Here is a 57671-nt window from a genome sequence, read left to right as displayed (position 1 = left end):
GCCGGCGGCGTGAAGTTCGGCATCATGCTGACTGAAATGCACGGCACACAGGAAGATACACAAGCAGCCATTAGCTGGTTGCAGGAACACCATGTAAAAGTAGAGGTACTGGGTTATGTCTGAGCCGATGATGTGGCTGCTGGTTCGCGGCGTATGGGAAACGCTGGCAATGACCTTTGTGTCCGGTTTTTTTGGCTTTGTGATTGGTCTGCCGGTCGGCGTGTTGCTGTACGTAACGCGTCCGGGGCAAATTATTGAGAACGCGAAGCTCTACCGTACGCTCTCTGCGCTGGTGAACATTTTCCGTTCCATCCCGTTCATCATCTTACTGGTGTGGATGATTCCGTTCACCCGCATGATCGTAGGCACCTCAATCGGACTGCAGGCAGCTATCGTTCCGCTGACCGTCGGTGCCGCGCCGTTTATCGCCCGTATGGTGGAAAACGCGCTGCTCGAAATCCCGACCGGGCTGATAGAAGCCTCTCGTGCGATGGGCGCCACGCCGCTGCAAATTGTACGTAAGGTATTACTGCCAGAAGCGCTGCCAGGACTGGTCAATGCGGCCACCATCACCCTTATCACGCTGGTTGGTTACTCCGCGATGGGCGGTGCCGTCGGTGCCGGTGGTCTTGGACAGATTGGCTATCAGTACGGCTATATTGGTTACAACGCTACCGTAATGAATACAGTACTGGTATTGCTCGTCGTTCTGGTTTATTTAATTCAGTTATCCGGCGATCGCATCGTCCGGGCTGTCACGCACAAATAACGTTGCACACAACACTAAAAACTCATTAAGAAAAGGAAATAAGCATGGCGTTCAAATTCAAAACCTTTGCGGCAGTTGGAGCCCTGATCGGTTCTCTGGCACTTGTGGGTTGCGGTCAGGATGAAAAAGATCCTAATCACATCAAAGTGGGCGTTATTGTTGGCGCAGAGCAGCAGGTTGCAGAAGTCGCGCAGAAAGTGGCAAAAGAAAAATACGGTCTGGACGTTGAGCTGGTCACGTTTAACGATTACGTTCTGCCTAACGAAGCGCTGAGCAAAGGCGATATCGATGCTAACGCCTTCCAGCACAAACCATACCTGGACCAGCAGATCAAAGATCGTGGTTACAAGCTGGTTGCTGTAGGCAATACTTTTGTTTACCCGATTGCGGGCTACTCCAAAAAAATCAAATCGCTGGATGAGCTGCAGGACGGTTCCCAGGTCGCGATTCCAAACGACCCGACTAACCTTGGCCGTTCCTTGCTGCTGCTGCAAAAAGTGGGCTTAATCAAACTGAAAGACGGTGTTGGCCTGCTGCCAACCGCGCTGGACGTGATTGAAAACCCGAAAAACCTGAAGCTGGTTGAACTGGAAGCACCGCAGCTGCCGCGTTCCCTGGACGATGCACAAATCGCACTGGCGGTCATCAACACCACCTACGCCAGCCAGATCGGCCTGACTCCGGCAAAAGACGGTATCTTTGTTGAAGATAAAGATTCCCCGTACGTAAACCTGATTGTAACTCGTGAAGACAATAAAGATGCTGAGAACGTGAAGAAATTCGTTGAAGCATACCAGTCTGACGAAGTGTACGAAGCAGCAAACAAAGTCTTCAACGGCGGTGCTGTTAAGGGCTGGTAATTTTAGGCTGTTTACAGAATCTGTAATATCATCAGGACGGGCGCTTGCCCGTCTTGTCATTTATGCAAGCACCTGATTCAATATCTGACGTTTAGATCATTCATTGAGGAAATATTATGCGTGCTTTACCGATCTGTTTAGTAGCACTCTTGCTGAGCGGCTGTTCTATGTTAAGCAGATCCCCTGTTGAACCCGTTCAAAGCACCGCAACCCCGCCGAAAGCGGAGCCGGAAAAACCGAAAGCACCGCGCGCTACGCCGGTAAGAATCATTACTAACGCTGAAGATTTAGTAGGCAAACCGTTCCGCGATCTTGGCGAAGTTAGCGGTGAATCCTGCCAGGCTTCAAACCAGGATTCCCCTCCGAGCATTCCAACCGCACGCAAACGCATGCAGATTAACGCATCAAAAATGAAAGCTAATGCGGTATTGCTGCACAGTTGCGAAGTGACCAGCGGAACGCCGGGTTGCTATCGTCAGGCGGTTTGCATCGGTTCTGCACTGAACATTTCGGCGAAATGAGCCATTTTCAGTTCGAGCAAATAGGCGTTATCCGCTCACCTTATAAAGAAAAGTTCGCCGTTCCACGCCAGCCCGGTCTGGTGAAAAGCGCCAGCGGTGAACTGCATTTGCTCGCACCTTATAACCAGGCCGATGCCGTTCGCGGCCTGGAAGCCTTCAGTCATTTGTGGGTGATTTTTGTTTTTCACCAGACAATGGAAGGTGGATGGCGTCCGACCGTGCGCCCTCCCCGCCTTGGCGGCAACGCCAGAATGGGTGTCTTTGCCACGCGTTCAACGTTTCGTCCTAACCCTGTTGGCATGTCGTTGGTTGAGCTACGGGGCATCCGCTGCCATAAAGAGCACGTGATCCTCGAACTCGGTGGGCTGGATCTTGTTGATGGCACGCCAGTCGTAGATATAAAACCGTATCTGCCGTTTGCCGAATCGTTACCCGATGCTCGCGCCAGCTATGCTCAGGATGCCCCCCAGGCCAGCGTAGACGTGACGTTCAGTGAAGATCTCGCGGAGCAGCTACCGAAGCTCGAACAACGTTACCCGCATCTTCGTCAGTTTATTGCCGAAGTGCTGGCGCAGGATCCGCGTCCTGCCTACCGTAAAAACGAGGAAGAAGGCAAAACCTACGCCGTCTGGCTGCTGGACTTTAACGTCCGCTGGCGCGTCACGCCGTCAGGATTTGAGGTCTTTGCTCTGGAAGCCCGCTAATTTGCGTCGCGTACTCTTTTGACATCCCTTTCTCGCTGGTAAACTAAACCACTTTTGTTTTGTGCCAGGCTCGTTTTGAGCCTGTTCGATCGTTCAACTGGAACCGTAACAACATGCGTACTAGCCAATATCTGCTCTCCACTCTGAAGGAGACACCTGCCGACGCCGAAGTCATCAGCCACCAGCTGATGCTGCGCGCCGGGATGATCCGCAAGCTGGCCTCCGGGTTATATACCTGGCTGCCGACCGGCGTGCGCGTCCTGAAAAAAGTCGAAAACATCGTGCGTGAAGAGATGAACAACGCCGGTGCGATCGAGGTGTTGATGCCGGTCGTTCAGCCTTCTGAACTGTGGGAAGAGAGCGGCCGTTGGGAACAATACGGCCCGGAACTGCTGCGTATTGCTGACCGTGGCGATCGTTCGTTCGTCCTCGGCCCAACGCATGAAGAAGTGATCACCGACCTGATCCGTAACGAGCTGAGCTCTTACAAACAGCTGCCGCTGAACTTCTATCAGATTCAGACCAAATTCCGTGACGAAGTCCGTCCGCGCTTCGGCGTGATGCGCTCCCGCGAATTCCTGATGAAAGATGCATACTCTTTCCACACCTCTCAGGAATCCCTGCAGGAAACCTACGACGCGATGTACGCTGCGTATAGCAAAATCTTCAGCCGTATGGGGCTGGATTTCCGTGCAGTACAAGCGGATACCGGTTCTATCGGCGGCAGCGCCTCTCACGAATTCCAGGTGCTGGCGCAGAGCGGCGAAGACGATGTGATCTTCTCCGACTCTTCCGACTATGCGGCGAACATCGAATTTGCCGAAGCCGTTGCGCCGAAGGAGCCGCGCGCGGCAGCAACCCAGGAAATGACGCTGGTAGATACGCCGAACGCTAAAACCATCGCCGAACTGGTTGAGCAGTTCAACCTGCCCATCGAAAAAACCGTGAAAACCCTGCTGGTGAAAGCCGTTGAAGGCAGCAGCTACCCGCTGGTCGCCCTGCTGGTTCGTGGCGATCACGAGCTGAACGAAGTCAAAGCGGAAAAACTGCCGCAGGTTGCCAGCCCGCTGACCTTTGCCACCGAAGAAGAAATTCGTGCGCTGGTAAAAGCAGGTCCTGGCTCGCTCGGTCCGGTGAATATGCCAATTCCGGTGGTTATCGACCGTACCGTTGCAGTAATGAGCGATTTCGCTGCCGGTGCCAACATCGACGGTAAACACTATTTCGGTATCAACTGGGATCGCGATGTGGCCACCCCGGAAGTTGCTGACATCCGTAACGTGGTCGCCGGCGACCCTAGCCCGGACGGCAAAGGTACGCTGATGATCAAACGCGGTATCGAAGTCGGCCACATCTTCCAGTTGGGTACCAAGTACTCTGAAGCAATGAAAGCCGCTGTTCAGGGCGAAGATGGCCGTAACCAGACGCTGACTATGGGCTGCTACGGTATCGGGGTCACTCGCGTAGTCGCTGCTGCTATTGAACAGAACTTTGACGATCGTGGCATCGTATGGCCAGATGCCATTGCCCCGTTCCAGGTCGCCATTCTGCCGATGAACATGCACAAGTCCTACCGTGTGCAGGAGCTGGCTGAAAAGCTGTACGCTGAGCTGCGCGCGCAGGGTATCGAAGTGCTGATGGACGATCGTAAAGAGCGTCCGGGCGTGATGTTTGCCGATATGGAACTGATCGGTATCCCACACACCATCGTGCTGGGCGACCGTAACCTCGACAACGACGATATCGAATACAAATACCGTCGTAACGGCGAGAAAGAGCTGATTAAAACCGGCGACATCGTCGACTTCCTGGTCAAAGCCATTAAAGGCTAATACCAACAAAAAGGCCCTGATTATCAGGGCCTTTTTTCTATCGATTAATTACACGCTTTACCAGGGATAAATTTCGCGTCTTTATCCGCCATCAACGTTTTCACTTTCTCACCCGTATCCGGGTTTGACTCCAGCGTGAAATGCGCCTCAAGCGTCAGCAGTACGGACTGTCCGTTTTCCGCACGAGCGGCTAAATAGTCGCGTTCAAGCTGAGCATTATTCGCCACCGGCATCCGTTTACCCGTTGCGCAGTCGGTAAAGATTGCCGCGTCAGCCATATAGAAATACATGCCTCGCATCGGCATTGGCGTCACCGGTAAGCTGGCGGAAACCGGCTGGAGCGTGTAGTTAAACTGTGACTCAATCGGGTTACCTTCACGATCGAGCATTTCCAGCGCCTCGCCTTTAGCCCGGTAGTACGATTTTTCACCTTTGCTGTCGGTCAGCACCAGTTTGTCGGCTGTACGCGCCCATGTGCCATAAGAGGCAAATGAAGACGGTTCATCCCGCACGCCCTGATAGCGTTCGTTCATCACCCATGTACCGTCTTTTTCCAGAAACAGAGAGGTTTCAATCCCTTCGCAGTCCGCGCAAGGTAAGATGCCACGCCAGCTTTGCTGCATCGGTTTTAATTCTGCCGCCCGCGTCGGCTGTAGTACTTCAACTTCAGTACGGTTATTACAGCCGATCAAGGAAAAAAGCGTGCATGCAGCGACCACGGACAATATTGCTGTTTTCACTATCAATTCCTTATTAATTTTTATTCCCGCTCGTCAGTCTTGCGTTCGACGAACTCTCCCGCGCAGTGCTTTCACTGTGGATTTTTGCGCCTTCGATGACAACCTGCGCTCTTTCGAGGCGCGCGTAGGGCGAGTTGCCTGTCGGCTTTTTTGCACCGCGGTTAATTCTTTTATCACCGCCACCAGTCGGGAGATTGCCGCTTCCCGATTGAGCTCCTGGCTACGGTATTCCTGCGCCTTAATGATAATAATGCCATCGCCGCTAATCAGATGATGGCTGGCGGCCAGCAGGCGTTCCTTGTAATACTCTGGCAGGCTCGAGGCCCGAATGTCAAAGCGCAAATGGATAGCCGTCGAGGTCTTGTTAACGTGCTGACCACCCGCGCCTTGTGCCCGAATCGCCGTGATTTCCAGCTCATTATCAGGGATAGAGACGTTTCGGGAGAGAACAATCATGAACGCGGCTGCCACGCGGTCAGATGAATTTCCAGATTGTTCTGAGAGTCGGACAGCCAAATAGCGCCGTCCTGAATAGTCGCCTGCAGCGCCATTGTACGACCAGCAAAATCACTCAGTTGCGCCAGCTGTTCATCATCCAGATACCACACGGTGAGATTTTTAAACTGCGCACATTTGTTCTGGTTTTGCTGCCACCAGATCTGAGCCGCACGGCTGTTGTAGGCAAACAGAGCAACCTCACCAGACTGGGTACAGGCTTTCTTGATACGGCGCTCATCCGGCAGACCCAGCTCAATCCAAAGATCGATGCCCAGATGGTCGTTACGCAGCCATGCTTCAGGCTCGTCTTCCGCGCTCAGGCCACGCGTGAACTGCAGCCGTTCATCGGCATATTTAATCCAGGCCAGCAGGCGCAGCATCATGCGCTCCTGGGTTTCAGAGGGGTGACGCGCCAGCGTCAAGGCCGCGTCAAGAAACTGGTTGCGGTCAAGATCCGCTACGTTGACGACGGCTTTATAAATTGTCGCTTTAAGCGCCATGGGAGAACTCCTTTCGAATCAGGCGCACATTGTAGCGAAAACTGCGGCAAAAGGCTGCTAACTGCTCATCTATCAAGGCGCTGATATTGCTTGAATGAGTATGGTATAGTCACCTTGCTAAACAGAGTTTATCTTCGTAGGCTTAGACTTGCATCCACGGTTAAGTCAGAGTGCTGACAGGAGGGCATGTGGAAAAATATTGTGAGTTAATACGCAAGCGGTACGCGGAAATCGCCAGCGGAGACTTAGGGTATATCCCGGATGCGCTGGGTTGCGTATTGAAGGTGCTTAATGAAGTGGCGGCAGACAGCGCCCTTCCAGAGTCGGTCAGGGAAAAAGCGGCCTATGCTGCCGCGAACTTACTGGTGAGCGATTATGTCAATGAATGAAACGTATCAACCCATCAATTGCGATGATTACGACAATCTTGAACTCGCCTGCCAGCACCATTTGTTACTGACGCTGGCGTTAAAAGATGGCGAAGTTTTGCAGGCGAAAGCGAACGACCTGGTTTCACGCAAAAACGTGGAGTATCTGGTCGCAGATGTCGCAGGTGAAACCCGGGAGCTTCGCCTCGACAAAATTGCCAGCTTCAGCCACCCGCAGATCGGTACCGTGGTGGTCAGCGAATCCTGATTATTTTGGTGCCGGATGACGGTGCAAAGCACCTTATCCGGCCTACTTTCCACGCCAAACCAGACTCACGCCTTCTTCATCTTCCGCCGCTCCCTCACGCGTCACGAAAACCCCCGCAGCCGCAATCAACGTTTCGCCGTAAAACAGCAGCGGTGTGGTATCTCGTCGCCAGGGCGGGATCCCCTGCTCCTGCCAGATTTTCTTTAATTTCCGCCCACCGTTACGCCCGACAATATGCAATAACCCTGGTGCTTTGAAACGAATGCTGACAGCTTCATCCGCTTGCGGCATGCGCAATTCACCCGCAGAGATTAACTGAACCGAACCCAATCCGGCAGGCAGCGCCAACGGTGTTTTCCACTCTAGCCATGGGATAACGGTTTCACTTTGCCCATCGACTAACTTCACCCACCACAGCTGTGACTGATAACGGCGGACCTCGTACTCCCCGAGGCGAAAACAGGGTGAGGCATCTTCCCGTGCCAGCGCCACTTCCTGCCAGATACGTTCCAGTCCATCACGAGAAGGCATCGGCGCATTTAACCCCGCCAGCCAGCGACGAAGCAGCGCGGCACGACGCACATCGCTCATCATCATTAACGGTGCCAGTAACAGTGTGCCGTGGGCTGTGATGCAATTGGCTAAATCGCTGGCCAGCAGTTCATCCAGTAAACTCTCCTGCTCAGCACACAGCGCGGCGCTGCGGGCTACGGCTTGCGCGAAGTGCGGCCAGCGCTGTTGCAGCAATGGGGTAACGCGCAATCTGAGGAAATTGCGATCGTAGGTATCATCCTGATTGCTTTCATCTTCAATCCAGCATAATTCATGCTGCCGCGCCCATGCTTCAAGCGCCTCTCGCGTTTGCGCCAGCAGCGGTCGAATCAGCTGGGTTCCGGCGAACGGTGAGTTTTCACCCATGCCGGAAAGTCCGGCAGGGCCGCTGCCGCGCTTAAGCGCCAGCAAAAAGGTTTCACACTGGTCATCGAGATGCTGGGCGGTCATCAGCACCTCGCCCGGTAGTAAGGTCTGCGCAAATGCCTGATAGCGCGCGCGTCGCGCCTGAGCTTCGATGCCCAGGCCATCGTCCTCAAGGTGTACCCGCTCAACCACTAGCGGCACCTGCCACTGCATACATACTGACTCACAGTGCTGCACCCAAATGTCTGCATGTGGGCTTAATCCGTGATGAATATGGATTGCGCGTAAAGCGACCTCAGGATGCTGCGCTCGCCACTGCACCAGCTGATGTAGGAGTACTGTTGAGTCCAGCCCGCCGCTAAAGGCGACCAAAATCGATTGAGAATTCAGCAGTGAAGTGTTCAGCGTGAGTGTCGTCATGATGGTTACTTACAATGGCATTGCCCGGCACGTTACCGGGCTAACGCCACAATGACAAGCCTTACATCTCGTACAGTTCGAGGGGCAATCCGTCCGGATCGTTGAAAAACGTAAAGCGTTTACCGGTAAATGGATCGATACGTATGGATTCACACTTCACGTGGTGTGCTTCCAGATGCGCGATCGACTTTTCCACATCCTCCACGCTGAACGCCAGATGACGCAAACCGCAGGCTTCCGGTCGGCTCGGACGGCAAGGTGGAAACGGGAAAGAAAAAAGCTCAATCACATACTGGCCGTTCAATGCCAGATCGCCTTTCCACGAGTCTCTCTCTTCCCGATAGGCTTCGCTCATCAGTGTAAAGCCAAGCACATCGCAGTAAAATGCCTTACTCGCCGCGTAGTCCGTCGCAATAATGGCAATATGGTGAACCTGTTTTAATCCCAGCATAGCGTCATCGCCTCTTTCATTTTTCTGTCAGCACGTTACTCGTATGTCTTAGGGTCAGGCAAGTCGTTATGCCATTTTTAAGACTCTCACGCGATACACGCCATCCTCGCCCAGCTTAGCGCCATGGATATCGGTTTCAAATCCCGGGTAGCGCTGCCCCACTGAACACAGCATCAGAAGAAAATCGAGGACAGCCCGGCTTTTGGCAGTGATCATTTCCCCGGGCATCAAGAGCGGCACGCCTGGAGGATAAGGCAGGATCATATTGGCGGACACGCGTCCTACCAGTTGATCAAGCGCCACGGTTTCCACCTCACCTATGATCTGCCTCTGCCAGGCCTGGTGCGGTGTCATTTTCATTTCCGGCAAGGTATCAAATGCCCGCAGCATCAGTCCGGAGAGATCGTGCTGGCGGATCAGCTTATGGATCCCCTGTGCCAGATCCTGAATACGCATATTGCGATAGAAATCGGGATCTTCAGCATACAGATCCGGCAGCATATTTTTCACGCGTAAATTCAGATCGTACGAGCGCTTAAATTCCGTCAGGCCACGTAGCAGCCCCATCGCCCGGGTCTTATCTATGCCAATACTGAACAGGAACAACAGGTTATACGGTCCCGTTTTTTCGACGACGACGCCGCGTTCATCAAGGAATTTCGCCACCAGCGCCGCGGGGATCCCCTCTTCGCTCATATTTCCCTGTTCATCCATTCCCGGCGTCAGAATCGTGACCTTCACCGGGTCGAGGAACATGTGGTCGGCATCAGCATCAACAAATCCGTGCCAGTCTTCACCTGGCGCTACCGGCCAACATTCTGCTTCATCGACCTTTTCCGGCTGCCAGATATCAAAGAACCAGCCATCCGACTCTTCGCGCAGACGCTGCACTTCTTTACGGAAATGCAGCGCCCGTTCCACCGAACGATTGATTAACCGCTTGCCGGAATTGCCACGCAGCATTGCCGCCGCCGTTTCTATCGACGCCACAATCGGATAGCTCGGAGACGTGGAGGTGTGCATCATAAAGGCTTCGTTGAACGTGTCTTCATCATAGTCACCCTTAATGTGGATCAGCGAAGCCTGTGACAACGCCGCCAGCATCTTGTGGGTGGACTGTGTTTCAAAAATCACCTTTCCCGGTACCCGTTCGCCGCTCATCCCGCTTTTCCCCTGATAGATCGGATGAAAATGGGTATATGGCACCCAGGCTGAATCAAAATGGATGGAGGGCACATCCAGGGTTTGCTTGATCCAGTTGGTGTTATAAAGCAGCCCGTCATAGGTGGAGTTGGTGATCACCGCGTGTACCGGCCATTGCGCCTGAGTCGTCTCTTCTACCTTACGTTCAATACTTGCATGGGTAAATTCCCGACGGGGTATACCGCCGAGGATCCCCAACGCGTTACGCGTAGGCTTCAACCAGATAGGCACCACATCGCTCATCATCAGCAAATGCGCTAGCGACTTATGGCAGTTGCGGTCAATCAGTAGCGTACTGCCTGCAGGCGCAGCATACATGCCGACAATTTTGTTCGACGTCGAGGTGCCGTTGGTCACCATATAGCTCTGTTCGGCACCAAAAGTACGCGCGATATACTCCTCCGCTTCGAGGTGCGGACCGGTATGATCAAGCAATGAACCCAGTTCGGTTACGGAAATGGACACGTCGGCTTTCAGCGTATTGCCGCCAAAGAAATCATAGAACAGGCAGCCGACCGGGCTTTTCTGGTACGCCGTCCCCGCCATGTGCCCGGGCGTACAGAAGGTATACTTTCCTTCCTTCACATAGGTAAACAGCGCCTTGGTGAACGGAGGCGTGATGTTATCGAGGTATTCGCTGGTGTACTGGCGAATGCGGGTGGCAATGTCTTCAGACTGACCCAGCGCATACTCAAAAAACCACAGCGCCATGCGCAGGTCGTGCGCACTGACATCCATCGTCGAATGGGTATTAATAAAGGCGTAGAGCGGGAGATACTCGTTGAGCTGGTTGATGTCACTGCACAGCTCCAGGCTATATTCATCCCAGTCAAAAATGACGCCGCAAATTCGCGGGTTGTGTTCGATAAACTTCAGCAGGTCAACGCTATTCTGCGGCCAGATAATCTGAAATCCCTGCTGTTGCAGCGCACGTTCAAGTTCCTTGATGGGCTCATCTTTATAAAAGACGCCATGCGGTCCCATGATGGCAATGATATTCATGCGTTCCTCCTGGAAAAACCTTAGTTAATCATAGCCTGGCCAAACCACAGGTAAAAAAAAGGGCCACAACGTTGTGGCCCTTTTCGGAATTAATGTAGTTTACGCGTAACCGTAGCTCATCAGACGCTGGTAACGACGGTTTTTCAGATCGTCTTTGCTTAACACGTCAAGATCGGCGAGATCGGCCAGCAGCTGTGCTTTCAGGGACGCAGCCATCACTTCCGGATTGCGGTGTGCGCCGCCTAACGGTTCCGGAATGATAGAGTCGATAAGCTTCAGCTCTTTCAGACGCGGGGCAACAATTCCCATCGCTTCTGCGGCCAGCGGTGCTTTGTCGGCGCTTTTCCACAGAATGGAAGCACAACCTTCCGGGGAGATAACGGAATAGGTGCTGTATTGCAGCATATTCACTTTATCGCCTACACCGATCGCCAGTGCGCCACCGGAACCACCTTCACCGATAACGGTGCAGATTACCGGTACGCTCAGACGCGACATTTCACGCAGGTTGCGTGCGATCGCTTCTGACTGACCACGCTCTTCCGCGCCCACGCCCGGGTAAGCCCCTGGGGTGTCGATGAAGGTAATGATCGGCATGTTGAAACGCTCGGCCATTTCCATCAGACGCAGCGCTTTGCGATAGCCTTCCGGCGCTGGCATGCCGAAATTACGGCGAATCTTTTCTTTGGTCTCACGGCCTTTCTGATGACCAATGATCATCACCGGACGGCCATCCAGACGCGCGATACCGCCGACAATAGCTTTATCATCCGCATAGGCACGATCGCCCGCCAGCTCATCAAATTCATCAAACGCCAGGCGGACATAATCCAGGGTGTACGGACGCTGTGGATGGCGCGCCAGTTGGGCTACCTGCCATGCGCCAAGATCGGCGAAGATTTTACGCGTCAGTTCTACGCTTTTTTCACGCAGGCGATGCACTTCTTCATCGATGTTAATATCCAGTTTCTCATCCTGACGGCTAACCGCAGTCAAAGAATCGATTTTTGCTTCCAGCTCTGCAATCGGCTGTTCAAAATCAAGGAAATTCAGACTCATAGTATTCCTGTATTAGTCAAACTCCAGTTCCACCTGCTCCGAACCAATAAGGCCACGGAGATCGTTTAGCAAACGATCGCTCGGAGAGACACGCCACGTCGCGCCAAAACGCAACCGCGCACGTGCATCCGCCCTCTGATAGTAGAGATGTACTGGAATTGTCCCCGAGCGGTGGGGTTCCAGAGACTGACGGAGTCGGTTTAAAAGCTGGTCATCAATTTGCCTGTCCGTCAGCGAGATAGCAAGCCCGCGAGCATATTTTTCCCGGGCTTCGTCAATATCCATGACTTCACGGGCCATCATTTTAAGCCCGCCGCTGAAGTCATCAAAGCTGACCTGTCCGCTGACGATAAGTATGCGGTCTTTTTCCAGCAATTGCTGGTATTTATCCAGAGCATCGGTAAACAACATAACTTCCAGACGTCCGGAACGGTCATCCAGTGTACAGATGCCGATACGATTGCCGCGCTTGGTGACCATTACCCGCGCAGCAATGACGAGCCCCGCAGCCGTGGTGACTTTACCACGTTCTGTCGGATGCATGTCTTTCAGCCTGTAGCCTCCGACATAGCGCTCAATTTCTTTTAAATACTGGTTGATGGGGTGTCCCGTCAGGTAAAGCCCCAACGTTTCACGCTCACCATCTAATACCACCTGCTCCGGCCACGGTTGGCAACTGGCATAGGATTGTTCAATTTGCTCCGGTTCTTCCGCCAGCACGCCAAACATATCGGCCTGACCGATGGCTTCGGCTTTTGCATGCTGATCGGCGGCTTTTAGCGCATCGTTGAGCGAATTCATCAACGCCGCGCGATGCGGGCCAAGGCGATCAAACGCCCCGGACATGATTAGCTTTTCCAGCACCCGGCGGTTAAGTTTTTTGATATCCGTGCGCGCACAGAGATCAAACAACTCACGGAAGTAACCGCCTTCGTTACGCGCCTCAATAATAGCTTCAATTGGTCCTTCACCCACGCCTTTTATCGCGCCGATGCCATAAACAATCTCGCCATCATCATTCACGTGAAAATGGTAAAGCCCGGAGTTGATATCCGGCGGCAGGATTTTGAGCCCCATACGCCAGCATTCATCTACCAGCCCGACCACTTTCTCAGTGTTATCCATATCGGCGGTCATTACCGCCGCCATAAACTCAGCAGGATAATGCGCCTTCAGCCACAGCGTCTGGTAAGAGACCAGCGCATAGGCTGCGGAGTGCGATTTGTTAAATCCGTAACCGGCGAATTTCTCCACCAGGTCAAAGATTTTCATCGCCAGTTCGCCGTCTACGCCGCGCTTTTTCGCCCCTTCTTCAAAGGTGCCGCGCTGCTTAGCCATCTCTTCCGGCTTTTTCTTACCCATCGCACGACGCAGCATATCCGCGCCGCCAAGGGTGTACCCGGACAACTCCTGGGCAATCTGCATAACCTGTTCCTGATACAGGATAATGCCGTAGGTCGGCTCCAGTACCGGTTTCAGACACTCATGCTGCCATTGTACGTCCGGGTAGGAAATCTCTTCGCGACCATGCTTACGGTCGATAAAGTTATCTACCATCCCCGACTGTAGCGGACCTGGGCGGAACAGAGCCACCAGTGCGATCATGTCTTCGAAGCAGTCAGGCTGCAGACGTTTGATCAGGTCTTTCATACCGCGGGATTCAAGCTGGAAGACCGCCGTGGTCTCCGAGCGTTGCAGCATATCGAAGCTTTTCTTGTCATCCAGCGGGATAGCCGCAATATCCAGCGGTGGCTCACCGTTCTTTTCACGGCGCGCGTTGATCATTTCCAGCGCCCAGTTGATGATGGTGAGCGTACGCAGGCCGAGGAAGTCGAACTTCACAAGACCGGCATATTCCACGTCGTTCTTATCAAACTGAGTAACCGGGTGCAGCCCCTGCTCATCGCAGTACAGAGGCGCAAAATCAGTAATTTTTGTCGGTGCGATAACCACACCACCGGCGTGCTTACCAGCGTTACGCGTGACGCCTTCCAGCTTACGCGCCATATCGATCAGCGCTTTAACCTCTTCATCTGCCTCATAGATTTCCGGCAGTTGGGGTTCGGCTTCAAAGGCTTTTGCCAGCGTCATGCCCGGGTCGGGCGGCACCAGTTTCGAAATACGGTCAACGAAACCGTACGGATGCCCCAGCACGCGGCCCACGTCGCGGATAACAGCTTTTGCAGCCATCGTACCAAAGGTAATAATCTGCGAAACCGCATCACGACCGTACATTTCCGCCACGTGCTCGATAACCTGGTCGCGTTTCTCCATACAGAAGTCAACGTCGAAGTCGGGCATTGAGACACGTTCCGGGTTAAGGAAACGTTCGAACAGCAGGTCAAACTCCAGCGGATCGAGATCGGTAATTTTCAGCGCATAGGCGACAAGTGAGCCAGCGCCGGAACCACGTCCCGGGCCTACCGGTACGCCGTTATCTTTCGACCACTGGATAAATTCCATAACGATCAGGAAGTAGCCTGGGAATCCCATCTGGTTGATAACTTTAAGTTCAACTTCCAGACGTTCATCGTAAGGCGGGCGCTTCTGCGCACGAACTTCAGGGTCAGGGAACAAAAATTCGAGACGTTCTTCCAGCCCTTCGCGTGATTTCGCCACGAGGAAATCCTCGGTGGTCATATCGCCGGTCGGGAACTGCGGCAGGAAGTATTCGCCCAGACGCACCGTCACGTTGCAGCGTTTGGCTATCTCGACGGTGTTTTGCAGTGCTTCCGGAATATCGGAGAACAGCTCGCACATCTCATCTTCGCTGCGCATGTACTGCTGCGGCGAATAGTTACGCGGGCGTTTCGGGTCATCAAGGGTGAACCCGTCGTGGATTGCTACGCGGATTTCATGCGCGTCGAAATCTCCGGTTTCCAGGAAGCGGACATCGTTAGTCGCCACCACCGGTAGACCACGCGTTTCGGCCAGTGCTACGGCTGCATGCAGATAATTTTCTTCATCTTGCCTGCCGGTGCGAATCAGTTCGAGGAAATAGCAATTGGGAAAATGTTCTTCGTAAAACGCCACGCACTCGTCAACCAGTGCGCTATTGCCGCGCAGCAGGCTGCGTCCGACATCGCCCATGCGACCGCCGGAGAGCAAAATCAAACCTTCTTTTAGCTCAACCAACCAGTCCCGGTCGATAACCGGTCCTTCTGCGCCATAGCCGCGCTGATAGGCTTTCGAAATCAACAACGTCAGGTTCTGATAGCCGGTATTATTTGCGGCCAGCACGGTGAGCTGCGTGAGTTCATCGCCCAACAGCTCACTGCGGACATGAAAATCTGCGCCAACTATCGGCTTAATACCCGCACCGTGACCCGCTCCGTAAAACTTCACCAGACCACACAGGTTGGTAAAATCGGTGATCGCCAGCGCAGGCATGCCTAACGCGGCCGCCTTTTTCACCAGCGGTCCGGTTTTCGCCAGCCCATCGATCATGGAGTAGTCGCTGTGCACCCGTAGGTGGACGAAACGTGGTTCAGACATCTTCAGATTCCTTCGACACAAGAATCAGGACGAGAGTCCCAGTGCGCGTTTGACGGGGCCAAAGCTGCGGCGATGGTGCTCAGTCGCACCATGCAGTGCCAATTTTTCCAGATGAAATGCGGTTGGATAGCCTTTGTGCTGTGCAAAACCATACTGTGGAAAAACCGTATCCAGCGCCGCCATTTCAGCGTCACGGGTCACTTTTGCCAGAATCGATGCGGCGCTAATCTCCGCCACGCGGCTATCACCTTTGACCACCGCCATCGACGGTACCGGTAATGCCGGGCAACGATTGCCGTCAATCAGCACGTATTCAGGCGCAATATGCAGACCCGCAACCGCACGCTGCATGGCAAGCATGGTGGCATGCAAAATGTTCAGCTCGTCGATTTCATGCGGTTCCGCCCGACCCAGGCTCCAGCTTAACGCTTTTTCTTTAATTTCATCAAACAGCGCCAGGCGACGTTTTTCTGACAGTTTTTTTGAGTCGTTAAGACCGATAATAGGGCGAGCCGGATCCAGAATGACGGCGGCAGTGACGACTGCGCCAACCAAAGGGCCGCGCCCGACTTCATCCACACCCGCCACTAAATGCGTATGCGGATACACAAATTCAATCATTGCGCTAACTCCAGGACCGCATCCGCTGCCTGCTCATCAGCATTGCAACGGATCTGCTGGTGCAGTTCACGGAATATGTCGTGCATCGCATGGCTGGTTTTACCATTCGCCAGCAACGGCAATAGCGCTTGCGACAGCGCCTGCGGTTCACACTCTTCCTGCAACAGCTCTTTAACCAGTTCTCTTCCCGCCAGCAGGTTAGGTAGCGAAACGTAATCAGTCTTCACCAGACGCTTCGCCAGCCAGAAGGTGAAGGGTTTCATACGGTAGCCAACCACCATAGGGCATTTTGCCAGCATACATTCCAGCGCGGCGGTACCTGAAGCCAGCAGTGCGGCATCGCTGGCCACCATTGCTTCACGTCCCATCCCATTGAGCAGATGTACAGAAAGCTCCGGTGCAACTTCAGCTTTGATTCGCTCAAACTGCTCGCGACGTTTGGCATTCACCAACGGCACCACCACTTCGAGATCCGGATAATGCTGGCGTAATAGCTGCGCCGTTTTCAGAAAATCGGCGCTGAGCATCTCCACTTCTGCACCACGGCTTCCTGGCAGTAGTGCCAGGCAGTGAGCGTCATGGGGAATGCCCAGAACATCACGCGCCGCATTTTTATCCGGGTCCAACGGCATGGCATCTGCCATGGTATGACCGATAAAGCGGCACGGGACGTTAAATTTGTCATAAAACGCTTTTTCGAAAGGCAGAAAGGCCAGCACCATGTTGGTGGATCTGCCTATTTTGAAAACGCGTTTCTGTCGCCACGCCCAGACGGACGGACTGACATAATGAATGGTTTTAATGCCCTGTTTTTTCAAGTTCCCTTCGAGGGTAATATTGAAATCAGGCGCATCAATGCCGACGAAAACATCCGGCTTTAAGTCGGTGAATCGGCGAGTGAGGTCGGCACGAATATGCAGTAAACGGCGCAGGCGTCCGAGCACTTCAACAATGCCCATGACCGCCAGCTCTTCCATTTCGTACCAGGCTTCACAGCCTTCGGCCTGCATCAGCGGACCCGCCACGCCAACAAAGCGCGCATTGGGAACGCGAGCCTTGAGTGCACGGATTAACCCTGCACCAAGAATATCGCCGGAGGTTTCTCCGGCGACGAGGGCAATCGTTAAAGGACGCTGTTCAGTCATTAACGAATCAGGCCACGCGTTGAGCGCTCAAAGAAGTCGCTGAAAGCCTGAACTTCGGGATACTGTTTCGCCAGTTCCGCGATTTCGGGTTTCACTTCTTCCAGCGTTTTACCGCTACGGTACAACGCTTTGTAGGCGTTACGAATCGCGGTAATCGCTTCGCGGGTGAATCCACGACGCTTCAAACCTTCGATATTGACGCCAAACGGCGTCGCGTGGTTGCCCTGGGCGATAACGTACGGAGGCACGTCCTGGGCTACACCAGAACAGCCGCCAACCATCACATGTGCACCGATGATGCAGAACTGATGCACCGCAGTCATGCCGCCGATGATAACAAAATCATCAAGCGAAACATGTCCGGCAAGCGTGGCGTTATTCGCCAGAATACAGCGGTTGCCTACCGTACAATCATGCGCGACGTGCGCATTAATCATCAGTAAGTTATCGCTGCCCACCTTCGTCACTCCACCGCCCTGCACTGTGCCACGATGAATGGTGACGCTTTCGCGGATGCGGTTGCGATCGCCAATTTCCACACGGGTCGGTTCACCAGCATATTTAAGATCCTGGTTAACTTCACCGATGGAGGCAAACTGATAGATCTCGTTATCGCGACCAATTTTTGTATGGCCATTCACGACAACGTGAGACTTCAGTACGGTACCCTCACCAATTTCAACATGGGGTCCAACAATACAAAATGGGCCAATGTGAGCATTGGCACCAATGCTGGCGCCCTCTTCTACAATGGCGGTCGGGTGAATAAAGGCGGATTTATCAATCACGTATCAGGCCTCCCGGCTACGGGCACACATCATCGTTGCTTCGCACACAACTTTACCGTCGACCAGCGCAACCCCTTTAAAACGGGTCAGGCCACGGCGCGTTTTTTCGAAAGTCACTTCCATGATCATCTGATCGCCAGGCACGACAGGACGCTTAAAGCGTGCTTCATCAATACCCGCGAAATAATACAGTTCGCCTGGTTCCAGTTTTCCTACGCTTTTAAACGCGAGGATACCGGTAGCCTGTGCCATCGCTTCCAGAATCAATACGCCAGGGAAAATAGGTTTACCCGGGAAGTGGCCCTGAAAGAAAGGCTCATTAACGGATACATTTTTCACTGCGCGCAGAAAACGACCTTCTTCAAAATCCAGCACGCGGTCAACCAGCAAAAACGGAAAACGGTGCGGCAGAAGTTCTAAAATCTCTTCAATATGCAGAGTATGAGTGTTAGTAGTCAAAATACTCTTCCTGTCAAAATATACTAAAAGGCAATAATAACACGGCCTGTCGCAATCGTATGAATGGGACAGGCCGAAAAGTCAGACATGCAAAAACGGTGCTTTAGTCTTGTTGATTAACCTTGCGCTCAATCGCTTTGAGGCGCTTGCTCATATCATCAATATTCATCACCAGTGCAGCTGTTTTACGCCATACCTTGTTGGGTTGTAGCGGAATGCCTGAGGAGTAGACGCCAGGTTCAGTGATAGGACGCATCACCATACCCATGCCAGTTACCGTAACTTTGTCGCATATTTCCATATGCCCATTGATCACGCTGGCACCGCCAATCATGCAATAACGGCCAATCTTCAGGCTACCCGCCATAATGACGCCACCGGCTACCGCCGTATTGTCGCCAATCACAACGTTATGCGCAATCTGGCACTGGTTATCAATGATAACACCATTACCGATCACAGTATCGTCCAGAGCACCACGGTCAATGGTGGTACAAGCGCCGATCTCGACGCGATCGCCGATAATCACGCGACCAAGCTGGGGGATCTTCACCCAGTTACCACGATCGTTCGCGTAACCAAATCCATCAGATCCAACGACAGTGCTGGACTGGATCAGGCAATTTTCACCGATCTGGATGTCGTGGTAAATCGTCACATTCGCCCACAAGCGTGAACCTGCACCGATTTTGGTATTTTTTCCGACGAAGCAACCTGCACCGATAACCACGTTATCGCCCAGTTCTACGCCAGACTCAATGACCGCATTTGCGCCCACAGAGACATTATTACCCAGCTTCGCCGTTGCATCGATCACTGCACTGGGTGCAATGTTCTGTGCAGGCTGAGGCGTGGTATCTAAAATTTGCGCCATACGTGCATAGGTCAGGTAGGGATTCTTCACTACCAGCGCCGCACTCTTAGCAAAAGGAAGATCGTCCTGCGTCATCACAACGGCAGACGCCTGGCATACGCCTAAATGTTCACGGTATTTAGGATTCACCATGAACGTGATATTGCCAGTTTGCGCAGATTGCATGGACGCTACGCCGGTGATGACGATATCGCCATCACCGTGTAATTCTGCATCCAACTGCTCTGCTAAATCAGCCAGTCGAATTGAAGGCATTACTTATTTAACCTGTTTCAGTACGTCAGCGGTGATGTCTTTTACATCGCTGCTGTTGTATGCAACGGTGTTTGCGTCAACGACCAGATCAATGCTCTGGCTGCTGGCAACAGATTTCACAGCTGTCTGGATACGAGTAACCAGTTTGCCACGTTCTTCGTTGGAACGACGTGCACGATCCTGCTCGAAAGCCTGAGCTTTCTGAGAGAAAGTCTGGCGCTGAGCCATGACGTCTTTTTCCAGCTTGGTACGATCGCTACCTGCTTTCATTGATTGCAGACGCTGCATTTTAGATTGCAGATCGGATTCCATACGCTGCAGTTCGCTGGCACGGCCTTTGAACTCGTTTTCCAGCGTAGCAGAAACACCCGTCTTCTGTGCAACCTGTTGGAACAGGCTACCCATATTGACGATTGCAATTTTGTCAGCAGCCTGTGCGGACGTTGCCATCGCTAAACCGAGACCTGCAGCTAATAACCACTTTTTCACAATTAACTCCTTACCATCCCATTTGCACCCGAAGGTGCAGTTCTTTGCGTGGCCAGGCGATCCCATGCAAGATCGCCTAAAGTCATCGCTACACTACCACTACATTCCTTTGCGAAGAACAGTTACCAGGTTTTACCAATGTTAAACTGGAACTGTTCCGCTTTGTCTCCATCGTACTTCTTGAACGGCTGGGCGTAGGAGAAAACCAACGGCCCCAATGGGGACATCCATTGTAACGCGATACCCGCTGACATACGGATATTGCTCGGATCACTATAGTCCGGCACATCCGACGGCGCAGATGACGGATCCCAGTTCGTATCCCAAACGGTACCCATATCCCAGAAGAAGGAGGTACGGACCGAGTTAGCATACTTATCGCTGATGAACGGCGTCGGGGTAATAAATTCCAGGCTGGCGACAGCCATGGCGTTACCACCTACCGCATCATCTGATTTACAGCCTGAAGCCTGAGTACATTCTTCGTTATCACCGTCGTCCCAGTCAGTTCTGGCACCATTTTTATAAACCGCTTTCGGACCAATGGTGTTGGACTGGAAGCCACGCACGGTACTGGAACCACCGGCGTAGAAGTTCTCGTAGAACGGCATCTCTTTGCTGCCAATGCCATCCCCATAACCTACCTTGGTACGGCCCAGAACAACCCACTTGTGATCGTCATCGATCGGCACATAGGTCGCGGTATCCATCGACAGTTTGTAGTATTCGTTGTCTGAACCCGGAATGGTGACTTTACCGTTCAGGTTGACACGCGAACCGTCTGTCGGGAAATAACCACGGTCTAACTTGTTGTATGTCCAACCGTAGTTAAAGGTGAAATCATCAGCGGCAAAACTGCTGGTATCAGCGGATTGTCCCATCGACTCAAGATAACGATCCATTGCGATCTGCGGCTGCATATTGGACAGTTTGTTATGTACATAACCCAGGCCCGCACGCAACGTGTTGTATTCGTTGACCGGGAAGCCCAGCGTCACGTCTGTACCATAACTTTTGTTGGTATAGTCGGACAGGTCTGCATCATCCGCTTCAAAGTCGTTATAGAAGACGCGGCCACCAAGGCTCACACCATCAACGGTGAAGTACGGGTTAGTGACAGACAACTCAGTATAGGTCTGGTAGTCGTTTTTGGTGCCGTTAATCCCGACAGAATAACCGGTACCTAACCAGTTATCTTGCTGAACGCCAGCCTGGAAACTCACGCCGCTCTCGGTACCGTAACCGACGCCGAAGTTAAAGCTACCGGTGTTACGCTCTTTGACCTTGTAGACCACATCAACCTGATCCGGACGGCCTGGAACACGCTGAGTATCGGTATCAACGGTTTCAAAGTAACCCAGACGGTTCAGACGCTCTTTACCCTGATCGACCAGATCGCTGCCCAACCATGCACCTTCCATCTGACGCATTTCGCGACGCAGAACGGAATCTTTAGAAGTGTCGTTACCTTCAAAACGGATCTTACGCACATAGAAACGGTTACCCGCATCCACGTTTACACGTAATTTAACGGTTTTGTCGGCGTCATTGATTTCAGGCTGCGACTGTACGCGCGGATAGGCATAGCCATAGCGACCCAGAAGCTTCTTGATATCATCTTCCATTTTGGTCACTTTGGTGCCGTTATAGAGTTCACCTGGCTCGATCTTCGTCAGGGTCTCAATTTCGGCGGAGTGCCCGGCCAGGTTACCGCTCACCTGAACCCCAGAAAGCTTGTACTGCTCGCCTTCAGTGATGTTAACGGTGATGTAGATGCCTTTTTTATCCGGCGTCAGGCTGACCTGAGTGGAATCAATGTTGAAACGAGCATAACCGCGATCCAGATAGTAGCTACGCAGGGTTTCAAGGTCGCCCGCCAGCTTCTGTTTCTGGTATTTACGATCGCCCACCACGTTCCACCACGGCACTTCGTCACGCAACTGGAAGTGAGAGATAAGTTCGTCAGTCGAGAAGGCATGGTTGCCGACGATATTGATCTGTTGGATCTTCGCCGAAACACCTTCCTGGAAGACCAGCTTGAGGTCAACGCGGTTACGCGGCAACGGCGTCACCACCGCTTTCACACTGGCGCTGTACTTACCGACGCTATAGTAGAAATCTTCCAGGCCCTTTTCGATATCGGCAAGCGTTGTGCGATCCAGAGACTCGCCAACACGCACGCCAGACGCCTCGAGGTTTTGCTTCAGCATGTCATCTTTCACCGATTTGTTACCGGAGAAAGTGATGCTGGCAATCGTCGGACGTTCTTTTACCTGAACCAGAAGGGTATCACCATCGCGCAGGACGCGGACATCCTCAAAGTTTCCGGTGGCGAACAGAGCACGAATGGTATTACTGATGTCTTCATCATTAACCGTGTCGCCTGTGCGCACCGGCATACTGAGGAGAGCCGCACCAACGGCGACTCGCTGTAGGCCTTCGAAATGAATGTCCTTCACTACGAACCCTTCAGCACCGTATACGGTGGCGCTGCTAAACAGCAGCGACGCTATGAGCAACTTTTTCATCGCCATCGTTATTATGCGTTCTTCCTAACACTCTCTTACAACCGAGAGAAATCATTGAAAAGTGCAAGCCCCATTAACAACACCAGCAAGATAGAGCCAATGCGATAACTAAAGTCTTGAACCCGCTCGGATACCGGACCGCCCTTCAGCTTTTCTATCGCCAGGAACAGCAGATGCCCCCCGTCAAGAACGGGCAACGGAAACAGGTTGATTATCCCTAAGTTCACGCTGATAAGCGCAAGGAACATCAGGTAATAAATAATCCCGAACTCCGCTGACATCCCAGCCCCCTGGGCGATAGAAATCGGCCCACTGAGGTTGTTCAGTTTTACATCACCGGTAATCAATTTTCCCAGCATACTGACCGTCAGCTTCATCAACTGCCACGTTTTATCCGAGGCTTCGAGGATGGCGCTGAATGGCCCATACTGGCGTACAGTCTTATACTCATCAGGCAGAGGAATAACTTTAGGCACCACGCCCGCAAACCCTTCTGCCTTACCGTTAACCTGTTTTGAATCTGGGGTTAACGTTAAAGACAAGGAACTTCCTTGTCTTTCAATATTTAGCGCTAACGGCGTATCCGGATTATCGCGCACCAGCGTCACGAACGTCATCCATTGCGTCAGCGACTGACCATTGACTTTAACGATCCTGTCGCCAGCTTGCAAACCTGCCTTACTTGCAGCGGAGTTAACCTGCACTTCTGACAGTACCGGTTCAATCTGCGGACCGCGCGGACGCATGCCCAAACTAGAGACAGGATCCTCTTTGTCTGGCTCAAATGCCCAATGGCGTAAATCCAGCGTTTTGTCCTGTCGCTGGTTACTGCCAAACTGCGCCACGCTGAGGGTCGTATGCTCATCGCCAATTTTGGATACCAGTTGCAATCGCACGGCATCCCAATCAGGGGTTTCGATGCCATCAACCGCTTTTAGTTCCGTACCCGGCTGAATTTGCGCCTGTGCAGCAATCGAGTTGGGTGTTATTTCACCAACAACCGGACGAACGCCAGGGACACCAATGATAAACACCAGCCAATAAGCAAAAATAGCAAAAAGGAAGTTTGCAATCGGACCCGCGGCGATAATAGCAGCACGTTGTCCAACCGTTTTATTGTTGAAGGCGTAATGGCGCAATTCCGGTGCGACCGGTTCAGCGCGCTCATCCAGCATTTTGACGTAACCGCCGAGGGGAATCATGGCGATGACGTATTCCGTACCTGATTTATCGGTACGCCGCCAAAGCGCTTTTCCAAAGCCAATGGAAAAGCGTTCGACGCGGACTCCGCAGCGCCGTGCAACCCAGAAATGACCAAATTCATGCACGGTGATAAGCACACCAAGTGCGATGATGAATGCAGCCAAATTCCAGAGAATACTCAGCATAAGACCATCCGTTAGAGCGTCCTGAACACCAGTAACAACAGGCAGGCAAAGACCGGTACCGCAGCCGTCAGGCTATCAATACGATCCAGAATACCGCCGTGTCCTGGAATTAAGTGACCACTGTCCTTAATACCTGCTTCACGCTTAAACATACTCTCGGTCAGGTCACCCAGCACGGAGGCCAGGGCTGCAACGATGGAGCAAATGAGCAAGGTGACAGGCGCAACTTCAAGATTCGCCCACATGCCATAACCCCATGAGATCACGGCCGCAGTGGCGAGTCCGCCAAAAAAACCCTGCCAGGTTTTACCAGGAGAAACCTTCGGGGCCAGCTTATGTTTGCCAAACAGCTTACCAAACATATACGCACCAGAGTCCGCTCCCCAGACGAGGATCATGACATACAGCAGCCATAGCGCGCCACTATAATGATTCTCATCATAGTGCCATGCACGCAGCGCCAGCATTCCCCAAAAGAACGGGACAATGGTTAACACGCCGAAAATTATGCGTAATGTTTTGGAATTACGCCAGACCGACGCAGACCCTGGGTAAAACAATACCAGTAACAGCGCTACGACCCACCAGCCCAGCGACGCCCACAGCGATACTTCAACCAGCGGTTGATGGATATCGCGATGGTACTCTGGCAGCAAAAATAGCATCAGTGCCAGCAATAGCCCGCACAAAACCGCCAGCCAGACTCGCTGCGTACGCGTGGTAAAACCGCTTAACTGTCCCCATTCCCAGGCGGCCAACATACAGACGACCAACGTAACAATGGCGAACCCCACCGGCGGCAGCAAAAACAGCGCCGCGATGACAACGGGTATTAAAACAAAAGCAGAAATCAGGCGATACTTCAGCAAAAGCGACCCCCATCAGGCTTTTTCATCACCGGGTTCGGTGCCGCCGAAACGACGCTCACGATTAGCAAAGGCATGCAGCGCACCTTCAAAGTCTTGTTCATCGAAATCGGGCCAGAGAACATCGGTAAAGTAAAGTTCGGCGTAGGCAATTTGCCACAACAGAAAATTACTAATTCGGTGCTCTCCCCCAGTCCTTATCACTAAATCCACAGGAGCCAGCTCATGCATACAAATTTGCTGCCCAAGCATCTCTTCATCGATTTGCTCAGGATGCAGCACACCGTCCTGCACCTGTTGTGCCAGTTGCCTGACTCCCTGGACAATATCCCACCGTCCACCGTAATTCGCTGCAATATTCAGCGTCAACCCGGTATTCTGGGCGGTAATCGCTTCTGATTTGCGAATCCGTTCTTGCAAACGTGAGTTAAATCGACTGATATCCCCGATAATACGCAGGCGTACGTTATGGCGATGCAGGTTTTTCACTTCGCTATCAAGTGCCCACACAAACAGTTCCATTAACGCGCTCACTTCCTGCGCAGGTCGGTTCCAGTTCTCACTGCTAAAGGCATACAGCGTTAACGCATCAATACCGTTATTGGCAGCAAAAGAGACAGCCCGGCGGACGGATTTTGCTCCAGCCTTATGCCCAAAGGCGCGAATCTTCCCTTGCTTTTTCGCCCAGCGGCCATTGCCATCCATGATAATTGCGACATGGCGACAACCATGTGCTGGCAAATTTTCGCTTAATGGTTTAGTTGCAGACAACATAACGCGTTATTAGTCCCTGAAAGGATTTACGGTACTCAGGAATACTGAAGCCTATCCACAAAAAAGCCGTGTCAAACCACGGCTTACCCGACCGAAAAAAAGCAAATACCCGCGATCGGGTGGCGCAGACTATATCACTGAAGCCCAACGCTAACAAATAGCACGATTCTCCGTAGAGGGATTATCATCAGCTTGAGAGTCGCATCACTTCTTTTCTGGCGACTTCCCGCGCGATGGCATCGACCTTCAACACGTCGTCAACGCTCTGCGGTTCCTGCAAATCCATCTTATCCAGTACAGATAAATTGAGATCGGCAATATCGGTAAATCGGATCTGCTGCGCCAGGAATGCGGCAACGGTAATTTCATTCGCGGCATTGAGTGCGGTCGTCGCCGCCTGACCTTGCTCAAACGCGTCCATCGCCAGTTTCAGGCACGGATAACGCTGGTAATCAGGTGCGGAAAACGTCAACGCACTGAGTTTGCAAAAGTCGACAGGCTTAACACCGGACGTCACACGTTCTGGCCATGCCATCGTATGGGCAATAGGTGTACGCATATCAGGTTCACCCAACTGCGCCAGAACACTACCATCCTGATAACGGACCATCGAATGAATAACCGACTGCGGGTGAATCAGCACTTCCATCTGGCTTGCACTGGCATTAAATAACCAACGCGCTTCAATGTATTCCAGACCTTTGTTCATCATGGTGGCGGAATCGACAGAGATTTTTCGTCCCATCGACCAATTCGGATGACGGCATGCCTGATCGGGGGTCATAGAGACCAGATCGCGCAATGGCGTTTCACGGAATGGGCCACCAGACCCGGTAAGCAGAACTGACATGACGCCGTTTTGCTCAAGGTCAGCGTATCCCAGATTGTGTTGGATAGGTTGCGGTAAACTCTGAAAAATCGCGTTATGCTCGCTATCTACCGGCAAAAGCTGCGCTTTGTGGCGTTTCACGTCGTCCATAAACAGACGACCGCAGGTCACCAGAGATTCTTTATTCGCCAGCAAAATGCTTTTGCTCGCACGAATTGCCGCCAGCGTCGGCAGCAAACCCGCTGCGCCGACAATCGCCGCCATGACCTGATCAACATCATCCAGCGCAGCCATATCACAGGCAGCCTGCTGCCCGCTCATCACCTCGGTACGGCTACCCTGTGCCAAAAGAGCAGCTTTTACCTGTGCCGCGCTTTTTTCATCATCCATTACCGCATAGCGAGGCGCAAACTCCAGGCATTGCTCTACCATACGGGCAACATTTTTACCCGCCACCAACGCAGCAACACGAAATTTTTCCGGGTTATGGCGTACTACATCCAGCGTACTGCAACCAATGGAACCGGTTGATCCCAGGATGGTTAATTGCTTCATCGGACATCCAGAAGAATTTTACTCGTCATACTTCAAGTTGCATGTACGTTGGCTTTACTCGGCCTTTGGCGTCACCGCCTTCCTGCAACTTGAATTATTTAGAGTATGTAGACAGAAAAAAGCAAAACGCCGCCATCCAGCCTTCTCAGGCCTTCTAAGCGGCGTTTTTAGCGTACAGGCGAATCAGAACTGCATCAGTTCTGCTTCTTTCTCTGCCAGCGCCGCATCAACTTTTTTGATTGCTGCGTCAGTCAGTTTCTGTACGTCGTCCTGAGAACGGCGATCGTCATCTTCGCTGATCTCTTTTTCTTTCAACAACGCTTTCACTTTGTCGTTTGCATCACGGCGTACGTTACGTACCGCAACACGCGCGCCTTCAGCTTCACCACGTACGATCTTGGTCAGATCTTTACGACGTTCTTCGGTCAGCGGCGGCAGCGGAACGCGGATGTCAGAGCCCGCAGAGCTTGGATTCAGACCGAGGTCGGAAGCCATGATTGCTTTCTCAACGGCTGGACCCATAGAACGGTCAAATACGTTGATTTTCAGGGTACGGGAATCTTCAACCGTTACGCTTGCCAGCTGGCGCAGCGGAGTCGGCGTGCCGTAATATTCCACGACAATACCATCCAGCAGGCTAGGAGAAGCACGACCCGTGCGAATTTTGCTGATTTGGTTTTTGAACGCTTCGACGCATTTGTCCATGCGTACTTCAGCATCTTTTCTGATATCGTTGATCACGTTACGAATCCTTGAAAGCTTGTTTCAGTCAGACCATACCCGCCACGCAAGATGTGACAAGTATAGTCTTGATTAATTTTGAGGGACGTATCCCGCGACATTAAAGCGGAATATTACCTGCATTTAGCCGCAACGGGAATTATTCCGTGATTAACGTGCCTTCTTTTTCACCCATAACAACACGGCGCAGTGCACCTGGTTTGTTCATGTTAAAGACACGAATCGGTAATTTGTGGTCACGAGCCAGCGTGAACGCGGCAAGATCCATTACTTTCAGCTCTTTATCCAGCACTTCAGTGTAGGTCAACTGTTCGTACATAGTCGCCGTTGGATCTTTAGCCGGGTCGGCAGTAAATACGCCATCGACTTTGGTGGCTTTCAGAACCACATCCGCTTCAATTTCAATACCGCGCAGGCAGGCTGCAGAATCGGTGGTGAAGAACGGATTGCCGGTACCCGCAGACAAAATAACAACGCGGTTGTTACGCAGCAGGCTGATAGCTTCGGCCCAGCTGTAGTTATCACACACGCCGTTCAGAGGAATTGCGGACATCAAGCGAGCGTTCACATAGGCGCGGTGAAGCGCATCGCGCATCGCCAGACCGTTCATTACGGTGGCTAACATGCCCATGTGGTCGCCCACAACGCGGTTCATCCCCGCTTTCGCCAGACCAGCGCCACGGAACAGGTTACCACCACCAATCACTACGCCAACCTGAATACCCAGCTCAACCAGCTCTTTGATTTCCTGAGCCATGCGGTCGAGGATGCTTGCATCAATACCGAAGCCTTCTGAACCTTGCAGAGCTTCGCCACTTAACTTAAGCAGAATACGTTTGTAGACGGGTTTTGCATTGGTAGCCATGTTTCTTTCCTGAGACTGTCAACGAATGAGATGAGTTAATTCCGGCGACATTGTATGTCGCTTTTCAGCATGACCACTATAGCGGTTCGCTGAATTTACAAGCCAGACACAAAAAGAAGCCGCCCTCAGGCGGCTCCTTTAAAAATTAAGACTGCTTGGACATTGCAGCAACTTCTGCTGCAAAGTCAGTCTCAACTTTCTCGATGCCTTCACCCACTTCAAAGCGGATGAAACCAGTTACGTCAGCGTTATGCTCTTTCAGCAGCTGACCAACAGATTTGCTCGGTTCCATGACGAAAGGCTGACCGGTCAGAGAAACTTCGCCGGTGAATTTCTTCATGCGGCCTTCAACCATTTTCTCTGCGATTTCTTTCGGCTTGCCAGACTGCATAGCGATGTCCAGCTGAACCTGGTATTCTTTTTCTACCACTTCAGCGGAAACGTCTTCCGGCTTAACGAATTCTGGTTTGCTTGCAGCAACGTGCATTGCCAGCTGTTTAACCAGTTCTTCGTCAGCGCCAGTTGCAGCAACCAGAACACCGATACGAGCACCGTGCTGGTAGTTACCCAGAACTTCGCCTTCCAGGGAAGCAACGCGACGGATGTTGATGTTCTCACCGATTTTAGCAACCAGAGCAACACGTTCTTCTTCGAACTGTGCTTTCAGAACTTCAACGTCAGTGATTTTGCCAGCAACGGCAGCGTCCAGTACTTTGTCGGCAAATGCCTGGAAGCCAGCATCTTTAGCAACGAAGTCAGTCTGGCAGTTAACTTCCAGAATGAAAGCGATGTTGCCGTCGATTTTGGTTTTGATTACGCCGTCAGCAGCAACGTTGCCTGCTTTTTTCGCCGCTTTGATTGCACCGGACTTACGCATGTTTTCGATTGCCAGCTCGATGTCGCCATTAGCTTCAGTCAGTGCTTTTTTGCAATCCATCATGCCTGCGCCAGTACGCTCACGCAGCTCTTTTACCAGGGATGCGGTAATTTCAGCCATTCTAAAATCCTCGGAAGATTTGATCTGCCCGGCATGAAACCGCACAGATTTAAAAGTGAAAAAGGGGGCCATATACAGGCCCCCTAACCAAACGTGATACTACCTGGCCTATATCCGTCATTCTTCCAGCTGCAGGTGCGTTGTTTTCCTTACTCACCCCAGTCACTTACTTATGTAAGCTCCGGGGGATTCGTTGCGTCAACGCCTTCCTGCAACTCGAATTATCTTGGATATATAAGGGGTCGCTCTAACGAGCGTGCCTTATTATTCAGCTTCTACGAAGCTTTCTTCCGCCTGGGAAGCCAGATCCTGAGAACGGCCTTCACGAACGGTAGTAGCTACAGCGCCCAGGTACAGGGTCACAGCACGGATTGCGTCATCGTTACCCGGGATAACGAAGTCAACACCGTCCGGATCAGAGTTGGTATCAACGATAGCAAATACTGGGATACCCAGGTTGTTTGCTTCTTTGATAGCAATGTGCTCGTGGTCAGCATCGATTACGAACAGAGCGTCCGGCAGACCGCCCATGTCTTTGATACCGCCCAGGCTGTTTTCCAGTTTCTCAAGCTCACGAGTACGCATCAGCGCTTCTTTCTTGGTCAGCTTTTCGAAAGTACCGTCCTGAGACTGAGTTTCCAGATCTTTCAGACGTTTGATGGACTGACGAACGGTTTTCCAGTTAGTCAGCATACCGCCCAGCCAGCGATGGTTCACGAAGAACTGGTCGCAGCTGTTAGCAGCTTCTTTCACCGCTTCGCTTGCAGCGCGTTTAGTACCAACGAAAAGGATTTTACCTTTACGAGCAGAGATCTTGTTCAGTTCAGCCAGAGCTTCGTTGAACATCGGTACAGTTTTCTCAAGGTTGATGATGTGAACTTTGTTACGCGCACCGAAGATGAACGGCTTCATTTTCGGGTTCCAGTAACGGGTCTGGTGACCGAAGTGAACACCAGCCTTGAGCATGTCGCGCATGGAAACAGTTGCCATGATTAAAACCTCTATATATAAAAGTTGGGGTTAAGCCTCCACGCATCCCATATTACCGACCCCAAAGGGCACCCCGGAATATGTGCCGATACGTGTGTGTTGTTACACAAAGTGAGATTTGTCGCTCCCGTCCATCGTGTGTAGTCTTCGAATGGATCGGAAGTCCGGCGCGCTTTATACCACAAATACGCCACCGACACCAATAATTGTTGGCGGTCTGTGCTGAATGAACGATGAATTTCGTGTTACAGGAAGGCGGCAAATTTTTGAATCCCCGGGAGCTTACAACCAGTAAGTGACTGGGGTGAAAAAATGTAGCCAACGCATCTGTGGCACGAAAGGCGAAGTTCAGAATGATTCTCAATTTGGCAGGGTACACCCCAGACTGATACCATTGGCAGCACTTAAACAATTATTGCCGATATCATCGGCACTGATGGACAGAATTTATGGCTATCTCAATCAAGACCCCTGAAGAAATCGAAAAAATGCGCGTCGCTGGCCGCCTGGCCGCTGATGTACTGGAAATGATCGCGCCGTTTGTTAAACCGGGCGTCAGCACCGGCGAGCTGGATCGCCTCTGTAATGACTACATCGTGAATGAGCAGCAGGCTATTTCCGCCTGCCTGGGCTATCACGGCTATCCGAAATCCGTATGTATCTCTATTAATGAAGTCGTGTGCCACGGGATCCCGGACGACGCTAAACTTCTGAAAGACGGCGACATCGTCAACATCGACGTAACCGTGATTAAAGACGAGTACCACGGCGATACCTCCAAGATGTTTATCGTCGGCAAACCTACTATTCTGGGCGAGCGTCTGTGCCGCGTCACACAGGAAAGCCTGTATCTGGCGCTGCGAATGGTAAAACCGGGCATTCGCCTGCGCACGCTGGGCGCTGCGATTCAGAAATACGCGGAAGGCGAAGGTTTCTCTGTTGTTCGTGAATACTGCGGTCACGGTATCGGTCGCGGCTTCCATGAAGAGCCACAGGTTCTGCACTACGATGCAGACGACGGTGGTGTGGTACTGCAGCCGGGCATGACGTTCACCATAGAACCGATGCTGAATGCCGGTGATTACCGCATCCGCACCATGAAAGACGGCTGGACGGTGAAAACCAAAGACCGGAGCTTGTCTGCACAGTACGAGCATACTATTGTAGTGACGGAAAACGGCTGTGAAATTCTGACGTTACGCAAGGATGACACCATCCCGGCGATCATCACACACGGCGAATAATGTTTTGCCTGATGGCGATGCATTCGCATCTTATCAGGCCTACAAATTGTACTACTTAGTAGGCCGGATAAGGCGTTCACGCCATCATCCGGCTTTTTAATGGGTGGCGCATAATGAATACACTTCCTGAACAGCACGCAAATACTGCCCTCCCCACCCTGCCTGGCCAACCGCAAAACCCAGGGACATGGCCACAGCAAGATCTCAACTGCTCCGGCATTAAAGCGCATATCGACACCTTCCAGAACTGGTTAGGCGAAGCGTTTGACAGTGGAATTTCCGCAGAACAGCTCATTGAGGCCCGCACCGAATTTATTGACCAACTGCTACAGCGTTTGTGGATAGAAGCTGGGTTCGGGCAAATAGCCGATCTGGCGCTGGTTGCCGTTGGTGGCTACGGACGAGGCGAATTGCACCCGCTTTCCGATATTGACCTGCTGATCCTGAGTCGTAAAAAGCTGCCTGATGCGCAGGCCGAGAAAGTCGGTGAGCTGTTAACGCTGCTATGGGACGTGAGGCTGGAGGTTGGGCATAGCGTGCGTACGCTGGAAGAGTGTCTGCTGGAAGGATTGTCAGATTTAACCGTCGCCACCAACCTGATTGAAACACGCTTGCTGATCGGCGATGTGGCGCTGTTTCTGGAGCTGCAAAAGCATATTTTTAGCGAAGGTTTCTGGCCTTCCGACAAGTTTTACGCCGCTAAAGTGGAAGAGCAGAATCAGCGCCACCAGCGCTATCACGGCACCAGCTACAACCTGGAGCCGGACATCAAAAGCAGTCCCGGCGGCCTGCGCGATATCCATACCCTGCAATGGGTGGCGCGTCGCCATTTTGGCGCCACCTCACTGGACGAAATGGTCGGCTTCGGCTTTTTGACACTGGCTGAACGCGCCGAGCTGAATGAATGTTTGCATATCCTGTGGCGGATTCGCTTCGCCCTGCATCTGGTCGTTAGTCGTTACGACAACCGCCTGCTGTTTGACCGCCAGCTCAGCGTGGCGCAACGGCTAAACTACGGCGGCGAAGGCAACGAGCCTATCGAGCGGATGATGAAAGACTATTTCCGCGTCACCCGACGGGTCAGCGAACTGAATCACATGCTGTTGCAACTGTTCGACGAGGCGATCCTCGCCATGCCCGCCGATGAAAAACCGCGCCCGATTGATGACGACTTCCAACTGCGCGGCACGTTGATCGATCTGCGCAACGACGACCTGTTTATCCGTAAACCCGAAGCGATACTGCGGATGTTTTACATCATGGTGCGTAACAGCGCGATCAGCGGAATTTACTCCACCACGCTGCGCCATCTGCGTCATGCCCGCCGTCATTTAACCCAACCGCTGTGCTACATCCCGGAAGCGCGATCGCTGTTTCTCAGTATGTTGCGTCATCCGGGTGCGGTGAGCCGCGGTCTGCTGCCAATGCATCGCCACAGCGTGTTGTGGGCTTATATGCCGCAATGGTCGCATATAGTCGGCCAAATGCAGTTTGACCTGTTTCATGCCTATACGGTGGATGAACACACCATCCGCGTAATGCTCAAGCTGGAAAGTTTTGCTAACGAAGAGACCCGTCAGCGCCATCCGCTGTGTGTGGATCTATGGCCGCGTCTGCGACAGCCGGAGTTGATTCTGATTGCCGCGCTGTTCCACGATATCGCCAAAGGTCGCGGCGGCGATCACTCGGTACTCGGCGCTCAGGATGTGCTCAAGTTCGCCGAACTGCACGGCCTGAATTCCCGCGAAACGCAGCTGATCGTGTGGCTGGTGCGCCAGCATTTGCTGATGTCGGTGACCGCTCAGCGCCGCGATATTCAGGATCCAGAAGTGATCAAGCAATTCGCCGAAGAGGTACAAACGGAACACCGTCTGCGCTTTTTGGTGTGTCTGACCGTCGCGGATATTTGCGCCACCAACGAAACGCTGTGGAATAGCTGGAAGCAAAGCCTGCTGCGCGAGCTGTACTTCGCGACGGAAAAACAACTCCGTCGTGGCATGCAAAATACGCCGGATATGCGTGAGCGTGTACGCCATCATCAACTTCAGGCGCTGGCGCTACTGCGAATGGACAACATTGATGAAGAAGCGTTGCACCACATCTGGTCACGCTGTCGCGCCAACTACTTCGTGCGTCACAGCCCAAATCAGCTGGCCTGGCATGCGCGCCATCTGTTGCAACACGATCTCAGCAAGCCGCTGATCCTGCTCAGCCCACAGGCCACGCGCGGCGGGACAGAAATTTTCATCTGGAGCCCTGACCGCCCTTACCTGTTTGCCGCCGTCTGCGCTGAACTGGACAGGCGTAATCTTAGCGTCCACGATGCGCAGATTTTCACTACCCGCGATGGGATGGCGATGGATACGTTCATCGTACTGGAACCGGACGGCAGCCCGTTGTCTTCAGATCGACACGAAGCGATCCGTTTTGGACTGGAACAGGCCATCACGCAGCGCAGTTGGCAGCCACCGCAACCGCGTCGCCAGCCGGCAAAATTACGCCACTTTACCGTCGATACTGAGGTCACCTTTTTGCCGACCCATACCGACCGAAAATCATTCCTGGAGCTTATCGCTCTCGACCAGCCCGGCCTGCTGGCGCGGGTCGGGCAGATTTTTGCCGATCTGGGAATTTCGCTGCATGGCGCCCGAATTACAACCATTGGCGAGCGAGTAGAAGATTTATTCATAATCGCCACCGCCGACCGGCGCGCCCTTAATAATGAGCTGCAGCAGGAAGTGCATCAACGGTTGACAGAGGCCCTCAATCCAAACGATAAAGGGTGATGTTTTTATTTATTATGGAAAGAGTTTAACAATGCAGCAGTTACAGAACGTTATTGAGTCCGCTTTCGAGCGCCGTGCCGACATTACTCCGGCAAATGTAGATACCGTAACCCGCGAAGCGGTGAATCAGGTTATTTCTTTACTGGATTCCGGTGCACTGCGCGTCGCAGAGAAGATTGAGGGTCAGTGGGTCACACATCAGTGGCTGAAAAAGGCGGTCCTGCTCTCTTTCCGTATTAACGATAATCAGGTCATCGAAGGTGCGGAAAGCCGTTACTTCGATAAAGTACCGATGAAATTCGCCAACTACGACGAAGCGCGCTTCCAGAAGGAAGGTTTCCGCGTGGTTCCGCCTGCGGCCGTGCGTCAGGGTGCGTTTATCGCCCGTAACACCGTGCTGATGCCATCTTACGTAAACATCGGCGCTTATGTTGATGAAGGTACGATGGTTGATACCTGGGCGACAGTCGGTTCCTGTGCGCAAATCGGTAAAAACGTACACCTGTCCGGCGGCGTTGGCATCGGCGGCGTACTGGAGCCGTTGCAGGCTAACCCAACCATCATCGAAGACAACTGCTTCATCGGCGCACGCTCTGAAGTGGTTGAAGGCGTGATCGTCGAAGAAGGTTCTGTTATCTCCATGGGCGTGTACATCGGTCAGAGCACCCGTATTTACGATCGCGAAACTGGCGAAGTGCATTATGGTCGCGTTCCGGCAGGCTCCGTGGTCGTCTCCGGCAACCTGCCGTCGAAAGATGGTAAATACAGCCTGTACTGCGCGGTGATTGTGAAGAAAGTCGATGCCAAAACGCGTGGCAAAGTGGGAATCAACGAACTGTTGCGCACTATCGACTAACAGCGATTTGAAAAAGCGGGCTTAGCCCGCTTTTTTTACATCTGCGAGTGGCATAAACAAGGCTTTTCGTTAATTATTCAATGGTTATAGTGAGCTTAAGGGTACCGCTATGTATGACAATCTGAAAAGTCTGGGCATTACTAATCCTGAAGAGATCGATCGTTACAGCCTGCGGCAAGAAGCCAACAACGATATCCTGAAAATCTATTTCCAAAAGGATAAAGGCGAGTTTTTTGCCAAGAGCGTGAAGTTCAAATATCCCCGTCAGCGCAAAACGGTGGTAGCTGATGGCATCGGCCAGGGTTACAAAGAAGTGCAGGAGATCAGTCCCAACCTGCGCTATGTGATCGATGAACTGGATCAGATCTGCCAGCGCGATCGCAGCGAAGTCGATCTTAAACGCAAGATCCTTGATGATTTACGTCATCTCGAAAGCGTCGTGACCAACAAGATCAGCGAAATTGAAGCCGATCTGGAAAAACTGACGCGTAAATAAGCCGTTTGTTGCCGGATGGCGGCGTCTTACGCCTTATCCGGCCTACAGGTATATCCTCGTAGGCCTGATAAGCGTAGCGCCACCAGGCAGTTAATCAATGCTGTTCATCCAGTTGTAACGCCACGTACAGCAGCAGTCGGTCGTCAAAATTCCCCAGATCCAGCCCGGTCAGTTCTGAAATACGATTCAGGCGATATTCCAGCGTATTGCGGTGAATAAACAGTGCCTTTGAGGTGGCCAGCGGCTGGACGTTATGACGAAACCATGCCGCCAGTGTCCGACGCAGCAACCCATTGTTATCCATCGCTTTCAGCCTCACCAACGGACGCGCCAGCTCATTGGCCTGCCAGCCGCCGCGCAGGCTGTCCAGCAGTACTGGCAGCATCAAATCCTGATAGAAATAGCTACGGCTTTCCGGCATCCGCTGCTTGCCGACCATCATGGTAGTGCGCGCCGTACGATACGAACGGGCAATGCTACCGGGCCCGGTAAAATAGTTGCCCAGCGATACGCGAAAACGCAGCTGTCCGTTCTCTTTCATACGGGCAATAAGCTGCTCAACGCGCTTACGATGATCTTCAGCGTCCCAGCGGCCAAACTGATTGAGCGCCGGTTTCAGCACCACCATCTCGGTCAGGGAAACAATCGCAATCAGATTATTACGTTCGGGTGTGGTCAACGCATTCTGCAATTGCTGTAACTCCGCCATCGCACTGTCAACGCCAAGCTGGCCACTATCGACCTCCAACACCGCCACCACGCGTGGCTGGTTCAAATCAATGCCTAAACGCTGGGCCCATTCCATCAGCGCTGGCGTATTCTCTTCCGCCTGAATCAGGTTCATCACCAGCTCTTCACGCAGACGGCTATCCTGCGCTAACAGATGCATCAAGCGCGACTGTTCCAGCATCATTTCGGCGGTCATACATACTAACTCGCCGTATTTGCGCAGATGCTCCGGCTCGCCGGTAAGGCCGATAACGCCAACGATTTCGCCTTCCAGACGTAGAGGCAGGTTTATCCCCTGTCGTACACCGTGCAAGTGACGTGCCACCGCATCGTCGATATCGACCACCCGACCCTGCGAAAGCACCAGCAGCGCGCCTTCGTGCAATTCACCAATACGTTCGCGATCGCCGCTGCCGATTATCCGCCCACGGGCATCCATTACGTTGATATTGGTATCAATGATGCGCATGGTACGCGCCACGATATCCTGCGCCATTTTGGTATCAAGATGCCAACCAGCCATAAACCCCTCCTGTGAGCAGAGCTCAAGCATAGGGAAGATAATAAGCGGCGACATTGTGCAAATGCACAAAGCGAAAGGGAGAAGTATGGAGTTGTGGGAAGTATCACAAAAAGAAACCCCTTCCTGTGCAGGAAGGGGTTGAGGGAGATTACTGCATCAACAGATAGATGGAGCTGTCACCGCGCTGAATGTTCAGCGCCAGTACAGCCGGTTTGCTGTCGAGGATTTTGCGCAGTTCAGCGATGTTTTTCACCGGCTGCTGGTTCGCGCCGATAATCACATCCCCTTTCTTCAGGCCAATCTGTGCAGCCGGAGAATTCGGTTTCACGTCGCTTACCACGACACCTTTGTCCTGGCCTTTGTTGCTCATATCGGCACCTTCGATGCCTTTAAAGATAGAGCTGGAGTCAACCTGAGTCTGGCTGCTCTGCTGCAATTCCAGGTTCACGGTGACCGGCTTACCGTCACGCAGCAGACCCAGGGTGATTTTGCTGCCAACCGGCATCGTACCGACCTGCGCACGCAGGGCGGCGAAGCTGCTGATAGGTTTGCCGTTCAGGGAGGTAATCACATCCCCGGCTTTAATCCCCGCTTTCGCTGCGGAAGAGTTCGGCATCACCTGGCTGACGAATGCGCCACGCTGGGCGTCAACTTTCATCGCTTTCGCCAGCTCAGAGCTCAGCTCGGTACCCATAATGCCCAGCTCACCGCGTTTAACCTGGCCAAACTCAACCATCTGCGAGGTCAGGTTTTTCACCATGTTGCTTGGGATCGCAAAACCGATACCGATGTTACCGCCGTCCGGTGCGAGGATCGCGGTGTTAATACCGATCAGCTCACCGTTCAGGTTGACCAGCGCACCACCGGAGTTACCCCGGTTGATCGCAGCATCCGTCTGAATAAAGTTTTCGTAGTTCTCCGCGTTCAGGCCACTACGTCCCAGCGCAGAAACAATACCGGAAGTCACCGTTTCACCAAGGCCAAACGGGTTACCAATTGCCACGGTGTAATCACCCACGCGCAGCGCATCGGAATCTGCCAGCTTAATCGCCGTCAGGTTTTTCGGATCCTGAATTTGGATCAGCGCGATATCGGAGCGCGGATCTTTACCCACGATCTTCGCGTCAAATTTACGACCATCGCTCAACTGAACTTTAATCACCGTGGCGTTATCTACCACGTGGTTATTGGTCACGACATACCCTTTCGCGGCATCAATAATTACGCCGGAACCGAGTGCCATAAATTTCTGCTGCTGGCCGCCGCCATTGTCAGCGCCCGGTGCGCCGCCCTGGCAGAACGGTGAACTCTGGAACGGAGAACCGTCCTGGCAGAACGGTGAATTATCACCGAAGAACTGCTGGAAATTACGCGGCATGCGCGGCGTATTTACCGTCGTGCTCCCCTCGACGTTAATACTTACCACCGATGGCATCACTTTTTCGAGCATCGGGGCCAGGCTTGGCATCTGTTGGGCGGTCATTGCTGAAGACGACGTCTCAGCCGCTGTAGCAGACAGGGGGGACAACGCCAAACCTAAACTCAGAGCCAGTGCACTCATTGCTAATGTGGTTTTTTTCATGTGTTTCGTTCTCGATTAACAGGTAACGCAAAATTGCTGTATACGTCAGAGTCGTTTTATAGCGCTAAGTTCCAGAATTAAGTTTAAGGAAAAAGTAAAATTTTATTGTCCGTCTTTACAAATGAGTATTTATTGTTCTACGGCCATCAAGCGACGATATTCATCCCAGGCATACAAATCTGTCATTCCGCTGATATAATCCTGAATCAGCCGACAGCGATAATAATATTCCAGAACCGAATACTCGGCGCACCCCGTCGATATTTTACTAACCGCCTCAACATATGCAAGACGATGGCGGGTAGACAACTTCTGAAATAAACGGGACTCGATAGGAAAACGTTTTGCTCTTTCATTGTCGACCAGTTCAGAAAAATCTGACTGAGACATTTTTAATAACGGCTGATAGATCTCCAGCAACCCGCTGATCACCCGATAGCCCTGTAATTCCAGTTGTTCAACATCCGGATGGCTAAACACATGTTTTACCGCCACATTTTTATAAACACCCAGTAGCTGGCTGAAGCTACTGGCATCTTCTAGCAGCGCATGATTAAAGCTGCCTTCATAAATCTGCGGCAAATTATCAATAAACCGCTGGGCCGCATATGGCACCAGTTTATTCAGCGTATTGACGCGTAAATACATAAAGAACTGATCTTCGGTACTCCGGCTTAATGTATTTGAACGTGACTTCTCCCAGGCGTTTTCAACAACCTGGCTAAACAGGGAACCTTTTTCATGCTGCCCCCACGCCTCATGCAGGTGGTGATAAAGTTGCTCGACGCTAAAGATTCTTTTCTCAACGGCATCTTCCAGATCCGCCACGCAATAAGAGATATCATCGGCAGCTTCCATAATCCAGGTTAATGGAAAGCGACTGTAAGGCGCTAATGATAATTCTTTACGCAACCGCTCAATATACGGTTCTTCAGAAAGGTAATAACCCGGCTTCTTCATTAAATAGTTGTGTGTCTCGGGTGCACTGCCGCGCCACCACGCCGGACGGGTATATTTTAAAATACCGCCAACCTGCGCCCAGGTAAGGTTCATACGCATCAACGTATGCACAAGGCGAATACCCTGCGCATTGCCTTCAAAATGGCACAGGTCCTGGCGCACCTTGCGGCGAATATCATTCAGCGACTCTTCGCCTTCACGCAATCGTAATGCCGTCACCTGGCAACGGTCATCACTTAGGGGCTGACTTTCTGCGTCTGCGGGATACAGTCGCTGGCGAAACCAGTCATTAATTGCCGCCTCCCCAAAATGGCCAAACGGCGGATTACCAATGTCATGCATCAGGCAGGACATTTCGACAATACTCTCAAATGGCCCTGTCAGTTCATCCAGGCCATACTGCTCCAGCAGCTTTAGTTCTTTCAGTCGGCTGAGGATCTCTTTCGCGATATAGCGCCCAACCTGCTGAACTTCCATCGAGTGCGTCAAGCGTGTGCGTACTGCCGCATTACGCTCCAGCGGAAAGACCTGCGTTTTTTGTTGCAGTCGGCGAATTGCCGGTGAATTGATAATACGTCCGCGATCGCTTTCGAAAATACGCAGGATCTCATGCTCAGTCTTCACGCCCTGCGGCGAACGGTAACGACGATGCCAGTTTATTTTTTTTCGGAAATCGATCTGTGCCATGTCCTCTCCCGCCTGAGAAATGCGCTACCCCTTAAGCGCATGATAGACTATGCCCTCAAATCTGGCTTATCGCGAGTAAATCTATGAAAATCGGCATCATTGGTGCAATGGAAGAAGAAGTTACGCTGCTGCGTGACAAAATCGAAAACCGTCAGACCATCGCGCTCGGCGGTTGTGAAATTTACACCGGCCAACTGAACGGTACAGAGGTTGCGCTGCTGAAATCGGGTATCGGTAAAGTGGCTGCGGCACTGGGCGCTACGCTGCTGCTTGAACGCTGCAAGCCGGACGCCATCATTAATACCGGTTCTGCGGGTGGCCTGGCCTCTACGCTGAAAGTCGGGGATATCGTAGTTTCTGACGAAGCGCGCTATCACGACGCCGACGTCACTGCCTTTGGTTATGAATTTGGTCAGCTACCGGGCTGCCCGGCGGGTTTTAAAGCCGATCCTGCGTTGATTGCTGCCGCAGAGTCTTGCATCGCCGAACTCAATCTGAACGCCGTTCGCGGACTTATCGTCAGCGGCGACGCATTCATTAACGGTTCCGTGGGGCTGGCTAAAATTAAGCATAACTTCCCACAGGCGATTGCCGTTGAGATGGAAGCGACCGCAATTGCGCACGTTTGCCACAACTTTAACGTGCCATTTGTCGTGGTTCGCGCTATCTCTGACGTTGCCGATCAGCAGTCCCATCTCAGCTTTGACGAATTCCTGGTGGTTGCCGCGAAGCAGTCAAGCCTGATGGTTGAAACGCTGGTACAGAAACTGGCGCATGGCTAAATTACTCTCCAGGGCGCTGGTCGCCCTGCTTTTCACTCTCCCGGCGTTCCTTTACGCCGCGCCGCGTGTTGTGACGCTTTCTCCTGCCAATACTGAACTCGCTTTTGCCGCTGGCATTACCCCCGTTGGCGTCAGCAGCTATTCAAACTACCCGCCAGAAGCCAAAAATATTGAGGAAGTCTCAACCTGGCAAGGGATGAATCTTGAACGTATTGTGGCGCTGAAACCTGATTTGGTCGTCGCCTGGCGCGGGGGAAATGCTGAGCGGCAGGTGAATCAACTGACCTCTCTGGGAATTAAGGTCATCTGGGTGGATGCCGTTACCATTGAGCAGGTTGCCGATGCGCTACGCCAATTAGCAGCATGGAGCCCCAAGCCTGAACAAGCTAAACAGGCGGCGCAAACCATGCTTGATGACTATGCTTTACTTAAATCTCAGTATGCCAACAAACCGAAAAAACGCGTGTTTCTCCAGTTTGGTGCCAATCCTCTGTTTACCAGTGGAAAAGGTTCTATTCAGCACGAAGTTCTTGAGGTATGCGGCGGAGAAAACATCTTTGCCGGTAGTCGGGTTCCCTGGCCGCAGGTTAGCCGTGAGCAGGTCCTGGCACGAGCCCCCCAGGCTATTGTTGCCACAGGCGGTCCGGGCGAAACTCTGAAAATTGAGCAATACTGGGGAAACCAGCTAAAAATACCCATTATTACACTTAATAGTGACTGGTTCGAACGCGCGAGCCCGCGTATTATCCTCGCCGCAAAACAACTCTGTAATGCGCTTTCACAGATAAATTAGCGCCTGCCCCCACCAGGTCTGTTGTGAGGATTTAAAAATGCTCGTCTATTGGCTTGATATTGTCGGCACCGCGGTATTTGCAATCTCTGGCGTATTACTGGCCGGAAAATTACGTATGGATCCGTTTGGCGTCCTGGTACTCGGCGTGGTTACCGCCGTTGGTGGTGGAACGATCCGCGATATGGCGCTGGATAATGGACCGGTTTTTTGGGTTAAGGATCCTACCGATCTGGTGGTGGCGATGATCACCAGCATGCTGACGATCCTGTTGGTACGTCAACCAAGACGCATACCGAAATGGATCCTTCCGGTGCTGGATGCCGTTGGTCTGGCTGTGTTCGTGGGTATTGGGGTCAACAAGGCATTTCTCGCAGGAACAGGGCCGCTGGTGGCGATTTGTATGGGGGTGATTACCGGCGTTGGTGGTGGGATCATTCGCGATGTGTTAGCTCGTGAAGTCCCGATGATTTTGCGCACCGAGATCTACGCCACAGCCTGTATTATCGGCGGGATCGTGCATGCGACAGCGTTTTATACCTTTGATGTTTCACTGGAAAACGCCAGTATGATGGGGATGATTGTCACCCTGCTGATTCGGCTTGCCGCCATTCGCTGGCATCTGAAATTGCCGACGTTTGCGCTGGATGATAACGGGCGTTGATATGACGATACAGAACATGTAGGCCGGATAAGGCGTTTACGCCGCTATCCGGCACATTGCCCGGTGGCGCTACGCTTACCGGGCCTACAACATCAGACCATCAGTATTACAGACAGCAATCAGATGCTGAAAGAAGAACCACACCCGCAGGTGCTTTTCGCATTCGGGTTAGTCACAACGAAGCGGGAACCTTCCAGACCTTCGGTATAGTCAACCGCGCCGCCCACCAGATATTGCAGACTCATCGGATCAACGACCAGACCAACACCTTGTTTCTCAATGGTCATATCACCTTCATTGATCTGATCATCAAAGGTGAAACCGTACTGGAAACCGCTGCAACCACCGCCAGTGATATACACGCGTAATTTCAGATTCGGGTTATCTTCGTCAGCGATCAGGCTTTTAACTTTATTGGCTGCTGCTTCAGTAAATTGCAGTGGCAGCGCTACGTCATCACTCATATTTTGCTCCAAACGACATCGGCAATTGGGTAAATTTCAACCCAATATTTTGGGCCATTATCTAATACCCTGGTATTTCGTTCAAGTATTCTCGCCAGCGGCAGTACCCTGGCTTTTTGCCGCCTGCTCCGCTTCCTGTTTTGCCAGCGTACGAGCGAGGATAGTCGAGTATAGCGGCTTTCCGCCCATAAATTGGGCTAATAGTGTTGCGCCAAGACAGGTAATAATCATTGGCAAAATGAGCTGATAGTTATCGGTCATCTCCAGCACCAGTACAATACCTGTTAGCGGCGCACGCACCGAAGCAGCCAACAAAGCCCCCATTCCGGCAATGGCAAAGGTTCCGGCCTCCAGGTGATACTGCGGAAAAGAGGCCGCCGCAGCCATACCGAACGCCGTACCAAGCAACGTCCCCAACGCCAGCATCGGGGCAAAGATCCCACCGGGCGCGCCGGATGAGAAGCACAGCAGCGTGGTGACGACCCGGGTGATAAATATAAACAGCAGTAGACCGACGCTAAAATTGCCTGCTGCGGCAATCGGGATCAGGTTAAAGCCACCGCCTGCCGCTTCAGGTTGAATTAATCCCAGGATACCGCACAGACCGCCGATCGCGCCGCCCATCAGCACCCATTTTTTAATTTCACCACCGTGGAAGCGCTGGAACATATCCTGGGTACGCAACACCATGGTGTTAAACAATGGCCCGACACAGCCAAAAATAAGCCCGAGCACCAGATACAGCCACAGCGTATTTACTGGCGCATTAGACAACTTTCCGACTTCAATTATCGGGGCTTCACCGTTGAAAACACGAAACACAATGCTCGACATAATAACGCCGGTAAACACGGCTTTGATCGACACAAGGTTATAGCGAAACTGCGGGCGCATCTCTTCAATAATGAACAGGATCCCCGCCAGCGGAGCGTTAAACGCCGCCGAAAGGCCCGCTGCCGCACCGGTAGCCAATAAGGTATGCCGCGCTTCGGCGCTACGCATGCGGAAAATATCCAGCACCATGCGCCCGAGGTTACCCCCAATCTGCACGGTCGGACCTTCACGCCCAAGCACCATGCCAGCACCCAGCGTGCCCATGCCGCCGATAAATTTCACCGGCAGGACACGCCACCAACGCACAGGTCGCAGCTCTTCCAGCGCACCTTCAATCTCTGGGATCCCCGAACCACCGGCTTCCGGCGCAAATTTACGCACCAGGAAATAGCCGACCATCGCCAGCAACGCCGAGAGAATAAACGCCAGCGGCCACAGCAGAATGTCATGGTCCGCAACCTGAGCCAGCGCGCCAATGCGCTGATTCTGCACCCAGGTCACCGCTTTCTCAAATGCCACGCCAACAAGCCCTGTCACAGTACCTACTACTGCAGCCATCAACAGGATCGCCAACGGCGTTTTGTCTCGTTCCAGGAGACGACGAATTTGATCCCTGCGGCGTAAACGCACAATTTGCTGTGCTTCAAAAGAGGGAGTGTCTGTCTTCATCAGATGATCATTAATTGGTAATACAAATACGGAATCGGCATTCTACTCGCACATTTCGCGAAAATCCCCTGCAAATCGCATTGTTTCAAATGCGTAAAACTTTCATAACCTTCTCTGAATAACTAGAATAGCGGGCATTTACTTTTTCTACGAACCAGGACCCCATCCATGAGTAAGTCTGAAAATCTCTACAGCGCAGCACGCGAACTTATCCCAGGCGGCGTTAACTCCCCCGTTCGCGCCTTTACTGGCGTGGGTGGTACTCCGCTGTTTATCGAAAAAGCGGACGGCGCGTATCTGTACGATGTCGATGGTAAAGCCTATGTCGATTACGTCGGTTCCTGGGGACCGATGGTACTGGGTCACAACCACCCGGCAATCCGTAATGCGGTGATTGAAGCTGCGGAGCGCGGTTTAAGCTTCGGTGCACCGACCGAGATGGAAGTGAAAATGGCGGAGCTGGTCACCGAATTAGTGCCGACCATGGACATGGTGCGCATGGTGAACTCCGGTACGGAAGCGACAATGAGCGCAATCCGTCTGGCGCGCGGTTTCACCGGTCGTGATAAAATCATCAAATTTGAAGGCTGCTACCACGGCCATGCTGACTGCCTGCTGGTCAAAGCCGGTTCCGGCGCGTTAACGCTGGGCCAGCCGAACTCCCCTGGCGTTCCAGCTGATTTCGCGAAACACACCCTGACCTGCACCTATAACGATCTCTCTTCAGTGCGTGCAGCGTTTGAACAGTACCCGCAGGAGATTGCGTGCATCATCGTTGAGCCGGTTGCCGGCAACATGAACTGCATCCCACCGCTGCCAGAATTCCTGCCAGGCCTGCGTGCATTGTGCGATGAGTTTGGCGCGCTGTTGATTATCGATGAAGTGATGACCGGTTTCCGCGTGGCACTGGCCGGAGCACAGGATTATTACGGCGTCGTGCCGGATCTGACCTGCCTCGGTAAAATTATCGGTGGCGGAATGCCCGTTGGCGCATTCGGCGGTCGCCGCGATGTGATGGACGCACTGGCGCCGACCGGTCCGGTTTACCAGGCGGGGACACTTTCCGGTAACCCGATCGCGATGGCGGCAGGTTATGCCTGTCTGACCGAAGTCGCCCAACCGGGTATTCATGAAACGCTGAACGAACTGACGATGCGTCTGGCGGAAGGTCTGTTGGAAGCTGCCGAAGAAGCGAATATTCCGCTGGTGGTTAACCATGTGGGCGGAATGTTCGGGATTTTCTTCACCGATGCAGAAACCGTAACCTGCTATCAGGATGTGATGGCATGCGACGTTGAACGCTTCAAGCGCTTCTTCCACATGATGCTGGATGAAGGAATTTATCTGGCGCCGTCCGCGTTCGAAGCGGGCTTTATGTCCGTGGCGCACAGTGAAGACGATATCAATAACACCATCGACGCCGCGCGCCGGGTGTTTGCGAAATTGTAAAAAAGAGAACGTGCAGAAATGTAGGCCGGGTAAGGCGAAGCCGCCACCCGGCTTTTTTATTGCCGGATGTCGACGCAAAGCGTCTTATCCGGCCTACATGAAAGGGGTCAGCCTCAGCGGCTCTGCTTTCTCAGCAGATAGATAAAGTACGGCGCACCAATAAACGTCGACAATAATCCCGCCGGGATCTGATACGGAAACAGCACCATCCTGCCGCACCAGTCAGCAAAGACCAGCAACACGCCACCCGCCAGCGCCGAAATCAGCATATGCGGCATCGCCCGACGAAAACCCATCATACGGGCAATATGCGGAGCCATCAGCCCGACAAAACTCAACGGTCCAATAGTCATGGTGGCTGTCGCCGTCAGCCCTGCCGCCAGCAGCAGTAACCCCACGCGTGATGGCGTGATAGCCATACCGACAGCCCGCGCCGTATCGCCGCCGAGCGGTAAAATTGTTAGCCAACGGCGGCACAGAGGCGTCATCGCCAGCAGAATCACCATCACAATCCCGGTACGCAGTACTTGCTCTCCGCTCGCGTTATAGGTTGAACCGGAAATCCAGGTCAACACGCCCGCCATGCGCGGATCGCCGCTGGCCTGCAGCATCATCAGCAGCATAGTAAAGGCCGTACTGAGCGCCATACCGGCCAACAGCATACGGTGCGGTGAAAAACCACCGCGCCCGGCGGCAATCATAATGATAAGCAGAGTAACCGCGGCCCCGAGGCTTCCGGCAGGCAGCAGCCAGCCAAAAGCATTTCCGGGGACCAAAAACAGCATGAGTACCACGCCAAATGCCGCACCGGAGCTAATGCCCAGCACTTCCGGGCTGGCCATCGGGTTGCCCGTCAGACGTTGAATAATACAGCCCGCTACCGCCAGCATCACCCCGGCAATCAGGGCCGCCAGAATGCGAGGCCAGCGCCAGGGCATCAGCTCATCCAGCATCGCGCCGCTAGCCCATGTCCAGCCATGTGCGTCGCGGCCAAACGACAGCGCCACCACGAGGGTTAGCAGCAAGATTACGCCACCCGCCAGCGCAAACATCAGCACATTCTGACGCTCAGCGGCGATGCGATTACTGACGTTCATATCCGGGGCGCTCATACTCCTCAAGCGCGGCAACAACCACAGTAGCAACGGTGCGCCAATCAACGCCGTCACTGAACCGGTGGAGACTTCCATCCATACGCGGGTCAGCCACAGAATGATTTGGTCGGAGAGCCAGAGGATCAACGCACCAATCAGCGGGGCAAGCACCAGACGTGCCAGCAAACGACGCGCACCGAGCATTTTCGCCAGCAGCGGTGCAAACAGGCCAATAAAGCCGATAATTCCAACCGCGTTAACCAGTAAGGCGCTGATGACAATGGCCAGCGATAACGCCGCCAGACGTGCCAGCGACAGCGCCAGACCGAGGTTACGCGCCACGCCGTCATCCAGTCCCATCAGCGTCATTGGGCGTAACAACAACAGAGTCAGCATCACACCGCCCAACAGCTGCGGCCACAGACGCTGTACGCCGCTCCAGTCGGTTTGCGTTAACGTGCCGCTGCTCCATAAAAACATGCTTTGCAGCTGATCGTGATGGAAGATAACCATCAACTGATTAATCGCCCCGCAGTACAGGCTGACCACCAACCCGGCAAGGATTAACGTCACCGGAGAAAGGCGCTTGCCCCAGGCAACGCCAAACACCAGCGCCCCAACGACACATGCTCCCGCCAGCGCCGCAAATTGCGTGGTCAGCGCACCAGGAATAGCCCACAGCGTGGTAACCGTAATGCCCAACTGCGCACCAGTCGCAACGCCCAGCGTGGTTGGCTCCGCCAGCGGGTTACGCAACACCTGCTGAAACAACACGCCGACCAGGCCCAGCCCGGCGCCGACCAGTAGCGATATCGCCAGCCTCGGCAGCAGGCTATAGTGAAAAACCATCTGCTCAATGATGTCGATATCCGGTGACCAGATAGCCTGTTGCCACTGACTGCGCGGTAGCGCAACGGAGAAGTTAACCCATGTCAGCCAGCAGGCAGCAACAAACAGCACCAACAACAGCAACGCCGGATGGCGGCTTCGCCTTATCCGGCCTACAAAGCGCCCAAACCGTAGGTCGGATAAGGCGTTTTTCGCGCCGCCATCCGGCATTTCAAGTTTCCTGCTCACGCTTTGCCTCCCAACGCATTATCCAGAATACGGGCAAAATGCATGGCCGATAGCGTTGCGCCATAAAACCAAACGGCAGGCACACGTTGAAAACGTCCGCCACGGACAAACGGCATCGCCTGCCATAATGGCGTAGACATCAGCGCAGCCATCTCTTTATCATTGCCGTGATCAAAGCACAGCACATCGACATCCTTATAAGCAGCCAGACGGTCAATACTCACGGCAGTGCTGCCCCAGAAGTTTGTTTCTCCCTGCCAGGCGTTAGGGATCCCATATTCGTCCAGTATGTCCTGGAACAGGCTGTTTGAGCCAAACACCAGCATATGTCGCGAATCAAGCAAGGATGTCAGGAGCACGGGACGCGCGCCGCGTTGCATAAAGCGCGGTTTCAGGCTGGCGATATAACGATCGTACTCAGTCAAATGGCGTTCAGCAGAGGCTTGCAGATTGAACAATTGCGCCATTTCCTGCAGCGACTGTCGCGCAACGACCAGCGGCTTTTTGCCATCGCTAAAGTTAAATCCCCGGCCAGGTGCAATCCGCGCCAGCTTTTCAGGGGAAGGACCGTAACCTGCCGACCAGAGCAGAAACGAGGGCTTCATTTCGGTCAGCAGTTCGAGATTGGGTTCCGTACGTAGCCCGACATCAATTACCGAGTCCGGCAGAGGAGGCTCACTGACCCACAGCTTGTAGTTAGGGATATCTGCGATGCCATACGGCGTAATACCCAGCGCCAGCAGCAGCTCTACCGGCAGCCATTCCAGCGCGACAATGCGCTGGGGATCAACCGCCGCGGCGTGCGCCGTATTCATCCGCCACAGCAGAGGCGACAGCGCCATCGCCGTAAGCAGCCGCCGACGGGTAATATGATGTAATCCGATCATTAATAGACAAAACTCACGGGTGCGGCACCGGCCGGATGCGGCAAAATGCCCATCGGGATACCGTAAATTTGTTCCAGAGTTTCACTGCGCATCAGTTCAGCAGGCGTTCCTTGAGAAATCATCTCACCGCCGCGCAGCGCAACGAGGTAATCGCAGTAACGGGCCGCCATATTGATATCATGCAGCACCGCAACCACCGTCAGCCCGCGCTGCTGGCTTAAGCGGTGCACCAGCGCCAGCACGTCAACCTGATGGGCGATATCCAGCGCGGAAGTTGGTTCATCAAGCAGCAGACAGCGGCTGTCCTGTGCCACCAGCATGGCAATCCACGCGCGTTGGCGTTCCCCACCGGACAGGCTATCGACCAGACGGTGCGCCAGCGGCTTTAAACCTACCAGCGAAATTGCTTCTTCTACCTTCTCTCTGTCGGCAACGCCAAAACGCCCCAGCGCCCCGTGCCACGGATAACGACCAATCGCCACCAGTTCGCGTACGGTCATCCCTTCTGCCTGCGGCAGCTGTTGCGGCAGATAGGCGACCTTGCGGGCAAACGCTTTACTACTCCAGCTCTCCAGCGGCTGTTCGTCGAGCAGGATTTCACCTTCTGACGGCGGCTGATGACGTCCCAGCATTTTCAATAATGTCGATTTACCGGAACCGTTGTGGCCGATAAGACCAGTCACTTTCCCTACAGGAAAAGTTAATGAGAGAGGATGCAAAAGCGTGCGGCCAGGCACACGAAAGGAGACATTACGCAACGCAAAAGTGGTGTCGGGATGGGATCTGTTTTCCTGCATAGCAGCCAACTTGTAAAACGGGCACGCAAAGCGTGCCCAAAGAGAAATTAGAAACGGAAGGTTGCAGTTGCAACGACCTGACGTTCTGCGCCCCAGAAGCAGCCATAAGTATTGAAGCAGCTGGCGACGTATTCACGGTCAAACAGGTTGTTCACATGCAGCGCCACATTGGAGCCAGCCATACCTACACGCGCCAGATCGTAACGCACTAACGCATCTACCAGCGTGTAGCTTCCCACTTTGAAGGAGTTTGCCGGATCGCCATAACTGGAACTAGTATAACGAACACCCGTACCCAACGTCAGCCCGGAAAGCGCGCCGTCATAAAGGGTGTAGTCCCCCCACAGTGATGCCATATGTTTTGGCACCTGAGCAGGCGTGTTGCCTTTGTAGGTAGTGTCGGTGGTGTATTCCGCGTCGGTGTAGGTATAAGAACCAACCACGTTAACGCTGGCTGACAGCGCCGCTTTCGCTTCAATTTCCACACCACGTGAGCGAATTTCACCGCCTTCAACTGACCAGATCGATCCATTCGGGTCGGCCATCAGGTTGTTGGTTTTGGTCAACTGGTAAACGGCACCGGTCAACACGATCGGACGATCGCTCGGTACGTACTTCACGCCCGCTTCGTACTGCTTACCTTTAGATGGCGCAAAGATATTGCCGCTTTCCCCAACCTGAGAATTAGGTTCAAACGATTCGCTGTAGCTGAAATACGGGGTTACACCGTTATCGAACAGGTAGTTAACACCGCCACGCCAGGTGAACTGTCGATCATCACGGGAGTCCAGCACACCAGAAACGCGGTTCAGAGAGTCCTGCTTAGCCCAGTCGTAACGACCGCCCAGAGTGACCAGCACCTTATCCCACTGCATCTGATCCTGAGCGTACAGGCCCGTTTGTTCCTGTTTATTCAGAACGCGATAAGCTGCGCCAGGTCCAGGGTGCGAGCCAAAGTCAAAATCGCTACGATCAAGATTATAGATATCAGACGGCGCTACCGAACCAGCCCAACCGAACCAGGAGTTGATATCGTTACGCATACGCATATAGTCAACGCCGGTCAGCAATGTGTGATCCAGGGAACCGGTGGCGAATGTGCTCTGCAACTGGGTATCAACAGAGAAATTCTGCAATTTTTCATTATCGTCAACGTACTGACGAGTCAGCGTGTGATCCCAATCTGACTGAGGGATGCTGGCGCAAGGGCTGTTAGCCGGATCTTTGGTATACAGCGGATCGGAGCACATGCCATAGCCGTACACGCTTTTCTGCGACACTTTGTTTTGGGCATAACGCAGGTTCTGACGTACGGTAAAGGTGTCGTTAAATTCGTGGTCGAAGCTGTAGCCCACCATCTTCTCGTTACGAGAGTAGGTATTGTTGTCCGCACCTTCGTTGAAATCGGTCGGCAGACGTGAACCATTTGGCAGTTTAGACACGGTCCCCTCTTTCGGCAACCAGCCGTAATAACCGGTTTCCGGCTCGTTCTGGAAGTAGGAGAGGAAGGTGAAATTCGTCTTATCATCCGGACGCCATGTGAAAGATGGCGCGATGGCATAACGCTGTTCTTCTGCGCCCTGCTGCTGCGCATTCGCGGAACGCGCCAGGCCGGTCAGGCGGTATGAGTACACACCATCGTCATCCAGCGCATCGCTGAAGTCAAAACCGGTCTGGAACAGGCTGTCAGTGCCCATTTTGAACTGAACTTCTTTCAGCGGCTCCGTTGTCGGGCGCTTGCTGACCATGTTCAACAACCCACCCGGGTTGCTCTTTCCGTACAGAACGGAAACCGGACCGCGCATCACTTCGGCGCGCTCCAGCATATAAGGGTCGATGACCGCATCATTGTAGAAGTTGCCCTGCATCTTCAGGCCATTCAGATAGTTATTCTGACTTTGGCCGTCGGCGGCAAATCCGCGAATAATCAGGTAGTCATAGGTATTGGACGCGCCACGCGTACCCACGGCAACGCCCGGGGTGTAGCTGAGCGCCTCTTTGACCGATTTTGGCTGATGCAACGCCATCTCTTCGGCGGTGACCACTGAAATAGACTGAGGAACTTTTTGAATCGGAGTGTCGGTTTTGGTCGCCGTAGCAGACTGTCGTGCAGCGATGGTTGCCGCAGGCCCCCATGCGCTTTCCTGCGGAGCAGGTGCAGCAGTTACGGTGATGGTTTCTTCTTTCGGGTCAACCGCCGCCTGTGCATAGACAGACATGCCGCTAACCGCTGTGGCTACCACTACTGCGATTTTACGCAGTGATGAACTTGGCTGAGCAGTTTTAAGACGCGCCATTGGTATTTCTCTGATTAAAGTGAATGATAACGTAAACGAGAATTATTATTATAACGGCAGCATAATATTCGAAACTCTGGCGAGATAGCAAGCAATACGCGTCCCTACTAAAACTGAGGGGTTAAGAAACAACCAGATGAAAAGAAAGGGTTAATAAATTAGGCTGGAATGTTTAAAAGAAAAGCCTGCAAATACACAGGCTATTTTTGGCTAGCGGTAAAAAACGCTAAATGTCGCAACAGAGTCAACCTTTCCCGCTTTTACAGTGCCTGTTTGTACATATCTCGCTTTCAAAGGGATAGTGACAGACTGCCTATCGGTTGTTTGCGCTACCGCGTTGTAATCTTGATCAAATTTCAGCACATTATTGTTGCTGTCGAGGATTTGTAATCCGACCCCTTCGGCCGCGTCATTACCACTGGCGATCTCCAGGATGTCGCTATTGCCACTCACGCCAGTTGAACCGGCAGTGGTGAATTTATAATCAAGTTTGATGCCAGCAACACACTGTTCCAGCTGAATCTTGAAACTATCATCAGACACAACATCGGAATAGCCCTCCACAATATCGCTAGTCATGATTCTCTTTAGCGGCACTGTGATATTTTTTTCAACTAAATTGCAGGTGTTAGCAGTAACGTTAATCGCTATTGGCGCAAAGCGAATTTGAGCAATAACCTGCGAATCATAAATCCAGTCCGCATTGAGCATGTTGACGTCAATAACTCCTGACTGCACAACACCAGTGACGACAAATTCAGCTCTCGCACGTGATTGAATACTATAGTCACTTAAGTGGGTTGTTTTTGACGTCCCTAGATGCATAGGGGTAACCACCGAACCTTCTGTTAGGGCGGAAGCGTTATCTTTAACCCAGGCGACCCGAAAACCTATTCCCGGAACATTTGTTTGATAAACGCGGCTAAGGGGATTATCCGTGCGGGCATCGCTACTCGTGAATACGGTATAGCCTGTATAGATATCGCCATTATCTGTACAGTCCACGACTTTAATAAGATCGCCAGTCACTTCCTGGGTTGCAATGATCGTACCTGGAGCAGCGTCCGCATTTACCGTAAACGACGGCATATTGAACGTAGAGGTTGACGGCGACGCATCATTCTCAATTTTGCAGGATGCCTGAACTGATTGCTGTGCGAACAATAGACCGCAACATAGAATCAATCTAAAAATCATATAATTATTCATATTCCCACAGTCCATTTTATGTTTTCCCTTTACACTATCGACACTCAACCGCAGCCTGGTAAATAGAGGACTCGATATCGTCTGGGATCTGCGCATTTCCTTCACAGCGCTGTTCTGGAGCACTACCCCACTGTACTTTAAACGGTACATTACCTTTCAAACCGGTCAGATAAACTTCGCCACCATCTCCGACTATTGAGGAGCCCCCCTCAATTGACAGTACCGCGCCGAAAGGCACAAAACTCGATCCATGGTGAAGTGTTAATAAGGCGCGAATACCCTGGCGGGCAGAGAAATTAGCTGCGACAACTGCCCCTTTCGTAGGTACGACATCTTTGGCCGGTTTTTCGATATCCAGATCGTCGCGTTCCCCGCTGTTCACCGTGACGGTATTACGACGATAATTAGTTAGATATGGTACGACCGCATTTCCCCAGTAGTCAGTGTAAATACCTTGCATATTCTGGACTTTAACATCTGCTCCCTCGTCAATATGGACAATAGCAAAAGCATCCTGGACAGATTGCCCCAGCGTAATACCATAAGGATGTGCGACGACGGATCCTTGCGCGCTGTAGTTCCACTGTTTGCTATCTTTGGCATAGCTATAGTTCGCCCCAATTTCACCGTATGAGCCACGATAACGCCCCGTCATGCTCGCACCATATCCAGTATCGTGATCGGTATAGCTTTGCTGCAGGTTATAACTTAAGTTGTTATCTTCCAGCGCAGTCCCGCCAATCCCAACCTGATGCACGGTATTGCCATTTTTAGCGCTGTTTAGGTTGTAGGTCGCCCAACTGTTTGACAGCCAACGTGACAAAGGAATATTGACGGAAAATGCAACCTGCTGGTCATTATCGCTGTTTGGTGTTTTTGTCAGGCTATAGTTCACAGACCAGGTGATGTCCTGCCAACTGGAGCTGAATCCCATACTGGCACTGCGCTCATGCCCACTCATATCCCAGTAATCTTGTTGATAACCATTGATATACACAGACCCTACAGAGCCCAATGATTGCGACATACTCAACTGTAAACGGCTACGACGATTGTTCGTTTTACGGTAATTGTAAATTCCATCATCTTCGCCCCTATCGCGTTGATCGAGTGCTTCCTGGAAGGTATAAAAACCAGAAGTGGAATAACGGTAACTGGCCAGCGTCACCGTGGTATCTGTTGCAGAAAAGTCTTTGGAATATTGTGCGCGCCAGGATAAACCATTGGCATTACCACGCCCGTCGTCAAACTGAGTTCTGGCCGCAGTAACATCTACAGACACAGAACCAAGCTCACCGAGATCGGCCCCCGCCCCGACCAGACCGGCACGGTAAATTGATGCGTCGAGCGCTCCGCCATACAGCGTAATGCCATGAGGCATGCCGTAGATTACCGTCGCCTGACCAAACCCAGGTTCCTCGCCGTTATCGCTATCGCGGTATTTTCCACCAGCAAGGCTATATTTCAGCGCACCTTCACGCTGTAAGATGGGTACCGAAGCACTTGCCTGAATAAACGAATGCTCGCTTCCATCAGCTTCTTTAACGGTAACTTGTAAATCTGACCCTGCTGTTACCTGACTGAGATCTCTGATTTCAAAGGGGCCGCTGGAGACATAAGTCTGATATATCGTGTAGCCATTTTGCTTAATCGTTACTTTTGCATCGCTATTGGCAATTCCGCGTACAACAGGCGCAAACCCTTGTAAGCTATTGGGTAACATGCTGGTATCGGTTTCCAGCTTCACTCCTGTCATCTGTACGCTGTCAAACAGTTCGCCGTTGGTATATGTCTGGCCGATTTCAAGCTGGCTTTGCAGAAATTTAATATCCCGCTCCAGCGTGGTGCTGATCGCATCCCAGCCATCCGAATTGCTGTAGGTACTTGAATTACGAAGCCGCCAGGCGCCAAGATTTAGACCGGAATTAAGGCTTGCCCAGTTCGAGTTATCGTTCTCGCCATTTACTTGCTGGCGGTTACCGCTAATGTAATAGCTGCTCCATGCCGCAGGAATGCCATCGTCCCAGTCTTTAATAGGGATAGCGCCAGCGACTTGCTGGTCGCGATAAATTTGCGGGATCCGCATGAAAAGAGTTTGGCTATCGAGTTGAAAATCAAACTTTGCTCCCGATATGTACTGGGCGATGTCGCCAACTGGAGCCGTATCAGCCAATGATTTCAAGCCGGGAAGGCTATCGACCTTCACCCCCAGCTCTCTGAGATCCCCTTTGCTGAACTGCGGGAGTAACTGCGTCTTATCCTGCGATAGTACGTATGTAATATTTCGCTTATCAATGCGATCATAATCCCACATAACTTCAGTCAAATAAGTCCCTGGTTGTAACCCATTATTTTGCAAAAAGGTTTCCAGTGTTGACGTATTCTCTAACGGTGTACCGAGTTCCAGAATATGCAAATTGAATTCATCTTCAGCACTCGCTGGGTGCAAAAATGAGCATAATGCCAGCGTAATGCTGTTGAGCAAAAAGAGTCGGCAAGATCGCAAAGGATAAGGCTGCATATAATAAAGTCCCTTTAATTTTTACCCATACGCGTCATTGCGTTTATAGTTGTTGGCGCTTTTTCACCGTTGCAGCACCATAGTCATTCACTGCAGCCCATGACACATCACCTACTGCAGCTGCAGGTATTGAAAATATCTGTTCCCCAAAGGGAGGAACCGTCATTGACAATGACTCAGGTACAGAACTGTCTGCGAGAGGTTTTACCTGCTTTCCGCCAACAGAGAGTTCTAATAACGAAATATGAAATGGCGTTGGATTTTTTGCGGTTAATTGAGAACCCTGACGGCTAAACCGTAATTTTTCCCACGCACCGGCAGCGGCCGATTCTTTAAGACCCACTGGCCGCCAAAAAAGTTTCAGCTGTGTTTTCATCGCAAACTGCAGCGTATTTTTATCTTTTAATTCATCAGGCATAGCCGAAACAGATTTAAAGTTGGCAACAAACATCGATTCACGGTCTTGTGGTAGCGATCCTTTATCGCCAATAAAGACGATATGCAGCAGAGCCTGGCCATTAGCGTCCATTTTATAAATCGGCGGAGTGATAATAAAAGGCGCTTTTGTGTTATCTGTCTTTGTTACCCAGCTTTGTATCAGATATTTATTGGCATCTTCTTTATTCTTAATAGATATCTGTACTTCTTTTTTATTCTCCGGGTAAATGATTCTAGTTCCCCCCAGGACAATGCTGGCCTGTGCATTTATGACAATAAGCCCAATGATGGCAAAACAAATTCGCGCATATAATTTCACCCGCAATACTCCCTGGTCAGGCAGCCCTGAAGGGCTGCCTGTCATACTTAACGATAGAACACGGTAAAGTTCGCGGAGGCGTGATATTTACCTGCAGTCGGTTTTTCATCACCAATCTGAATCACTTTCGCGGTATAGTTGAAAATAGAAGGCGTTGCTTCATCGCCAGTATTCGCCACATCCGTGGTTGATACCGGAACGGAGTCATCAAACACAACGTCAGTGTTACCACCATTATTATTGGTAACGGTAATACCCACATATTTTGCAGCACTCGCATCACTAAGGTCGTTCTTCAGGCGTAATTTCTCGCCGTCAGTAGTGTCACCACTGAACCTCAGGTTTAAACTTGCTATAGCAGGGTCACATTTAGCCAGAGAAATCTGGAAATCTTTTGTCGGGCCAATTGCCCCATCAGAACCAAAATTATCCGGGTAAGCATCAGCAAAAGTCACCACGGTATTTGCTCCTGCGCCATCGACATCAATAACGCAAGTGTCGGCAACAATGCGGCCAGAAAACTCTACCTTACCCGTATCTTCTGCAAATGCAGAAGTATTTACAGCGGCAATCAGGCTTCCGGCCATCAGCACAGTAAGAAGCTTTTTATTCATTAGAATCCCTTAATCAGAACGATTGAATGACAAAGTCCCATTGCCAATAATAAATTACTGGCGAGAAATATTGAGGGTGAGCACGGAGAGAAAAGAATAAAGATATGCAAAAAACATGATCTTCTGAAATC

The 57671-nt window shown here is 52.4% G+C and carries 53 protein-coding genes (1 of these 53 running past the window's edge); 16 read left to right on the top strand and 37 right to left on the bottom strand.

Annotation, left to right across the window (positions count from 1 at the left end; all coding sequences use genetic code 11):
* The 6 genes from metN to proS form a co-directional block, all read left to right on the top strand.
* A protein-coding gene (gene metN / locus OGY09_RS12075; protein WP_003829140.1) for a methionine ABC transporter ATP-binding protein MetN crosses the window boundary here: on the top strand, positions 1 to 123 show its 3' end. Its footprint begins 909 nt before the window's first position; the window shows 123 of its 1032 coding nt (coding positions 910–1032); the start codon falls outside the window, past its left edge; its stop codon occupies positions 121 to 123.
* Positions 116 to 769, top strand: a complete 654-nt coding sequence (locus tag OGY09_RS12070; RefSeq protein WP_003018471.1) for a methionine ABC transporter permease MetI — start codon at positions 116 to 118, stop codon at positions 767 to 769. Before metN ends, OGY09_RS12070 begins: the two co-directional genes overlap by 8 nt.
* 44 nt (positions 770 to 813) lie before the next feature.
* Entirely contained in the window at positions 814 to 1629 is an 816-nt protein-coding gene (gene metQ / locus OGY09_RS12065; RefSeq protein WP_003829145.1) for a methionine ABC transporter substrate-binding lipoprotein MetQ, read from the top strand.
* 116 nt (positions 1630 to 1745) lie between these two features.
* Positions 1746 to 2150: an envelope stress sensor lipoprotein RcsF gene (gene rcsF, locus OGY09_RS12060; protein ID WP_003018477.1), complete on the top strand. Its 405-nt coding sequence runs from the start codon at positions 1746 to 1748 to the stop codon at positions 2148 to 2150.
* The gene (gene tsaA, locus OGY09_RS12055; protein ID WP_003829147.1) at positions 2147 to 2854 is read left to right on the top strand and encodes a tRNA (N6-threonylcarbamoyladenosine(37)-N6)-methyltransferase TrmO; all 708 of its coding nucleotides are present in this window, start codon (positions 2147 to 2149) and stop codon (positions 2852 to 2854) included. The genes rcsF and tsaA overlap by 4 nt, the downstream gene beginning before the upstream one ends.
* 113 nt (positions 2855 to 2967) lie before the next feature.
* Entirely contained in the window at positions 2968 to 4686 is a 1719-nt protein-coding gene (gene proS, locus OGY09_RS12050; RefSeq protein ID WP_003829149.1) for a proline--tRNA ligase, read from the top strand.
* A 44-nt stretch (positions 4687 to 4730) separates the two neighbouring features.
* On the opposite strand, the gene nlpE is transcribed toward proS, so the two are convergent.
* Genes nlpE through OGY09_RS12035 form a run of 3 tightly spaced genes read right to left on the bottom strand, consistent with a single transcriptional unit; the run spans position 4731 to position 6424 of the window.
* Positions 4731 to 5429: an envelope stress response activation lipoprotein NlpE gene (gene nlpE / locus OGY09_RS12045; RefSeq protein ID WP_085951559.1), complete on the bottom strand. Its 699-nt coding sequence runs from the start codon at positions 5427 to 5429 to the stop codon at positions 4731 to 4733.
* Between the two features lie 30 nt (positions 5430 to 5459).
* Positions 5460 to 5882, bottom strand: coding sequence for an alternative ribosome rescue aminoacyl-tRNA hydrolase ArfB (arfB, locus tag OGY09_RS12040; protein WP_032942412.1), 423 nt, complete (start codon positions 5880 to 5882; stop codon positions 5460 to 5462).
* On the bottom strand, positions 5879 to 6424 hold the full coding sequence (locus OGY09_RS12035) for a YaeQ family protein (RefSeq protein WP_003018497.1): 546 nt from the start codon (positions 6422 to 6424) through the stop codon (positions 5879 to 5881). Before OGY09_RS12035 ends, arfB begins: the two co-directional genes overlap by 4 nt.
* Before the next feature lie 188 nt (positions 6425 to 6612).
* Between OGY09_RS12035 and OGY09_RS12030 the strand changes: the two genes are divergently transcribed.
* Together OGY09_RS12030 and rof are read left to right on the top strand one after the other, a co-directional pair.
* Complete coding sequence (locus tag OGY09_RS12030; RefSeq protein ID WP_003018499.1) at positions 6613 to 6813, top strand: YaeP family protein; 201 nt, start codon at positions 6613 to 6615, stop codon at positions 6811 to 6813.
* The gene (gene rof / locus OGY09_RS12025) at positions 6800 to 7060 is read left to right on the top strand and encodes a Rho-binding antiterminator (RefSeq protein WP_003018503.1); all 261 of its coding nucleotides are present in this window, start codon (positions 6800 to 6802) and stop codon (positions 7058 to 7060) included. The genes OGY09_RS12030 and rof overlap by 14 nt, the downstream gene beginning before the upstream one ends.
* A 42-nt stretch (positions 7061 to 7102) precedes the next feature.
* Here rof and tilS read toward each other — a convergent pair whose 3' ends face one another.
* The 20 genes from tilS to rpsB all read right to left on the bottom strand — a co-directional run bounded on the left by tilS (position 7103) and on the right by rpsB (position 30772).
* On the bottom strand, positions 7103 to 8398 hold the full coding sequence (tilS, locus tag OGY09_RS12020; protein ID WP_275399083.1) for a tRNA lysidine(34) synthetase TilS: 1296 nt from the start codon (positions 8396 to 8398) through the stop codon (positions 7103 to 7105).
* 61 nt (positions 8399 to 8459) lie between these two features.
* Positions 8460 to 8849, bottom strand: coding sequence for a VOC family protein (locus OGY09_RS12015; RefSeq protein WP_008786273.1), 390 nt, complete (start codon positions 8847 to 8849; stop codon positions 8460 to 8462).
* A gap of 66 nt (positions 8850 to 8915) precedes the next feature.
* A complete protein-coding gene (ldcC, locus tag OGY09_RS12010; protein ID WP_275399082.1) occupies positions 8916 to 11054 on the bottom strand; it encodes a lysine decarboxylase LdcC in 2139 nt (712 codons plus the stop codon).
* 99 nt (positions 11055 to 11153) lie between these two features.
* A complete protein-coding gene (gene accA / locus OGY09_RS12005) occupies positions 11154 to 12113 on the bottom strand; it encodes an acetyl-CoA carboxylase carboxyl transferase subunit alpha (protein WP_003829164.1) in 960 nt (319 codons plus the stop codon).
* 12 nt (positions 12114 to 12125) lie between these two features.
* Complete coding sequence (dnaE, locus tag OGY09_RS12000; protein ID WP_008786271.1) at positions 12126 to 15608, bottom strand: DNA polymerase III subunit alpha; 3483 nt, start codon at positions 15606 to 15608, stop codon at positions 12126 to 12128.
* A 24-nt stretch (positions 15609 to 15632) separates the two neighbouring features.
* On the bottom strand, positions 15633 to 16229 hold the full coding sequence (rnhB, locus tag OGY09_RS11995) for a ribonuclease HII (protein ID WP_003018518.1): 597 nt from the start codon (positions 16227 to 16229) through the stop codon (positions 15633 to 15635).
* Complete coding sequence (gene lpxB / locus OGY09_RS11990) at positions 16226 to 17374, bottom strand: lipid-A-disaccharide synthase (protein ID WP_032942407.1); 1149 nt, start codon at positions 17372 to 17374, stop codon at positions 16226 to 16228. The genes rnhB and lpxB overlap by 4 nt, the downstream gene beginning before the upstream one ends.
* Complete coding sequence (gene lpxA, locus OGY09_RS11985) at positions 17374 to 18162, bottom strand: acyl-ACP--UDP-N-acetylglucosamine O-acyltransferase (RefSeq protein WP_003018525.1); 789 nt, start codon at positions 18160 to 18162, stop codon at positions 17374 to 17376. Before lpxA ends, lpxB begins: the two co-directional genes overlap by 1 nt.
* 3 nt (positions 18163 to 18165) lie before the next feature.
* Entirely contained in the window at positions 18166 to 18621 is a 456-nt protein-coding gene (fabZ, locus tag OGY09_RS11980; RefSeq protein ID WP_003018528.1) for a 3-hydroxyacyl-ACP dehydratase FabZ, read from the bottom strand.
* Between the two features lie 103 nt (positions 18622 to 18724).
* On the bottom strand, positions 18725 to 19750 hold the full coding sequence (gene lpxD / locus OGY09_RS11975) for a UDP-3-O-(3-hydroxymyristoyl)glucosamine N-acyltransferase (RefSeq protein ID WP_003018531.1): 1026 nt from the start codon (positions 19748 to 19750) through the stop codon (positions 18725 to 18727).
* Between the two features lie 3 nt (positions 19751 to 19753).
* On the bottom strand, positions 19754 to 20239 hold the full coding sequence (gene skp, locus OGY09_RS11970; RefSeq protein ID WP_003018533.1) for a molecular chaperone Skp: 486 nt from the start codon (positions 20237 to 20239) through the stop codon (positions 19754 to 19756).
* Between the two features lie 122 nt (positions 20240 to 20361).
* The gene (bamA, locus tag OGY09_RS11965; RefSeq protein ID WP_032942405.1) at positions 20362 to 22773 is read right to left on the bottom strand and encodes an outer membrane protein assembly factor BamA; all 2412 of its coding nucleotides are present in this window, start codon (positions 22771 to 22773) and stop codon (positions 20362 to 20364) included.
* 29 nt (positions 22774 to 22802) lie between these two features.
* Positions 22803 to 24155: a sigma E protease regulator RseP gene (gene rseP / locus OGY09_RS11960; protein ID WP_032942403.1), complete on the bottom strand. Its 1353-nt coding sequence runs from the start codon at positions 24153 to 24155 to the stop codon at positions 22803 to 22805.
* An 11-nt stretch (positions 24156 to 24166) separates the two neighbouring features.
* Positions 24167 to 25024, bottom strand: a complete 858-nt coding sequence (cdsA, locus tag OGY09_RS11955) for a phosphatidate cytidylyltransferase (RefSeq protein ID WP_008786267.1) — start codon at positions 25022 to 25024, stop codon at positions 24167 to 24169.
* 12 nt (positions 25025 to 25036) lie between these two features.
* Positions 25037 to 25795, bottom strand: a complete 759-nt coding sequence (ispU, locus tag OGY09_RS11950) for a (2E,6E)-farnesyl-diphosphate-specific ditrans,polycis-undecaprenyl-diphosphate synthase (RefSeq protein WP_008786266.1) — start codon at positions 25793 to 25795, stop codon at positions 25037 to 25039.
* 187 nt (positions 25796 to 25982) lie between these two features.
* Positions 25983 to 27179, bottom strand: coding sequence for a 1-deoxy-D-xylulose-5-phosphate reductoisomerase (gene ispC, locus OGY09_RS11945; RefSeq protein ID WP_003829176.1), 1197 nt, complete (start codon positions 27177 to 27179; stop codon positions 25983 to 25985).
* A gap of 183 nt (positions 27180 to 27362) precedes the next feature.
* Positions 27363 to 27920 carry a ribosome recycling factor gene (frr, locus tag OGY09_RS11940; RefSeq protein WP_003018547.1) on the bottom strand — a complete coding sequence of 186 codons (558 nt, stop codon included), beginning with the start codon at positions 27918 to 27920 and terminating at the stop codon, positions 27363 to 27365.
* A gap of 139 nt (positions 27921 to 28059) precedes the next feature.
* Entirely contained in the window at positions 28060 to 28785 is a 726-nt protein-coding gene (pyrH, locus tag OGY09_RS11935) for a UMP kinase (protein ID WP_003018549.1), read from the bottom strand.
* Between the two features lie 145 nt (positions 28786 to 28930).
* Positions 28931 to 29782: a translation elongation factor Ts gene (gene tsf / locus OGY09_RS11930; protein WP_003018551.1), complete on the bottom strand. Its 852-nt coding sequence runs from the start codon at positions 29780 to 29782 to the stop codon at positions 28931 to 28933.
* Between the two features lie 264 nt (positions 29783 to 30046).
* Positions 30047 to 30772 (bottom strand): 30S ribosomal protein S2, encoded by a 726-nt coding sequence (gene rpsB, locus OGY09_RS11925; protein ID WP_003018553.1) that lies wholly within the window; start codon positions 30770 to 30772, stop codon positions 30047 to 30049.
* 449 nt (positions 30773 to 31221) lie between these two features.
* On the opposite strand from rpsB, the gene map reads away from it, so the two are divergent.
* The 4 genes from map to OGY09_RS11905 all read left to right on the top strand — a co-directional run bounded on the left by map (position 31222) and on the right by OGY09_RS11905 (position 36154).
* Positions 31222 to 32016, top strand: a complete 795-nt coding sequence (gene map, locus OGY09_RS11920) for a type I methionyl aminopeptidase (protein WP_003829182.1) — start codon at positions 31222 to 31224, stop codon at positions 32014 to 32016.
* A 113-nt stretch (positions 32017 to 32129) separates the two neighbouring features.
* On the top strand, positions 32130 to 34802 hold the full coding sequence (gene glnD, locus OGY09_RS11915; RefSeq protein WP_003829184.1) for a bifunctional uridylyltransferase/uridylyl-removing protein GlnD: 2673 nt from the start codon (positions 32130 to 32132) through the stop codon (positions 34800 to 34802).
* Positions 34803 to 34833: 31 nt separating this feature from the next.
* Positions 34834 to 35658 carry a 2,3,4,5-tetrahydropyridine-2,6-dicarboxylate N-succinyltransferase gene (gene dapD / locus OGY09_RS11910; RefSeq protein WP_003829186.1) on the top strand — a complete coding sequence of 275 codons (825 nt, stop codon included), beginning with the start codon at positions 34834 to 34836 and terminating at the stop codon, positions 35656 to 35658.
* Between the two features lie 109 nt (positions 35659 to 35767).
* The gene (locus OGY09_RS11905) at positions 35768 to 36154 is read left to right on the top strand and encodes a DUF3461 family protein (RefSeq protein WP_005132126.1); all 387 of its coding nucleotides are present in this window, start codon (positions 35768 to 35770) and stop codon (positions 36152 to 36154) included.
* A 94-nt stretch (positions 36155 to 36248) separates the two neighbouring features.
* Here the strand turns inward: OGY09_RS11905 and cdaR are convergent, their stop codons facing one another.
* The 3 genes from cdaR to dgt all read right to left on the bottom strand — a co-directional run bounded on the left by cdaR (position 36249) and on the right by dgt (position 40635).
* On the bottom strand, positions 36249 to 37406 hold the full coding sequence (gene cdaR, locus OGY09_RS11900; protein ID WP_003829189.1) for a DNA-binding transcriptional regulator CdaR: 1158 nt from the start codon (positions 37404 to 37406) through the stop codon (positions 36249 to 36251).
* A gap of 148 nt (positions 37407 to 37554) precedes the next feature.
* Positions 37555 to 38988, bottom strand: a complete 1434-nt coding sequence (gene degP, locus OGY09_RS11895) for a serine endoprotease DegP (protein WP_003829191.1) — start codon at positions 38986 to 38988, stop codon at positions 37555 to 37557.
* 129 nt (positions 38989 to 39117) lie between these two features.
* A complete protein-coding gene (gene dgt / locus OGY09_RS11890) occupies positions 39118 to 40635 on the bottom strand; it encodes a dGTPase (protein WP_032942402.1) in 1518 nt (505 codons plus the stop codon).
* Positions 40636 to 40718: 83 nt separating this feature from the next.
* Here dgt and mtnN point away from each other — a divergent pair, with 83 nt between their 5' ends.
* From mtnN to OGY09_RS11875, 3 genes are read left to right on the top strand one after another with little or no spacing between them, the layout of a single operon-like run.
* A complete protein-coding gene (gene mtnN, locus OGY09_RS11885; RefSeq protein WP_003829195.1) occupies positions 40719 to 41417 on the top strand; it encodes a 5'-methylthioadenosine/S-adenosylhomocysteine nucleosidase in 699 nt (232 codons plus the stop codon).
* Positions 41410 to 42210 carry a vitamin B12 ABC transporter substrate-binding protein BtuF gene (gene btuF, locus OGY09_RS11880; RefSeq protein ID WP_003829197.1) on the top strand — a complete coding sequence of 267 codons (801 nt, stop codon included), beginning with the start codon at positions 41410 to 41412 and terminating at the stop codon, positions 42208 to 42210. Before mtnN ends, btuF begins: the two co-directional genes overlap by 8 nt.
* Positions 42211 to 42247: 37 nt before the next feature.
* Positions 42248 to 42871 (top strand): TRIC cation channel family protein, encoded by a 624-nt coding sequence (locus OGY09_RS11875; protein WP_003829199.1) that lies wholly within the window; start codon positions 42248 to 42250, stop codon positions 42869 to 42871.
* A 119-nt stretch (positions 42872 to 42990) separates the two neighbouring features.
* On the opposite strand, the gene erpA is transcribed toward OGY09_RS11875, so the two are convergent.
* Genes erpA through clcA form a run of 3 tightly spaced genes read right to left on the bottom strand, consistent with a single transcriptional unit; the run spans position 42991 to position 44838 of the window.
* Positions 42991 to 43335, bottom strand: a complete 345-nt coding sequence (erpA, locus tag OGY09_RS11870) for an iron-sulfur cluster insertion protein ErpA (RefSeq protein WP_032942401.1) — start codon at positions 43333 to 43335, stop codon at positions 42991 to 42993.
* Positions 43328 to 43393 (bottom strand): small protein YadW, encoded by a 66-nt coding sequence (yadW, locus tag OGY09_RS11865; RefSeq protein ID WP_122973801.1) that lies wholly within the window; start codon positions 43391 to 43393, stop codon positions 43328 to 43330. Before yadW ends, erpA begins: the two co-directional genes overlap by 8 nt.
* A 23-nt stretch (positions 43394 to 43416) precedes the next feature.
* Positions 43417 to 44838 carry a H(+)/Cl(-) exchange transporter ClcA gene (gene clcA / locus OGY09_RS11860; protein WP_032942400.1) on the bottom strand — a complete coding sequence of 474 codons (1422 nt, stop codon included), beginning with the start codon at positions 44836 to 44838 and terminating at the stop codon, positions 43417 to 43419.
* A gap of 168 nt (positions 44839 to 45006) precedes the next feature.
* On the opposite strand from clcA, the gene hemL reads away from it, so the two are divergent.
* Positions 45007 to 46287, top strand: coding sequence for a glutamate-1-semialdehyde 2,1-aminomutase (gene hemL / locus OGY09_RS11855; protein WP_032942398.1), 1281 nt, complete (start codon positions 45007 to 45009; stop codon positions 46285 to 46287).
* Between the two features lie 113 nt (positions 46288 to 46400).
* Here the strand turns inward: hemL and fhuB are convergent, their stop codons facing one another.
* From fhuB to OGY09_RS11815, 8 genes are all read right to left on the bottom strand, one after another.
* A complete protein-coding gene (fhuB, locus tag OGY09_RS11850; protein WP_122973772.1) occupies positions 46401 to 48440 on the bottom strand; it encodes a Fe(3+)-hydroxamate ABC transporter permease FhuB in 2040 nt (679 codons plus the stop codon).
* A 14-nt stretch (positions 48441 to 48454) separates the two neighbouring features.
* A complete protein-coding gene (fhuD, locus tag OGY09_RS11845; protein ID WP_032942396.1) occupies positions 48455 to 49345 on the bottom strand; it encodes a Fe(3+)-hydroxamate ABC transporter substrate-binding protein FhuD in 891 nt (296 codons plus the stop codon).
* Entirely contained in the window at positions 49345 to 50142 is a 798-nt protein-coding gene (gene fhuC / locus OGY09_RS11840) for a Fe3+-hydroxamate ABC transporter ATP-binding protein FhuC (RefSeq protein WP_003829206.1), read from the bottom strand. The genes fhuD and fhuC overlap by 1 nt, the downstream gene beginning before the upstream one ends.
* A gap of 47 nt (positions 50143 to 50189) precedes the next feature.
* Positions 50190 to 52439: a ferrichrome porin FhuA gene (fhuA, locus tag OGY09_RS11835; protein ID WP_032942395.1), complete on the bottom strand. Its 2250-nt coding sequence runs from the start codon at positions 52437 to 52439 to the stop codon at positions 50190 to 50192.
* Positions 52440 to 52649: 210 nt separating this feature from the next.
* Positions 52650 to 53648 (bottom strand): fimbrial protein, encoded by a 999-nt coding sequence (locus tag OGY09_RS11830; protein WP_223849071.1) that lies wholly within the window; start codon positions 53646 to 53648, stop codon positions 52650 to 52652.
* Between the two features lie 34 nt (positions 53649 to 53682).
* Positions 53683 to 56169: a fimbria/pilus outer membrane usher protein gene (locus OGY09_RS11825; protein WP_032942394.1), complete on the bottom strand. Its 2487-nt coding sequence runs from the start codon at positions 56167 to 56169 to the stop codon at positions 53683 to 53685.
* Between the two features lie 43 nt (positions 56170 to 56212).
* Positions 56213 to 56926 (bottom strand): fimbrial biogenesis chaperone, encoded by a 714-nt coding sequence (locus OGY09_RS11820; protein WP_050592465.1) that lies wholly within the window; start codon positions 56924 to 56926, stop codon positions 56213 to 56215.
* A gap of 47 nt (positions 56927 to 56973) precedes the next feature.
* Positions 56974 to 57540, bottom strand: coding sequence for a fimbrial protein (locus OGY09_RS11815; protein ID WP_032942393.1), 567 nt, complete (start codon positions 57538 to 57540; stop codon positions 56974 to 56976).
* Positions 57541 to 57671: the final 131 nt, after the last annotated feature.

This window comes from Citrobacter sp. Cpo071, assembly GCF_030332765.1.
GTDB lineage: Bacteria > Pseudomonadota > Gammaproteobacteria > Enterobacterales > Enterobacteriaceae > Citrobacter > Citrobacter portucalensis.
The sequence above is the reverse complement of the archived record's forward strand: the minus strand, read 5'-3'. Positions and strand labels throughout refer to the sequence as shown.

Excerpts from the sequence above, each read along its gene's own strand:
- OGY09_RS12070 (WP_003018471.1), top strand. The coding sequence starts at position 116 with ATGTCTGAGCCGATGATGTGGCTGCTGGTTCGCGGCGTATGGGAAACG.
- metQ (WP_003829145.1), top strand. The coding sequence starts at position 814 with ATGGCGTTCAAATTCAAAACCTTTGCGGCAGTTGGAGCCCTGATCGGT.
- rcsF (WP_003018477.1), top strand. The coding sequence starts at position 1,746 with ATGCGTGCTTTACCGATCTGTTTAGTAGCACTCTTGCTGAGCGGCTGT.
- tsaA (WP_003829147.1), top strand. The coding sequence starts at position 2,147 with ATGAGCCATTTTCAGTTCGAGCAAATAGGCGTTATCCGCTCACCTTAT.
- proS (WP_003829149.1), top strand. The coding sequence starts at position 2,968 with ATGCGTACTAGCCAATATCTGCTCTCCACTCTGAAGGAGACACCTGCC.
- arfB (WP_032942412.1), bottom strand. The coding sequence starts at position 5,882 with ATGATTGTTCTCTCCCGAAACGTCTCTATCCCTGATAATGAGCTGGAA.
- OGY09_RS12035 (WP_003018497.1), bottom strand. The coding sequence starts at position 6,424 with ATGGCGCTTAAAGCGACAATTTATAAAGCCGTCGTCAACGTAGCGGAT.
- rof (WP_003018503.1), top strand. The coding sequence starts at position 6,800 with ATGTCAATGAATGAAACGTATCAACCCATCAATTGCGATGATTACGAC.
- tilS (WP_275399083.1), bottom strand. The coding sequence starts at position 8,398 with ATGACGACACTCACGCTGAACACTTCACTGCTGAATTCTCAATCGATT.
- OGY09_RS12015 (WP_008786273.1), bottom strand. The coding sequence starts at position 8,849 with ATGCTGGGATTAAAACAGGTTCACCATATTGCCATTATTGCGACGGAC.
- ldcC (WP_275399082.1), bottom strand. The coding sequence starts at position 11,054 with ATGAATATCATTGCCATCATGGGACCGCATGGCGTCTTTTATAAAGAT.
- accA (WP_003829164.1), bottom strand. The coding sequence starts at position 12,113 with ATGAGTCTGAATTTCCTTGATTTTGAACAGCCGATTGCAGAGCTGGAA.
- dnaE (WP_008786271.1), bottom strand. The coding sequence starts at position 15,608 with ATGTCTGAACCACGTTTCGTCCACCTACGGGTGCACAGCGACTACTCC.
- rnhB (WP_003018518.1), bottom strand. The coding sequence starts at position 16,229 with ATGATTGAATTTGTGTATCCGCATACGCATTTAGTGGCGGGTGTGGAT.
- lpxB (WP_032942407.1), bottom strand. The coding sequence starts at position 17,374 with ATGACTGAACAGCGTCCTTTAACGATTGCCCTCGTCGCCGGAGAAACC.
- lpxD (WP_003018531.1), bottom strand. The coding sequence starts at position 19,750 with ATGCCTTCAATTCGACTGGCTGATTTAGCAGAGCAGTTGGATGCAGAA.
- bamA (WP_032942405.1), bottom strand. The coding sequence starts at position 22,773 with ATGGCGATGAAAAAGTTGCTCATAGCGTCGCTGCTGTTTAGCAGCGCC.
- rseP (WP_032942403.1), bottom strand. The coding sequence starts at position 24,155 with ATGCTGAGTATTCTCTGGAATTTGGCTGCATTCATCATCGCACTTGGT.
- ispU (WP_008786266.1), bottom strand. The coding sequence starts at position 25,795 with ATGTTGTCTGCAACTAAACCATTAAGCGAAAATTTGCCAGCACATGGT.
- ispC (WP_003829176.1), bottom strand. The coding sequence starts at position 27,179 with ATGAAGCAATTAACCATCCTGGGATCAACCGGTTCCATTGGTTGCAGT.
- pyrH (WP_003018549.1), bottom strand. The coding sequence starts at position 28,785 with ATGGCTACCAATGCAAAACCCGTCTACAAACGTATTCTGCTTAAGTTA.
- tsf (WP_003018551.1), bottom strand. The coding sequence starts at position 29,782 with ATGGCTGAAATTACCGCATCCCTGGTAAAAGAGCTGCGTGAGCGTACT.
- rpsB (WP_003018553.1), bottom strand. The coding sequence starts at position 30,772 with ATGGCAACTGTTTCCATGCGCGACATGCTCAAGGCTGGTGTTCACTTC.
- map (WP_003829182.1), top strand. The coding sequence starts at position 31,222 with ATGGCTATCTCAATCAAGACCCCTGAAGAAATCGAAAAAATGCGCGTC.
- glnD (WP_003829184.1), top strand. The coding sequence starts at position 32,130 with ATGAATACACTTCCTGAACAGCACGCAAATACTGCCCTCCCCACCCTG.
- dapD (WP_003829186.1), top strand. The coding sequence starts at position 34,834 with ATGCAGCAGTTACAGAACGTTATTGAGTCCGCTTTCGAGCGCCGTGCC.
- OGY09_RS11905 (WP_005132126.1), top strand. The coding sequence starts at position 35,768 with ATGTATGACAATCTGAAAAGTCTGGGCATTACTAATCCTGAAGAGATC.
- cdaR (WP_003829189.1), bottom strand. The coding sequence starts at position 37,406 with ATGGCTGGTTGGCATCTTGATACCAAAATGGCGCAGGATATCGTGGCG.
- degP (WP_003829191.1), bottom strand. The coding sequence starts at position 38,988 with ATGAAAAAAACCACATTAGCAATGAGTGCACTGGCTCTGAGTTTAGGT.
- dgt (WP_032942402.1), bottom strand. The coding sequence starts at position 40,635 with ATGGCACAGATCGATTTCCGAAAAAAAATAAACTGGCATCGTCGTTAC.
- mtnN (WP_003829195.1), top strand. The coding sequence starts at position 40,719 with ATGAAAATCGGCATCATTGGTGCAATGGAAGAAGAAGTTACGCTGCTG.
- btuF (WP_003829197.1), top strand. The coding sequence starts at position 41,410 with ATGGCTAAATTACTCTCCAGGGCGCTGGTCGCCCTGCTTTTCACTCTC.
- OGY09_RS11875 (WP_003829199.1), top strand. The coding sequence starts at position 42,248 with ATGCTCGTCTATTGGCTTGATATTGTCGGCACCGCGGTATTTGCAATC.
- erpA (WP_032942401.1), bottom strand. The coding sequence starts at position 43,335 with ATGAGTGATGACGTAGCGCTGCCACTGCAATTTACTGAAGCAGCAGCC.
- clcA (WP_032942400.1), bottom strand. The coding sequence starts at position 44,838 with ATGAAGACAGACACTCCCTCTTTTGAAGCACAGCAAATTGTGCGTTTA.
- hemL (WP_032942398.1), top strand. The coding sequence starts at position 45,007 with ATGAGTAAGTCTGAAAATCTCTACAGCGCAGCACGCGAACTTATCCCA.
- fhuB (WP_122973772.1), bottom strand. The coding sequence starts at position 48,440 with ATGCCGGATGGCGGCGCGAAAAACGCCTTATCCGACCTACGGTTTGGG.
- fhuD (WP_032942396.1), bottom strand. The coding sequence starts at position 49,345 with ATGATCGGATTACATCATATTACCCGTCGGCGGCTGCTTACGGCGATG.
- fhuC (WP_003829206.1), bottom strand. The coding sequence starts at position 50,142 with ATGCAGGAAAACAGATCCCATCCCGACACCACTTTTGCGTTGCGTAAT.
- fhuA (WP_032942395.1), bottom strand. The coding sequence starts at position 52,439 with ATGGCGCGTCTTAAAACTGCTCAGCCAAGTTCATCACTGCGTAAAATC.
- OGY09_RS11830 (WP_223849071.1), bottom strand. The coding sequence starts at position 53,648 with ATGAATAATTATATGATTTTTAGATTGATTCTATGTTGCGGTCTATTG.
- OGY09_RS11825 (WP_032942394.1), bottom strand. The coding sequence starts at position 56,169 with ATGCAGCCTTATCCTTTGCGATCTTGCCGACTCTTTTTGCTCAACAGC.
- OGY09_RS11815 (WP_032942393.1), bottom strand. The coding sequence starts at position 57,540 with ATGAATAAAAAGCTTCTTACTGTGCTGATGGCCGGAAGCCTGATTGCC.